The organism is Pandoraea sp. ISTKB (assembly GCF_001721285.1).
Taxonomy (GTDB): domain Bacteria; phylum Pseudomonadota; class Gammaproteobacteria; order Burkholderiales; family Burkholderiaceae; genus Pandoraea; species Pandoraea capi.
On the sequence record NZ_MAOS01000061.1, the window covers coordinates 172,897 to 226,088 of the forward strand.

The 53,192-nt window shown below is 64.2% G+C and carries 43 protein-coding genes (1 of these 43 running past the window's edge); 29 read left to right on the top strand and 14 right to left on the bottom strand.

The window, feature by feature from the left end:
- The 6 genes from A9762_RS22500 to A9762_RS22525 form a co-directional block, all read left to right on the top strand.
- On the top strand, positions 1 to 919 hold the 3' portion of the coding sequence (locus A9762_RS22500; protein ID WP_069344202.1) for a biotin-dependent carboxyltransferase family protein. Its footprint begins 71 nt before the window's first position; 919 of the gene's 990 nt are visible here — the last part of the coding sequence; its start codon lies beyond the left edge, outside the window; the stop codon is at positions 917 to 919.
- An 80-nt stretch (positions 920 to 999) separates the two neighbouring features.
- Positions 1,000 to 1,503 (top strand): acetyl-CoA carboxylase biotin carboxyl carrier protein, encoded by a 504-nt coding sequence (accB, locus tag A9762_RS22505; protein WP_069344203.1) that lies wholly within the window; start codon positions 1,000 to 1,002, stop codon positions 1,501 to 1,503.
- On the top strand, positions 1,496 to 2,860 hold the full coding sequence (accC, locus tag A9762_RS22510) for an acetyl-CoA carboxylase biotin carboxylase subunit (protein WP_069344204.1): 1,365 nt from the start codon (positions 1,496 to 1,498) through the stop codon (positions 2,858 to 2,860). The genes accB and accC overlap by 8 nt, the downstream gene beginning before the upstream one ends.
- The gene (locus tag A9762_RS22515; protein WP_069344205.1) at positions 2,857 to 3,270 is read left to right on the top strand and encodes a hypothetical protein; all 414 of its coding nucleotides are present in this window, start codon (positions 2,857 to 2,859) and stop codon (positions 3,268 to 3,270) included. The genes accC and A9762_RS22515 overlap by 4 nt, the downstream gene beginning before the upstream one ends.
- 141 nt (positions 3,271 to 3,411) lie before the next feature.
- Complete coding sequence (locus A9762_RS22520; protein WP_170836304.1) at positions 3,412 to 4,752, top strand: MFS transporter; 1,341 nt, start codon at positions 3,412 to 3,414, stop codon at positions 4,750 to 4,752.
- Between the two features lie 8 nt (positions 4,753 to 4,760).
- A complete protein-coding gene (locus A9762_RS22525) occupies positions 4,761 to 5,528 on the top strand; it encodes a LamB/YcsF family protein (protein WP_069344206.1) in 768 nt (255 codons plus the stop codon).
- A gap of 59 nt (positions 5,529 to 5,587) precedes the next feature.
- Here the strand turns inward: A9762_RS22525 and A9762_RS22530 are convergent, their stop codons facing one another.
- Positions 5,588 to 6,706, bottom strand: coding sequence for an agmatine/peptidylarginine deiminase (locus A9762_RS22530; RefSeq protein ID WP_069344207.1), 1,119 nt, complete (start codon positions 6,704 to 6,706; stop codon positions 5,588 to 5,590).
- A gap of 198 nt (positions 6,707 to 6,904) precedes the next feature.
- Between A9762_RS22530 and A9762_RS22535 the strand changes: the two genes are divergently transcribed.
- Positions 6,905 to 7,759, top strand: a complete 855-nt coding sequence (locus A9762_RS22535) for a LysR family transcriptional regulator (RefSeq protein ID WP_240493675.1) — start codon at positions 6,905 to 6,907, stop codon at positions 7,757 to 7,759.
- Positions 7,760 to 7,836: 77 nt separating this feature from the next.
- Here the strand turns inward: A9762_RS22535 and A9762_RS22540 are convergent, their stop codons facing one another.
- Positions 7,837 to 9,192, bottom strand: coding sequence for an MFS transporter (locus A9762_RS22540; protein ID WP_069344209.1), 1,356 nt, complete (start codon positions 9,190 to 9,192; stop codon positions 7,837 to 7,839).
- A gap of 176 nt (positions 9,193 to 9,368) precedes the next feature.
- On the opposite strand from A9762_RS22540, the gene A9762_RS22545 reads away from it, so the two are divergent.
- The 5 genes from A9762_RS22545 (at position 9,369) to A9762_RS22565 (ending at position 15,733) form a co-directional block, all read left to right on the top strand.
- Complete coding sequence (locus tag A9762_RS22545) at positions 9,369 to 10,388, top strand: asparaginase (protein WP_069344256.1); 1,020 nt, start codon at positions 9,369 to 9,371, stop codon at positions 10,386 to 10,388.
- Positions 10,389 to 10,407: 19 nt separating this feature from the next.
- The gene (locus A9762_RS22550) at positions 10,408 to 11,124 is read left to right on the top strand and encodes a GntR family transcriptional regulator (RefSeq protein ID WP_139133348.1); all 717 of its coding nucleotides are present in this window, start codon (positions 10,408 to 10,410) and stop codon (positions 11,122 to 11,124) included.
- 286 nt (positions 11,125 to 11,410) lie between these two features.
- The gene (locus A9762_RS22555; protein WP_083254198.1) at positions 11,411 to 13,294 is read left to right on the top strand and encodes a methyl-accepting chemotaxis protein; all 1,884 of its coding nucleotides are present in this window, start codon (positions 11,411 to 11,413) and stop codon (positions 13,292 to 13,294) included.
- Positions 13,295 to 13,557: 263 nt separating this feature from the next.
- Positions 13,558 to 13,914, top strand: coding sequence for a GFA family protein (locus A9762_RS22560; RefSeq protein ID WP_069344210.1), 357 nt, complete (start codon positions 13,558 to 13,560; stop codon positions 13,912 to 13,914).
- A gap of 232 nt (positions 13,915 to 14,146) precedes the next feature.
- Positions 14,147 to 15,733 carry a methyl-accepting chemotaxis protein gene (locus tag A9762_RS22565; RefSeq protein WP_069344211.1) on the top strand — a complete coding sequence of 529 codons (1,587 nt, stop codon included), beginning with the start codon at positions 14,147 to 14,149 and terminating at the stop codon, positions 15,731 to 15,733.
- A 326-nt stretch (positions 15,734 to 16,059) separates the two neighbouring features.
- Here the strand turns inward: A9762_RS22565 and A9762_RS22570 are convergent, their stop codons facing one another.
- Positions 16,060 to 17,556, bottom strand: coding sequence for an acetyl-CoA hydrolase/transferase family protein (locus A9762_RS22570; protein ID WP_069344212.1), 1,497 nt, complete (start codon positions 17,554 to 17,556; stop codon positions 16,060 to 16,062).
- A 208-nt stretch (positions 17,557 to 17,764) separates the two neighbouring features.
- On the opposite strand from A9762_RS22570, the gene A9762_RS22575 reads away from it, so the two are divergent.
- Positions 17,765 to 18,691 carry a LysR family transcriptional regulator gene (locus A9762_RS22575; RefSeq protein WP_069344213.1) on the top strand — a complete coding sequence of 309 codons (927 nt, stop codon included), beginning with the start codon at positions 17,765 to 17,767 and terminating at the stop codon, positions 18,689 to 18,691.
- Here the strand turns inward: A9762_RS22575 and A9762_RS22580 are convergent.
- Positions 18,685 to 19,002 (bottom strand): hypothetical protein, encoded by a 318-nt coding sequence (locus tag A9762_RS22580; protein WP_069344214.1) that lies wholly within the window; start codon positions 19,000 to 19,002, stop codon positions 18,685 to 18,687. The two genes, A9762_RS22575 and A9762_RS22580, sit on opposite strands and share 7 nt — an antisense overlap.
- Before the next feature lie 196 nt (positions 19,003 to 19,198).
- Between A9762_RS22580 and A9762_RS22585 the strand changes: the two genes are divergently transcribed.
- Positions 19,199 to 20,761, top strand: coding sequence for an EAL domain-containing protein (locus A9762_RS22585; RefSeq protein WP_083254199.1), 1,563 nt, complete (start codon positions 19,199 to 19,201; stop codon positions 20,759 to 20,761).
- Between the two features lie 227 nt (positions 20,762 to 20,988).
- Complete coding sequence (locus A9762_RS22590) at positions 20,989 to 21,255, top strand: hypothetical protein (RefSeq protein WP_069344216.1); 267 nt, start codon at positions 20,989 to 20,991, stop codon at positions 21,253 to 21,255.
- A gap of 39 nt (positions 21,256 to 21,294) precedes the next feature.
- Here the strand turns inward: A9762_RS22590 and A9762_RS22595 are convergent, their stop codons facing one another.
- Positions 21,295 to 21,972, bottom strand: a complete 678-nt coding sequence (locus tag A9762_RS22595) for a hypothetical protein (protein WP_139133349.1) — start codon at positions 21,970 to 21,972, stop codon at positions 21,295 to 21,297.
- Positions 21,973 to 22,637: 665 nt separating this feature from the next.
- Between A9762_RS22595 and A9762_RS22600 the strand changes: the two genes are divergently transcribed.
- Positions 22,638 to 23,993 (top strand): MFS transporter, encoded by a 1,356-nt coding sequence (locus tag A9762_RS22600; protein ID WP_069344218.1) that lies wholly within the window; start codon positions 22,638 to 22,640, stop codon positions 23,991 to 23,993.
- Between the two features lie 218 nt (positions 23,994 to 24,211).
- The gene (locus tag A9762_RS22605) at positions 24,212 to 25,426 is read left to right on the top strand and encodes a multidrug effflux MFS transporter (protein WP_083254200.1); all 1,215 of its coding nucleotides are present in this window, start codon (positions 24,212 to 24,214) and stop codon (positions 25,424 to 25,426) included.
- A gap of 14 nt (positions 25,427 to 25,440) precedes the next feature.
- On the opposite strand, the gene A9762_RS22610 is transcribed toward A9762_RS22605, so the two are convergent.
- Positions 25,441 to 25,902, bottom strand: a complete 462-nt coding sequence (locus tag A9762_RS22610) for a thiol-disulfide oxidoreductase DCC family protein (protein WP_069344219.1) — start codon at positions 25,900 to 25,902, stop codon at positions 25,441 to 25,443.
- Positions 25,903 to 26,028: 126 nt separating this feature from the next.
- Between A9762_RS22610 and A9762_RS22615 the strand changes: the two genes are divergently transcribed.
- The gene (locus tag A9762_RS22615; RefSeq protein ID WP_069344220.1) at positions 26,029 to 26,559 is read left to right on the top strand and encodes a GbsR/MarR family transcriptional regulator; all 531 of its coding nucleotides are present in this window, start codon (positions 26,029 to 26,031) and stop codon (positions 26,557 to 26,559) included.
- 119 nt (positions 26,560 to 26,678) lie between these two features.
- Here the strand turns inward: A9762_RS22615 and A9762_RS22620 are convergent, their stop codons facing one another.
- The gene (locus A9762_RS22620; protein WP_069344221.1) at positions 26,679 to 29,057 is read right to left on the bottom strand and encodes a cytochrome P450/oxidoreductase; all 2,379 of its coding nucleotides are present in this window, start codon (positions 29,055 to 29,057) and stop codon (positions 26,679 to 26,681) included.
- A 376-nt stretch (positions 29,058 to 29,433) separates the two neighbouring features.
- Here A9762_RS22620 and A9762_RS22625 point away from each other — a divergent pair, with 376 nt between their 5' ends.
- The 3 genes from A9762_RS22625 (at position 29,434) to A9762_RS22635 (ending at position 33,357) form a co-directional block, all read left to right on the top strand.
- A complete protein-coding gene (locus A9762_RS22625; RefSeq protein ID WP_083254201.1) occupies positions 29,434 to 30,348 on the top strand; it encodes an IclR family transcriptional regulator in 915 nt (304 codons plus the stop codon).
- A 370-nt stretch (positions 30,349 to 30,718) separates the two neighbouring features.
- Entirely contained in the window at positions 30,719 to 31,564 is an 846-nt protein-coding gene (locus tag A9762_RS22630; protein WP_139133350.1) for a hypothetical protein, read from the top strand.
- 170 nt (positions 31,565 to 31,734) lie between these two features.
- The gene (locus A9762_RS22635; protein WP_069344223.1) at positions 31,735 to 33,357 is read left to right on the top strand and encodes an ABC transporter substrate-binding protein; all 1,623 of its coding nucleotides are present in this window, start codon (positions 31,735 to 31,737) and stop codon (positions 33,355 to 33,357) included.
- Positions 33,358 to 33,485: 128 nt separating this feature from the next.
- Here the strand turns inward: A9762_RS22635 and A9762_RS22640 are convergent, their stop codons facing one another.
- The 4 genes from A9762_RS22640 to A9762_RS22655 are packed head-to-tail and all read right to left on the bottom strand — an operon-like array spanning position 33,486 to position 38,268.
- On the bottom strand, positions 33,486 to 34,376 hold the full coding sequence (locus A9762_RS22640) for an NAD(P)-dependent oxidoreductase (RefSeq protein ID WP_069344224.1): 891 nt from the start codon (positions 34,374 to 34,376) through the stop codon (positions 33,486 to 33,488).
- The gene (gene ilvD / locus A9762_RS22645) at positions 34,376 to 36,118 is read right to left on the bottom strand and encodes a dihydroxy-acid dehydratase (RefSeq protein WP_069344225.1); all 1,743 of its coding nucleotides are present in this window, start codon (positions 36,116 to 36,118) and stop codon (positions 34,376 to 34,378) included. The genes A9762_RS22640 and ilvD overlap by 1 nt, the downstream gene beginning before the upstream one ends.
- Positions 36,119 to 36,157: 39 nt before the next feature.
- The gene (locus A9762_RS22650) at positions 36,158 to 36,946 is read right to left on the bottom strand and encodes an SDR family NAD(P)-dependent oxidoreductase (RefSeq protein WP_069344226.1); all 789 of its coding nucleotides are present in this window, start codon (positions 36,944 to 36,946) and stop codon (positions 36,158 to 36,160) included.
- Positions 36,943 to 38,268, bottom strand: a complete 1,326-nt coding sequence (locus A9762_RS22655) for an MFS transporter (RefSeq protein WP_069344227.1) — start codon at positions 38,266 to 38,268, stop codon at positions 36,943 to 36,945. The genes A9762_RS22650 and A9762_RS22655 overlap by 4 nt, the downstream gene beginning before the upstream one ends.
- A gap of 393 nt (positions 38,269 to 38,661) precedes the next feature.
- Between A9762_RS22655 and A9762_RS22660 the strand changes: the two genes are divergently transcribed.
- A complete protein-coding gene (locus A9762_RS22660; RefSeq protein WP_069344228.1) occupies positions 38,662 to 39,618 on the top strand; it encodes a LysR family transcriptional regulator in 957 nt (318 codons plus the stop codon).
- Between the two features lie 170 nt (positions 39,619 to 39,788).
- The gene (locus A9762_RS22665; RefSeq protein WP_069344229.1) at positions 39,789 to 40,379 is read left to right on the top strand and encodes a hypothetical protein; all 591 of its coding nucleotides are present in this window, start codon (positions 39,789 to 39,791) and stop codon (positions 40,377 to 40,379) included.
- An 88-nt stretch (positions 40,380 to 40,467) separates the two neighbouring features.
- On the opposite strand, the gene A9762_RS22670 is transcribed toward A9762_RS22665, so the two are convergent.
- Both A9762_RS22670 and A9762_RS22675 read right to left on the bottom strand, forming a co-directional pair.
- A complete protein-coding gene (locus A9762_RS22670; RefSeq protein WP_069344230.1) occupies positions 40,468 to 41,880 on the bottom strand; it encodes a DEAD/DEAH box helicase in 1,413 nt (470 codons plus the stop codon).
- Between the two features lie 94 nt (positions 41,881 to 41,974).
- Positions 41,975 to 42,967: an AraC family transcriptional regulator gene (locus tag A9762_RS22675; RefSeq protein WP_083254202.1), complete on the bottom strand. Its 993-nt coding sequence runs from the start codon at positions 42,965 to 42,967 to the stop codon at positions 41,975 to 41,977.
- A 309-nt stretch (positions 42,968 to 43,276) separates the two neighbouring features.
- On the opposite strand from A9762_RS22675, the gene A9762_RS22680 reads away from it, so the two are divergent.
- From A9762_RS22680 to A9762_RS22695, 4 genes are read left to right on the top strand one after another with little or no spacing between them, the layout of a single operon-like run.
- Positions 43,277 to 45,391, top strand: a complete 2,115-nt coding sequence (locus A9762_RS22680; protein ID WP_170836305.1) for a TonB-dependent receptor — start codon at positions 43,277 to 43,279, stop codon at positions 45,389 to 45,391.
- A gap of 14 nt (positions 45,392 to 45,405) precedes the next feature.
- A complete protein-coding gene (locus tag A9762_RS22685) occupies positions 45,406 to 46,704 on the top strand; it encodes an MFS transporter (RefSeq protein WP_069344231.1) in 1,299 nt (432 codons plus the stop codon).
- Positions 46,701 to 48,494, top strand: a complete 1,794-nt coding sequence (locus A9762_RS22690) for an ABC transporter ATP-binding protein (RefSeq protein ID WP_240493676.1) — start codon at positions 46,701 to 46,703, stop codon at positions 48,492 to 48,494. The genes A9762_RS22685 and A9762_RS22690 overlap by 4 nt, the downstream gene beginning before the upstream one ends.
- Positions 48,491 to 50,284 carry an ABC transporter ATP-binding protein gene (locus A9762_RS22695; RefSeq protein ID WP_069344232.1) on the top strand — a complete coding sequence of 598 codons (1,794 nt, stop codon included), beginning with the start codon at positions 48,491 to 48,493 and terminating at the stop codon, positions 50,282 to 50,284. The genes A9762_RS22690 and A9762_RS22695 overlap by 4 nt, the downstream gene beginning before the upstream one ends.
- Positions 50,285 to 50,392: 108 nt before the next feature.
- On the opposite strand, the gene A9762_RS22700 is transcribed toward A9762_RS22695, so the two are convergent.
- Complete coding sequence (locus A9762_RS22700; protein ID WP_069344233.1) at positions 50,393 to 51,217, bottom strand: SDR family oxidoreductase; 825 nt, start codon at positions 51,215 to 51,217, stop codon at positions 50,393 to 50,395.
- 296 nt (positions 51,218 to 51,513) lie between these two features.
- Here A9762_RS22700 and A9762_RS22705 point away from each other — a divergent pair, with 296 nt between their 5' ends.
- Positions 51,514 to 52,461 carry a GlxA family transcriptional regulator gene (locus A9762_RS22705; RefSeq protein WP_069344263.1) on the top strand — a complete coding sequence of 316 codons (948 nt, stop codon included), beginning with the start codon at positions 51,514 to 51,516 and terminating at the stop codon, positions 52,459 to 52,461.
- A gap of 420 nt (positions 52,462 to 52,881) precedes the next feature.
- The coding region (locus tag A9762_RS22710) for a hypothetical protein (RefSeq protein WP_206093614.1) at positions 52,882 to 53,192 on the top strand (311 nt) is incomplete at its 3' end.

Below are 53,192 nucleotides of genomic sequence, written 5' to 3' on the forward strand. Positions count from 1 at the left end.
GGGCGTGAGCGTCGGTGGGGCCATGGATACCCTCGCGCTGAGTATTGCGAATCTGATGGTCGGCAATGCCGAGGATTGCGCAGGCATTGAAGTCACCATGTATCCCTTCCGGCTCCGATTCGAGGAGGACCGACTGGTCGCCGTTACCGGCGCCTTCGCCAACGTTCTGGTCGGGGACAAACGACTTCCGCCGTACTGGAGCCACTGGGTTCGGGCGGGCGAAGTGCTGACGATCGAACCGCCACAGTCCGGCGCCAGAAGTTACGTGGCGATTGCCGGTGGTGTCGATACGCCTCAGGTGCTGGGTTCGCGTTCCACCGATATTCGGGCGGGCTTCGGCGGTGTCGATGGACGCGGCCTGAAGCGTGGCGACAGGCTGGCGATCGGCAATGATCAGGTGAGCCCGCGACGCAAGCCGCAACGCCGGGGTGGCTTCGGTGTCGCGCCTGACGTTATCACCGATTACTTCGCCAGTTTGTCGAGCAATGTCATCGAGTTGCGTTGCGTGCCGGCTTCCGAGGTGCTGCTGTTTCAGGACGCTGCGCTGGAGACGTTCACGAGCACCGAATATGCGATTCAACCTGAATCGAACCGCATGGGTTATCGACTGGGGGGCCAAAGCCTGCCATTGCGGGCGCCCGTCGAACTGCTTTCCTACGGCGTAGTCCCCGGAACCGTTCAGGTGCCGCCGTCAGGGCAGCCGATCATTCAATTGGCTGACGGCAATACCTGCGGCGGATATCCCAAGATCGCAACCGTCATCGAGTCGGATTTGTGGCGCCTGGCACAGGCCCGCGCGGGTGTTGGCCTGCGCTTCAGATTCCTGACGTTAGACGACGCCATGGCGGCGCTATCGGAGCACAGCCGGGTGGTGCGCCAACTGAAGCACAGCATTGAACTGATGGCGGTGCGCGTTTGACGCGTCGTTTCACGATTGAGCGGCCCTGAGCGGGGCGCGTGCATAGACGGAATCAAGGAAATAACGTGTCTGAAACAAGCATGTCACAGCGATTGGAAGACATTCGGAAGCTCGCTGAAGTCTTCAGCAAAACGAATCTGGCCGAAATGGAAATGGAGGCGCAGGGATTCTCGCTGAAGCTCAAGCGCGGCGCGCCGGACGCCGGGACGACAGGCCAGCCGGGCGTCATGACAAGCGCATTGCCTGCCGCGGCTGGCTCGCCGGAAGCGGTCGTAGCGTCTGTCGCTCCCGTGGCATCCGCTGCCTCCGCTGCTTCCACGCGGCGTGATGCGTCGGTAAAAATCGTCAGGAGCGGGATGAATGGCAATTTCTTCCGCGCATCGGCGCCGGGCGAGGCGCCGTTTGTCCAGACGGGCGACAGGATCGACGTCGGTCAGAAGCTCTGCGTGATCGAAGCGATGAAGATGCTCAACGAGGTCGACAGCGACTGGTCCGGCACCGTCAAGGAAATTCTGGGAGAGGACGGCAGTGTCGTGATTGTCGGCACGCCGCTATTCGTCATCGAGGTGAACAGCGATGTTTGACACGATTCTCATCGCGAATCGTGGCGAGATTGCCTTACGCATTCAGCGCGCCGCCAGCCATCTCGGCCTCAAGACCGTTGCCGTTTTTTCTGAAGCCGACGCCACACTGCCGCACGTCAAGCTGGCAGACGAAGCGATTTGCATCGGACCGGCGTCTGCGCAAGCGAGCTATCTGAATCCGCACGAGATTCTGATGGCCGCGAGGCTCACCGGGGCACAGGCCATTCATCCCGGGTACGGATTCCTGGCGGAGAACGCCGATTTTGCCGAAATGATCGAAAGGCACGGACTCACGTTCATTGGGCCGACGTCCAGCGCCATTCGCTGCATGGGCGACAAGGTTCGCGCCAAGCAGGCCATGCGCATGGCCTGCGTTCCCTGTGTACCGGGCTCGGAGGGCGAACTGCCCGAGGCCGCAGACGAGATTCTCCGCATTGGCGCTCAGGTGGGATACCCGCTCATCGTGAAGGCAGCAGGGGGTGGTGGCGGGAAAGGCATGCGCGTGGTGACGACCGAGGCGGATCTGGTCGAGTCGGTGGCGCTGACCCGACAAGAGGCGCAACGCTCGTTCAATAACGCGGCGGTCTACATGGAGCGCTTCTTGCAGCACCCGCGCCACGTGGAAATTCAGGTGCTGGCCGACAACTACGGCAAGGCCATCTGGCTAGGTGCGCGGGACTGCTCGTTGCAACGCCGTCATCAGAAAGTCCTTGAAGAATCGCCTGCCCCGAAGATCGATGCGCGCGCGATTGCGGCGATCGGTGAGCGCTGTGTCGAGGCTTGTCGGCAGATCGGGTATCGCGGTGCGGGGACCTTCGAATTTCTCTACGAAGACGGGGAATTCTTCTTCATCGAGATGAACACCCGTGTGCAGGTCGAGCACCCGGTCACCGAGATGGTCACAGGCGTGGACATCGTGGCCGAGCAGATCCGGATAGCGATGGGCATTCCTTTGTCCATCGACCAGGAAGACGTGACGTTTACCGGTCATGCCATCGAATGCCGGATCAACGCCGAGAACGCGTGGAACTTCATGCCTTCACCCGGAACCGTGACGACCTGGCTACCGCCCGGCGGCCCTGGAATTCGCGTCGATTCGCATCTGTTTGCCGGCTACGCCGTTCCGCCGAACTACGACTCTCTCGTCGCGAAGGTGATCGCTTATGGCAAGGACCGGGAGCAAGCCATGTCGCGTATGCGTCAGGCGCTGAGTGAGATGGTGATCGAGGGCATCGATACGAACATCGGTCTTCACCGGGAAGTGCTGAAGCTGGACGGCGTGGTCGACGGCGGTTTCAACATCCATTTCCTTGAACAGTGGCTGGCGGGTCGCAGTCAGCGAGGAGCGCAGCAATGAACGTCGACTTCGCAATCGAATTGATGCGTTGGTTCTCGACTGCCGAGCCGACAGCACTCGACTACCAGGACCCGGGCATTCGCCTGGTACTGAAGAAGGACGCAGTGCCAGTCGCGCGAGTCGAGACAGGACAGCCGCAAGCGACATCGGTCGCACCTGATGTGCCGGCCTTCAAGGCCCCGGCCACCGGGCGCTTTCTGCACAAGCATCCCATGGATGGCATCCCGTTAGCGGTGACGGGGCGCAAGGTCGCGCTCGGGGAAGTCATTGGCTACCTGCAGATCGGCGACGCCTTGAGTGCCGTCGAAGCCCCGTTTGCCGCAGAGGTGGCGGACGTCAGGATGCGCGACGGCACGGTAGCCGAATTCGGCGAGGTGCTGATGTCTGTCGCCGCGAGCCGATCGCTGTAGTGGCTCGTGACTTGCGGCGACACATCTGCGCGTGGATCGACGTCGGGCAATGACTTTGCTGGCCGATGCCGATCGACTACGGGGGAGGGGACTCGCATGGCGAATGCGACCGTAGTGAAAAATCGATATGAAGGGGAGTGTATGGAAACGTCTGCAGTAGGTACTCAAGAATCGCCGTCGGCGCATGCCGGCACCGGCGCAGCGGCCGGCGGCGAGAAGCTGTCGCCCTGGCGGGTGTCCATCATCGCGTCCATGGGGTCCGCCGTCGAATACTTCGACTTCGCGCTCTATGGCGTGTTGGCGGTGATGATGAGCGGTCACTTTTTCCCGACGACGGACGGGCTGGATGCCTTGCTGGGAACGCTCGGTATTTTCGCCAGCGCATTTTTCGTTCGTCCGCTGGGCGGCGTCTTTTTTGGCTGGCTGGGGGATCGGTTCGGCCGCAAGAAAACGCTGCTGACCACGGTGTTGGGGATGGGGGCCGCCAGCGCCTGTGTCGGCCTGCTTCCCACGTACAGCACCGCAGGTATCTGGGCGCCAATCCTGCTGCTGGTGTGTCGCGTGACCCAGGGTTTCTTCGCGGGGGGCGAAGTCAGTGGGGCCGTGACCTACATTGCGGAAGTGGCGCCGGCAAACCGCCGGGGCATGTTCGGTTCGTTCAACCCGGCCGGCGTGGGTATCGGTACCGGTAGTGCGGCGTTGGTGGCCGGGATTGTCGGCCTCATCCTCGGTGCCGACGACATGCGCGAATGGGGCTGGCGCATTCCTTTTCTGCTGTGCTTCCCGCTGATTCTGCTGACGGTGTGGGCGCGTCAGCATCTGGAGGAATCGCCGAAGTTCAAGGGCGCCCAGAAAGGCCATGAACCCGTCAAGGCACCGCTTAGCGACGTGCTCTCGAACCATGGGAAATCGTTGTTCTGTGTCGTCGTCATCGCCACTGCGCAGAACGCCTGTGCCTACCTGGGGCTCGTCTATTTCAACATCCATCTGACCAAGGTGATGCACTACCCCAGTCAGGTGGTGTATTGGCTGATGGCGGCGGGGCCCATTCTGTCTGCGCTGCTGATGCCGTTCTTCGGCCGCCTGTCCGATTCGGTGGGGCGCCGCCCCGTGCTGATTGCCGGCTACATCGCCTACGTCATCTTCACGCCGCTCGCACTCTGGATGACGTCGCAAGGCGACTTCAACATGGCCATTGCCGCGGTGTTGCTCGTGTTCTTTGCCTTCGCTATGGTGCAGGCCGTGGGCTACCCGTTGTATGGGGAAATGTTCCCGACGCACGTGCGCTACACAGGCGTATCCGTGGGCTTTAATATCGGTGCCATTCTCGGGGGCGCGTCGACCCCCTACGTGTCTACCTGGCTGGTTCAGCAGACGGGCGACAAAACTTCGCCGGCTTATTTCGTCATGGCAACCGCAGTGTGCGCACTGATTGTGTTCTTCACCATGCGCGAGACGGCACGAGAAAACCTCGAAGACTAAGGTCCACTATGAAGACGATCGATATCAATTCCGATATGGGGGAGGGCTTCGGCTCGTACACCATCGGTTCCGACATGGAGATGTTGTCCATTGCGTCCACTGCCAATATGGCGTGCGGCTTGCACGCCGGGGATCCGCTGATCATGGCGTCGCTGTGCGCCGCGGCAAAGGCGCGTAACGTTGCCGTTGGCGCGCACCCCGGCTATCCCGATCTCGTCGGCTTCGGCCGTCGTCATATGGACATGAGCCCGACTGAGCTGGAGGCGTATCTCGTCTATCAGATCGGGGCGGCCGATGCGATGGCCAAGGCCGCCGGACATCGCCTGACCCACGTCAAGGCGCATGGCGCGATGGGACATCTCGTGGCCGACGATGAAGCCTCGGCGGAGATTTTCATCAAGGCCATTCGCAAGCTGAACCCGGAACTCATTCTTTCCGCCATGGCCGCGACACCGTTGTGGCACGTGGGCATGCAAAGCGGCCTGCGTGTGATCTCCGAAATCTATGCCGACCGTGCCTATACCGATGACTTCAAACTGAAGTCGCGGAAATTGCCGGGTGCCGTCATCCACGACGCTGAACAGTCGGCAAAGCATGTGCTTGCGATGGTGACCGAAGGTTGCATCATCGCGGAGAGCGGCAAGCGACTAAAGGTCGATATCGACACGGTTTGCGTTCACGGCGATAGCCCCAACGCCATCGGTATGGCCGGTGCGGTTCGCGCGGCGCTGGAAGGCATCGGTTACAAAATCGCGCCGTACGCGGATATCAGCTAAGCCGTAGGGGGCACAAGCGTAGCGCGCATTGCCGCTGACGATGGGGGGCGCTGTGCCCCTCAAGCCGGCTGTTGCTGTGTGGTGCAGTGAATTCCGCCGCCCCCGCCTGCAATGCCGTCGATATTGAGCTGGACGATTTCCCGTTTGGGAAACAGGTCCCGCAAGGTGTCCCGAGTGCTGTTATCCGTCTCGCGATCGCCGAATTGCGGGGCGATGACGGCACCGTTGCACACATAAAAGTTGACATACCCGGCGGCGAATTCGTCCGACTCATACGTGTTGCGCACGCTGTCGGGGCCGGGCAGAACGACCACTTGCAGTGGGCGTCCGGCGGCATCGGTCGCGTGACGCAGGATGTCGAGATGACGCTTCGTGACGGCATGATCGTAAGACGACGTGTCGTTATCCAGATGCGCGATCACCACGCCCGGACGGACGAATCTCGCATAGAAGTCGGTATGGCCATCGGTGATGTCCTTCCCGGCGATCCCCGGCAACCAGATGATCTTGCGCAGCCCGAGCAAGCGCATTAACTCGGCTTCGCAAGCTGTCTTGCTGAGTCCCGGATTGCGATTGCGGTTCAGCACGCAACTCTCCGTGATGATCGCGGTGCCGTCTCCATCGACCTCGATGCCGCCGCCTTCGAGCACCAGACGCGTTGTCAGTCGGCGCACACCGGCCTTTCCCGTAACGAACCTGGCGACTTCGGCATCGTCCTCGCACGTCTGCTTGCCGCCCCAGCCGTTGAAGTTGAAGTCGATCCCGGCCAGTTCGCCCCGACGAGTGCGTACGAAGACGGGGCCGGTGTCGCGCATCCAGAGATCGTCGATGGGCTGGACGATCAGGTTCACCTTGTTGCCGCACATGCGGTGCGCGACGTCGTAGTCGTCTTCCCGAACCAGCATGTTGACGGGTTCGAAACTGCCGATGGCTTGCGCGATGCGGGCCAGTCCTTCCTGCGCCGCGCGCTGAAGGCGGCGCCCCCATACGTCTTCGCTCGGACCGAATGCCATCCATGTTGCGGCATGACGCTCGCCTTCGTCCGGCATGGTCCATTCGGACGACGATGTCCCGGCGGCGAACGCAGCACCCGTCAGTCCGCTACCCAAAGCGCTCGCGAGCATCGTCGCCCCGGATACCGTCAGTCCTGTTTTCATAAACCCTCGCCGTGTCGGCATGACCTGATTCTCTTGATGATGTTGCGCACGATGACGCCATGAAGTGACCGCGTGTGCGTCGGCGGGTCAGGCAGTTCACGCAGTTTGAGGCACATCATCGATAAATTAAAACGAGATGTTTTGCTATTATCGATCAACTTTTCTCATATCTCGGGGCGTGCGATGCATCGTCAGCGAATTCCCTCCCTGAAATTGCTCATGGGTTTCGAAGCGGCGGCGCGCCACGGCAATTTCTCGCGTGCGGCGGACGAATTGCACGTCAGCCAGTCGGCGATCAGTCATCAGGTGCAGCAACTGGAGGAGGAGATCGGGCAGCCGTTGTTCCGGCGCGTGGGGCGTGGTGTCGAGTTGACGGTGGCGGGGGAGGTGTTGCAGCGTAGCGTGCAGCGCTCGGTGGATACGTTGCGCAGCGGGCTGGGGCGCATTGCCACGTATCTGGACCCCGGACTGGTAGTCATCGTGGGACCGGCGCAGGTGTTGCACGGCTGGCTGAGCCCGCGTCTCGACGATCTGCTGGCCCGTATTCCATCGCTATGCCCGATGCTGTCGACGGACGAATCGGCGCGTTTCATCGACGAGATGGACATTGATATCGCCATCAGCGACCGTCCGCTTCAGCAAACCGGGTTGACGCAGACGCCATGGCTGCAAGACGAGTGGGTGATCGTGGCCGAGGCGACGTTGGCGGATCGCCTGACGCGCGTGCCGCTGTCAGCGCATGCGCAGGCGACATCGTTGCTCTGTCTCGAAGAGAGCTTCACGCGCGACGACACGGCATCGCTGTTTCGGGAGCGGCTGGCGTCGTTTCGCAAGCATACGATCTACGACGACGAGCGCTTGCTGCTCGACGCGGCGCTACGGGGCCGGGGCATCGCATGCATTTCACGATTGCTGGCCGATGAGGCGCTGCGACAAGGGCGTCTGTGTCGGCTCGACGGTTATCCGAGCCTCGAAGGCCGCACATGGTGGATCTCCCGCGTCGCCGGAGAACTGCGCTCGCCGGCGGTCAAGGAAGTCTTCGATTGGTTGACGCTCGAAGCGCGAGGCGTCTAGCGTATTCATGGGTGAAATGCCGGCGGCATTCGATCCTGCCACCGGCATTGTCCGGGACTCGCGCCCCACGATAGCTGTCAGACCGCCACTGTCTTACCGTCAGGGCGTCCGAGCTTCGGTCCGACGCCGGGTTTCACCTGCAACATCGCGAAGACGCCGATTGCCGTCGCGACCGCCGTGGCGATGAACATTGACGAGTAGCCGTACTTCGCCGACAGAATGCCCGCCAGGGTCGGTGCGAGCACGGATGCAATGTTCGCGATGAAGTGCATCAGGCCGCTGAACGTACCCACCCGCGACGGCGCCGTGTCGATCACGACGGCCCAGTACACCGAGTTCGGCAGCGCATTGAGCGCATTGCCCAGCGTCATCAGGGCGATCACGGCCCACACGCTCTGCGCTTGCGACACCAGCAGGAAACACAGCGTCGTGCACGTCAGCGACGCGGCGGCGAACCAGCTGCGCGCGATCACCAGTTTGCCGGTCTTGCGGTACAGCCAGTCGGAGATGCGCCCGCCGAGCAGCACCGTCACGCACGCCCCCGTCCACGGAATCATGCCGATGTACCACAGCGACGACAGCGTGAAATGGAACTCGTCCGCGAGGTACTTCGGTGTCCAGGTCAGCAACATGAAGTTGACGTAGATGAACGCGAAATACCCGATCGAGTTGAACACCAGCGTCTTGCTCTTGAAGAAGCTCCACCACGGCATTTCGCTGGCCGCAGCAGCGGACGACGACGGCTGCGCCGGGCGTCCCGCCTGAATCAGCGCGACCTCGGCCGCATTCACGCGGGGATTGTCTTCCGGACGATTCGTGTAGACGCGGGCAAACAGTGCGATCAGCACGAAGCCGGCCACGCCGAGCACCACATACATCGTGCGCCAGCTATCGGTGAGCAGCAGCAGACCAACCGCCACCGGGGCCGTGAGCAGCGCGCCCAGCGGCGTGCTCAGCAGCCCGATCGACACCGCGAAACCGCGCTCGGACGGCGACGCCCACGCCGACATCGTCTTGTTGATGATGGAGTACGCCGGTCCTTCGGCGAAGCCGAACAGCACGCGAATCGTGGCGAAGCCCGTGAGCGCCGAGCCGCCGAAGACCGCCACGCCGATGTCGCCCGCCCAGATCATCGCGATGGCAAAGGCCGACCACGCGATACCGGCGATCACCCATACCTTCTTTGCGCCGAGCCGGTCGGCCAGCGCACCGCCGAACAGTGCGCCGAACATATAGCCGTAGCCGAAATAGCCGAGCACGGCCCCCCATCCCGCCCGATCGAAGCCGTATTCCGCCGTGATCTGGGCGGCCGAGTACGAAATCGCGCCCCGGTCGATGTAGTTCACGAGGGCGATCACGACAATGAGTGCGAATACCGCGAACCGGTATCGGGTCGCCCCGGCGGCCGGATGGCCCACAGTGGTTGGTTGCATGACATCTCCTGATATGGGTTTTCTCTGGGGGAGCGCCGCGAAGCGCACAATGCCCTTCGCAAACGATTGTCGATTATATATAATGCACAATGCATAGCAACCGAAATTAAAATCACCTCCACTCACCTGATCCCTCTGCCATGATCGACTCGTCTTCCACGCCCGCCACGCCTGCCATGCCCACAATCCCTGCTTCGCTTCCGACGGTCGCCGTCGCCTCGCTCGGCGGCACGATCAGCATGACGCCCTCCGATGCGGCCGGTGGTGTCGTCCCGACGCTCGATGCCACGCAACTCGCCCGCTCGGTACCGGGCCTGGCCGAGGTGGCGGTCATCCGCACGACATCGTTGCGTCAGTTGCCGAGTGCCTCGCTGGGCTACGACGATCTGATGGCGGCGCTGGCGTGGGCCGAGCAGGAGATCGAGGCGGGGGCGAGCGGTGTCGTGCTCACGCAGGGCACCGATACGCTGGAGGAGACGGCCTTTCTGCTGGATCTGTTCTGGAAGTCACCGGCACCGCTGATCGTGACCGGGGCGATGCGCGCGCCGCAGGCGGCCGGTGCCGACGGTCCTGCCAACTTGCTGGCGGCGGTGCGTACGGCCTGTCATCCGGACAGTGCCGGTCGCGGCGTACTCGTGGTGATGAACGACACGGTGCATTACGCACGCTGGGTCAGCAAGAGCGATGCGCTTGCCGTGCAGGCGTTCGCGTCGCTCGACGGGGGTGTCGCGGCGCGCCTCGTCGAAGGGCGTCCCACGTATTTTCATGGCGCCGCCATGCGCGCGCAGCCGTTGCCCCGACCCGTGCGGGCGTGGCCGAAAGTCGCGCTGGTGACGGCCGTCCTCGGCGATGACGGCGAACTGGCGGAGATGGCGGTCGAGGGCGGTTACGAGGCGCTCGTGGTTGCCGCACAGGGGGCGGGGCACGTCTCGTTCGGCTTCGCGCAGCGCATCGGCACGCTGACGTCGCGGGTGCCGGTGGTGATCGCCAGTCGTGCGGCAAGCGGCTCGACGGCGTCGCAAACGTACGGCTACGTCGGTTCGGAAATCGATCTCGCGCGACGTGGCGCCCATCTGTCGGGCTGGTTGTCGCCGCTGAAGACGCGACTGCTCGTGACGGCGCTTCTGGCCTCGGGCACGGCGGCTGGTGACCTTGGAGAGGCGCTGGCAAATTGGAGTAAACTCACGCGTCGATAAATCCTCACACGGCCTTCCTTTGAAAAGCACGTCCTCCGCATCCGGCGCCGTCGGCTCGTCTGCCACTTCGGGCCGCCGCCGACTCACCGCGTATCAATATGCCATCGAGACCTTGCGCACCGAGATTCTGCAAGGTCGTCTGAAGGCGGGGGACCGGTTGCGTCAGGACGATCTCGCGCGCCGTCTCGACATGTCGACGACGCCCGTGCGCGAAGCCTTGCGCACGCTGGTCTCCGAAGGGCTGGTGTTTTTCGATGTGCATCGCGGTGCCGTGGTGCGCGGTCTCACGATCGACGACGTCAACGAGATCTACCGCTTGCGCATGACGCTGGAGCCGATGATGGCCGAGCAGGCGATGGCGACGATGCGCGAGGAAGATATCGCGCACGCGCAAGCGCTGCATGCCGAGATGCTGGCGACGACGGACGTCGTCAAGTGGACCGAACTGAATCAGGCGTTTCACGCGGCGCTGTGGGCGTCGCAGGACAACTCCCGTCTCGCGCATCTGATCAAGACATTGCGCGATGCGTCCGGGCCTTACATCGCCTTGTCGCTCTACATGCGGCCCGTGCACGTGGACGTGAGCAATCGTGAGCACGAGACCATGCTCGACGAGTACCGCACGCGCGACGTTGCAGCAGCCCGCAAGCACACGCAGGCGCATCTCGACGCGACGCTGCGCATCATCGTTCAGGCCATCGAGCAGACCGAAGCCGAAGCGGCGGCGAACGACTGACGGACATGTCTGCTGGCATGGCATGGCATGGCATTGCGCTGTGCCGGTGGACTTCTCATCTACCGCATTCCCTTGCCTTCCCGGCATATCCCTTTGCACACCATATGTTTTGCTATCCGTAGCGATTTCGGATGGCACGTTCGGACGCTATTTCGGGTTAACACCTAAAGTTTTCCCTCCGCCGGCCGTAACGTCTTAGGTGGATTCTCCCACCTCGTGGAGCCGGTAGCCTGGGTGCCGGTCTTCTGTCTTTCGATCCCCCTAGCCGCAGGCCTGCCTCGACAGCATGACAGTATCTTCGCTTAGAACACGCATCATTCTGATCGCGTGTGCCACCGTCATTGGTGCACTGATCCTCTCCGGCATTACCACTTACGTCATCGTGCGCAACAGCATGATGTCCACCATCTCCGACACGCTCGACGCCGTCGCCAGTGGCAACACGCTGGCCGTGGAACGCTGGGCCGCCGCCAAGGGCCAGTCGGTCGTGGGCAGCGCCGCCGCCGTCGAAAAGGGCGAGCAGGGCGTGGCCCTCACGAAGCTGCTTGGCGCGACCAACGGCTTCCCGATTTCCAGCATTGGCTGGAGCGACAAGTCGTATTTCTCCAGCGGCCCCACGCCGCCCGATTACGACCCGACCGCACGCCCCTGGTACAAGGGCGCCACGTCTGCCGGCAAGCTCACGGTCGTCAAGCCTTACGCCGACATTGCCTCGGGCAAGCTCTACGTGTCGTTCGCCGCACCGATTCTGCGTGACGGTCAGACGCTCGGTGCGGTGAGCGGCGCAGTCCCGCTCGACGCGGTGCAGGACGTCGTCAAGGCCGTGCACCCCACGCCGTCGAGCCTCGCCTTCGTGGTCTCGCGCGACGGTCTCGTGATCGCGCATCCGGACGAAAAGCTCATGCTCAAGCAGTCGAGCGATCTCGCAGCCGCACTCACGCCCGACGCGCTGGGCAAGATGGAGCACGCCGCCAACCCCACGGAAGTCGAACTCGGCGGTGCGGCAAAGCTGGTCAAGGCGCAGCCGGTGCCGGGCACCGACTGGCTGTTCGTCGTCGCCCTCGACAAGGCGGAAGCCACCACCGGGCTGTCGCGCGTGCTGAGCGGCACGCTCATCTCGCTGATCGTGCTCACGTTGTGCGCCATCGGCATCGCAAGCTTCTTCACGTCGCAGGCCTTCCGTCGTCTGTCGCAAGTGCGCGACGCCATGGACACCATCGGTTCGGGCGGCGGCGATCTGACGCGTCGCCTCGATGTCATCGGGCACGACGAAGTCGCGCAGATATCGAAGTCGTTCAACGCGTTCGTCGACAAGATCAGCACGGTCATGGTCGACGTGCGCTCGGGCGTTCACGGCATGACCTCGGCGACGAGCGAGATCGAGATGGGCAACCGCGATCTGTCGCAGCGCACCGAGGCATCGGCCGGCACGCTGCAGGAGACGTCGGCGGCGCTCACCGAACTGACGGCGAGCGTCAAGCAGACGGCCGAGGCGGCCGAGCATGCCACGCGTCTGGCCAACGATGCGAGCGACGCCGCAGCGCGTGGCGGCGACGTCGTCACGGGGGCCGTCACGACGATGAGCCAGATTGCGAAGTCGTCGGAGCGCATTACCGAAATCATCGGCGTGATCGACGGCATTGCGTTCCAGACGAACATCCTCGCGCTCAACGCGGCCGTGGAAGCCGCTCGCGCGGGCGAGCAGGGGCGTGGTTTCGCAGTCGTGGCCGGGGAGGTGCGTACGCTGGCGCAACGTAGTGCCGCCGCCGCGCAGGAAATCAAGACGCTTATCGAAGCCTCGGTGCAGAACGTCAAGAGCGGCACGCAACGCGTGCAGGCGGCGGGCGACACGATGGGTGAAATCGTCGACGGCATCGCACGCGTGCGGCGTCTGATCAGCGAGATTCATACGGCCATGATGGAGCAGAGCACCGGCATCAGCCAGATCGACCGCAGCGTGGCCGAGATGGATCAGTCGACGCAGCAGAACGCCGCGCTGGTGGAAGAATCGGCCGCCGCCTCCGCCATGCTCAGCGAGCAGGCGCGCAATCTGGCCGAGACGGTGGCGCTATTCCAGTTGCGCGAGCACAGCCGTCATGGTGTGACGGTCATGCACACGCAGCACGGCGGCCGCCCGCCGCGTCGCGACGAGCCGGCACTCGCGGCCTGAGCGCCCTGGCGCGCTGAGTCACTGAGCGTCTTGATGCGCTGAGTCAACTTCGCAGACTCACCTCCCTCGTTCGACACGACCGGCGCTGGTGCCGGTCGCTGCCCGCCCGCCGGATTCTGTCGCACAATAGACCGCACGCCGGCGGCGCTTTTCCCCATCTCGCATGAACGCGGCAATTCCGATGCGCAGTCCACGTCGGGATCGTCCGCATTGCGACGTCATTTTCCGCTGGCGATCATTCCATCATCTGGAGGAGAGACGTCATGGCGAATCAGCAATATTCGGGCGGATGTCATTGCGGTGATTTGCGCTTCACTGCAAATATTGATTTGTCCAAAACAATTACGTGCAATTGTTCCATCTGCAAAAAGCGCGGATTGATTCTCGCATTTACGCCTGTCGCGGAATTCTCTCAAACGGCAGGCGATGGGAAGGCGCGGGAATACCTTTTCAACAAGCATGTGATTCGTCACCAGTTCTGTCCGAATTGCGGTGTCGAAGCGTTTGCGTTCGGTCAGATGCCCGACGGCACGAAGATGGCAGCGGTGAACGTGCGTTGCATCGACGACATCGATCTCGATACGGTGCATCCGACGCCGATCGATGGTGCGAGTCGGTAATCTGGTATTTCAATCGATAGATTATTAAATATATGTTAATGGATATTTATTGATCGTTAGTTTGTCAGGAGAAACGGGCATCGTAAAACTATCGATATGCAATTGATTTTCGGTCTTTTGAAATGTTTCGAAAGTCATTGCGTGAGAATCAAGGGGTTATTGGCTCAAGATTGTCGAATGCTCACCCGTTATGGCATGCGATTGTTATCGTTTTGTCGCATATGGAGTGGGCATGAAGTTCTTGGGTAGTCTCAAAATCGGCACACGGTTGAGCGTCGGGTTCGCCATCACGTTGATTCTGTTGTGCATCGTGGGCGGCATGGCTGTCTTCCAGGCGTCGCGCATCTACGGCGGTACGCGCGACCTCGCCGATAACTGGCTGCCCAGCGTGCAAACGCTCGGCACGGCGCAGGCGGCAGCCAACGCCACACGTCGCGCTACGCTCGCGCTGCTGCTGTCCACCGACGAGACGACGCACTCGGACGAGACGGCCAAACGTCAGGCGGCCATCGACAGCATGAACAAGACGCTGGACGCCTACAAGGGCATGATCGCGTCGGACGAGGATCGTGTGGCCTATGAGGCCGTGCGTGACGCCTGGACCACCTATCTGGCCGTGGACAACCGCGTCGCCGAGCTGGAAAAGGGCGACAGCGACTCGAAGGTGCTGGCACGTTCCGTCGCCATGGCCGAGGCGACCAAGCCGTTCGCGGTGCTCGCCGAGAAGCTGAGAGCCCATGTGGAAGTCAATCGTGCAGGCGCCGCGCGGGCGACTGAAGCGGCCGCCAGCAGCTATCACGCAGCGTTCATCGCCACGATCGTCCTGATTCTGCTGGCGCTGGCCGTGGCAACGCTCATCGCCTGGCTGATTACGCGCTCGATCACGGTGCCTATCGGTCGCTGCGTGGAAATTGCGCAGACGGTCGCGCGCGGCGATCTCAGCTCGCGTATCGTCGTACAGGGACAGGACGAACTCGCCCAATTGCTCGGCTCGCTGCGCGACATGAACACCAAGCTCGCGCAGGTCGTGGGGCAGGTGCGCAATACCAGTGAAAGCATCGCCACCGGCTCGGCACAGATCGCGGCGGGCAACACCGATCTGTCGTCGCGCACCGAGCAGCAGGCCGCTTCGCTGGAGGAAACGGCCGCGAGCATGGAAGAGCTTACGACCACCGTCAAGCAGAACGCGGACAACGCCGAGCAGGGCAATGTACTGGCCTCGAATGCGTCGCAAATCGCCCAGCGTGGCGGCGAAGTGGTGCGTCAGGTCGTCGAGACGATGCGCGGGATCTCGGACGGCTCCGCACGCGTGGCCGACATCACGAGCGTGATCGAAGGCATCGCCTTCCAGACCAACATCCTGGCGCTCAACGCGGCGGTCGAGGCGGCGCGCGCAGGGGAGCAGGGACGTGGTTTCGCTGTCGTTGCAGGCGAAGTGCGGACGCTCGCGCAGCGCAGTGCGAATGCCGCGAAGGAGATCAAGGAGTTGATCGACGCCTCGACGCGGCAAGTCAGCGACGGCACGAAGCTGGTGGCCGAAGCCGGCGGCACGATGGACGAAGTGGTCCACGCCGTGAAACGCGTCACCGATCTGATGGCGGAAATCGCGGCGGCGTCGACTGAGCAGCGCACAGGCATCGAGCAGGTCAATCAGGCCGTGATGCAGATGGATACCGTCACGCAGCAGAATGCGGCGTTGGTGGAAGAAGCCTCGGCGGCGGCCCAGTCGATGGCGGCCCAATCGAGCGGGCTTCGCGAACTGGTGTCGATCTTCCGGATCGACGGCACGACCGCTCAGGCGTCGCGAATGATCGCGTGATGGCACAGGGTCCGTACGGTGGCGGCTGTCGTTGAGACGTGCTGCCGGACCGTAAAAAACGGCTCGCCCGCGGGTGCCGGCGAGCCGTGAATGCCGGAACGCTCTCACCAGCGTCCGGCCCATGAGACCGCATGCGTCTCACGTTCTTCTCGGCACCGGCGAGTCTTGTGGACTGCGCCGATGCCGGCCAACCGGTGTCCGGCCGCCCGCCCCCCGGCGATGGCGTCCGGCACCGATGTCGGTGATGTCACCCGGCTGTGTCAGCCGTTGGCTTCATCCGATCGTCTCGATCGCTTCCGTCGTTCCCGACGTCCCCGTTGCTCCGATTACTTGCCTGCCAGCATCGAGCCACGCTCGCGCAGGTTGACGTGCAGATCGAAGGCGTGCTCCAGCGCGTGAGGCGTCTGGCCGCCGTAGCGCTGCGCGTCGCGGTAATACTCGCGCAGCACGTCGCGGTAGCTCGGATGCGCGCAGTTGTCGATGACAAGATTCACACGCTCGCGCGGCGCCAGCGTGCGCAGATCGGCCAGCCCTTGTTCGGTCACGATGATGTCGACGTCGTGCTCGTTATGGTCGACGTGCGGCACCATCGGCACGATGCTCGAAATCTTGCCCTCCTTGGCGATGGACTTCGTCGCGAAGATGGCCATGCGGGCATTGCGGGCGAAGTCACCGGAGCCGCCGATGCCGTTCATCATGTGCGTGCCGCCGACATGCGTCGAATTCACGTTGCCGTAGATATCCACTTCGAGCGCGGTGTTCAGGGCGATCAGACCCAGACGACGGATGACCTCCGGGTGGTTGCTGACCTCCTGCGGGCGCAGCACCAGCTTGTCGCGGTAACGCTCCAGATGCTTGAACACGCGGTCCTGAACCGCCTGCGACACCGTGATCGACGAGCCCGAGGCGAACACCATCTTGCCGGCGTCCATCAGATCGAACGTCGAGTCCTGAAGCACTTCCGAGTACATCGTCAGGTCTTCGAACGGCGAATCGATGAAGCCGGTGAGCACGGCGTTGGCGATCGTGCCGATGCCCGACTGGATCGCGGGCAGCGTGCGGGGCAGACGTCCGCGCGAGACCTCGTGCTGGAAGAATTCGATGAGATGGCCGGCGATGCGCTGCGTGTCGGCGTCGGGCGGCAGCGCATTGGAGGCGCTGTCCGGCGTATCGGTGATGACGATGGCCGCGATCTTCTCTGGCGCAATCTTCACCACGTTCGTGCCAACGCGGTCACGCACGTCGACGATGGGCAGCGGCGCACGGTGCGGGCGCTGACCCGGAATCCAGATGTCGTGCATGCCCTCGAACGCGAGCGGCTGCGCGAGGTTGATCTCCACGATCACCTTCTCCGCGAGGATCGCGAAGCTCGCCGAGTTGCCGACCGACGAACTCGGCACGAGTCCGCCGTCTTCCGTAATGGCGACAGCCTCGATCACTGCGACATCCAGCTTGCCGAACTGGCCGGTGCGCAGGAATTCGACGGTCTCGGAAAGGTGCTGATCGACGAACATCACTTCGCCGCGATTGATCGCGCTGCGCAACGTGGTGTCGACCTGGAACGGCAGACGTTTGGCCAGTACGCCAGCTTCCGTGAGGGTCTTGTCCGAGTCGTGCCCCAGCGATGCCCCGGTGATCAGGGTGATTTTCATCGGGTTGGCTTTCGCCCGTCGGGCCAGAGCGATCGGCATGTCCTTGGCGTCGCCGGCGCGGGTAAATCCGCTCATGCCGACCACCATGCCGTCGCCAACGAGCTTGGCAGCGTCGTCTGCGCTCATCACCCGGTCGCGTAGCGACGCCAGGCGGATGCGATCTTCAAACATCGTGAGGCTCCTCGTGTCTCTTCTCTAAGTCTCTTTTTCGAATCTCTTGAATTCTCGGCGCGACCGCTTTGGGGGAGCCGGTTTGCGCTTGACTCGAAGTGTATTGACCCATCGGTCACATTTCCAATATATTGAACAAGCAATTTGCATACTTTTTATGTATTGATTGGGAAAAGCCCGACGGCATCGGGCTGACCGGGGAGTGGTTATGGAATTGCGGCATCTGCAATATTTCATTGCTGTCGCGCAGGAGCGTCATTTCACGCGGGCGGCGGCGCGAGTCGGGATTCAGCAGCCTCCGCTGAGCTTGCAGATCCGGCAGTTGGAAGCGGAACTGGGCGGCCCGTTGTTCGTGCGCTTGCCGCGCGATGTCGTGCTTACGGAGCTCGGTGAGGCATTTCTGCCCGAGGCACAGCAAATTCTCGAGCGCGTGGCGCGGACCAAACGGCGCATGCAGCAGATTTCACGCGGCGAAGCGGGCCAGATCCGTATCGGCTTTGCCGGTGCGACGTATTTCGAGCCGCGGATTCCGGCGTGGATTCGCGACTTCCGGGCGCGTTATCCCGAGGTGCAACTGCATCCGCAGCAGAGCAACACCGCGAGTTTGCTGAGCGCGCTGCTGGACGACGCCGTCGATGCCGCTTTTATCCGCACGCCGTTCGAGGTGCCCGACGGAATTGTGAGTGTGCGTGTGGTCGACGAGCCGATGGTGCTGGTGTTGCCGCTGGGGCATCCGATGAGCGGGCGTGAGCGAGTGCCGCTCGCCGCACTCGCGCAGGACGAGTTCATCCTGCTGCCGCGCGACATCAGTCCGGCGTTGTACGACCGTACGATTGCGGCATGTGAGGCAGCGGGGTTTCGCCCGAAATTGGGGCAGGAGGCGCCACAGATCACGTCCATCGTCCCGATGGTCGCGGCGGGCTTCGGGGTGTCGCTGGTCCCGGCGTCGGTGAGTCAGATCCGCACGCCCGGCATGGGGTTCTGGCCGATCGAAGCCCCGGCGGGAGAGGTGCCGTTAGCGCCCATCAGTCTGGCGTATCGCGCCGATCACGGTTCGGCGGCGCTCGATCGCTTCATTGCGATGATGCCCGCAGACGCCGCCGGGAATGCGGGCGTCCACGATGCGAGTCAGTGATAGCCGCGCTGACGCGGACCCGGCAGGGCATCGCCGTCTGTCGGCTCCCAGCCGTTCGCACGCAACCGGCCGATGAGCAGCGGATGGATCATGACCGCGTAAAGCAGGCACGTCGCGGGCAGCGAAAGCGCCAGTAGCGACTCTTTCCAGAGCAGCGCCGGGCCGATGGCGAGCAGCGTCCACAGCAGCGCGTGCCACGTGAAGCCATACGCCAGCAGGTAGAGCGGGCCGAGGAAGAAGGCCGCGATGCAGGACAGATACGATATCTCGATGACGTCAGCGTTCGCCGGATTGCGAAATTTGAGTGTCATGGCGAGGTCCGATGTCGTATCGAGAATGCGGGAGTCGGCAAGGTAACCGAGTGCCGACCCCCTATCGTCCCACTCAACAATCCCCGTGGCGCGCGGCGCAGCACACGATTGTCTGGCAATCCGATGTATCGCCCGGGCAGTGCGCTACACTGCGGACAAGCCCCGGCAAGGGGCACTATCGTGGACGCCACTCTCCATGCAAACGCTCAGAAGGCTGACCCGCTGGTTGCCGGTGCTTGTCGGGGCCCTGGCGGGCATGCTGGTCATGCTGTTGATGGGTCAGGTCGCGCAGACCCGTGTCGACGATTTTCGCCTGCGAAACTATGCGCAGGACATCATGGGCTTCATGGGCGACGCGTCGATTTCCAGTCGCAACGCGTTGCAGGACGCCATGTACAGTGGCGCGCTGCCCTGTACCGACGCCGACATCCTCTCTCTGCGCCGTGTTGCCATGCGCAGCCCTTATTTCCATGACATCGGTCGCGTTCATAACTCGCGCCTGTTGTGTTCCGCCGTGGCCGGCAGGTTGGACCCCGCTCCCGAATTGCCGCCGCCGAGTCATGAGACGCGCACGGGCGTGAAGCTCTGGCACACGCTGACCGGCATTGTCACGCCGGGCGTACAGGTCAATGCCATCGGTATGGGCGACGTCGTGGTGTTCAGCCCGCCGTTATTGCCGGCACGGCTCGGCACCCCGGCGCCGGGGTTCGCGTCGGTGGCGTCGACAGGCGATATGCGCTTCCAGTTCTGGCGCGCGGGCAAGTTCGAGGACCAGCAGCGCATCACCCTCGGGCAGACCTCACGCTGGCTCGACATCGGTTCGCTGCGTCAGTATTCGATGTGTTCCAGCAGCGTGGACGTCTGTGTGTCGGCTGTCTACGCGTCGTCGCGACTGGTAGCGAACCCCTGGGGGCTGTTGTTCGCGCTGCTGACGGGTGCGGTCGCCGGTGGCGCGGTGGGGATGTCGTGGCGTTCGCGCCGGCGGTACCGCATGTCCATCGACTGGGTGACGCAGCAGGCCGCCGAGTCGGGCGGCATCCACCTTGTCTACCAGCCACTGGTGCGTTTGCGTGACGGCAAGATGGTCGGTGTGGAAGCACTGGCGCGCCTTAACGACAGTGCGGGCAACCCGATTTCGCCGGACATCTTCATCCCGATTGCCGAGCGGCAGGGGTTGATCGGGCTGATCACGCGGCAGGTGGCGCGCAAGGCGTTGATCGAGATGCACGGGCGCGTGCTGGCGGATCCGGAGTTCCACCTGAGCATCAATCTCGCGGCGACGGATGTCGTCGACCGGACCTTCCACACGTATCTGAACCACATGGCGGCATCGCTGCGCGTGCCGCGCGCGCAGATCGCGCTTGAAGTGACGGAGCGCTCGACCGACAGCATGGCGAAACTGCGCGAAGCGCTGGACCGGCTGCGCATCGATGGCTATCAGATTCACATCGACGACTTCGGCACCGGCTTTTCCAACCTCGCCTATCTGTCGACGCTGAACGTCGATGCACTGAAGATCGACCGCATGTTCACGCAGGCGATCGGCAAGGACACCGTGGGCAGCGCCATCGTCGATCAGATCTGCAAGATGGCCACGCTGCTCGGCGTGGACGTCATCGTGGAAGGGTTGGAAACGCAAGCGCAGGCCGACTACATGCTTGCGATTCATCCGGACGCGATCGGTCAGGGATGGCTGTTCGGCAAGGCGGTCGCTGCCGACGATCTGTCGCCGGAGCCGGGGATGGCAGTGCAGGCCTGACGCAACAGATTAGGCAAATTACCGAGAATAACGACAACGATTCGGGACTACAGTGAAATCACCGTGGTCCTGATGTGCCCCCGACCTCCACGGACTGTCCGGCTCGCCTCTCTGGCGAGCCGCTTTTTTTTTCGACCGTCAGTCGACATTCATGAACATGTTACGATTTCTCCAAAAAGCAGCGTTGGCGAACCGGTCCACAGCTGCCGTTTGAAAGAAGGGGACATATGACAGATTCGTTCAAATTCAACTGGCACTACGTCAGTCATACGCCGCCGGGGCGCCCATTCGACCTGGCAGGCGCCATTACGCCGCGTGCCGACAAGCGCTTCGATGGCGCGGTCGATGCGTATTGCGACGGCGATTACATCGGTCGATGCGAATTTTCGAGCATCGACGCCGATTGCGCGTCCGATGCCGCAGCGCAGATTCGAAAACGTATCGAGTGCCGCATCGAGGATCGCGTCGCGAAGGAACGTCAGACGTCGCACTGAGATTGCGCTGGCCACGCTGCCTGAACTGTCGACGACGGTTCAGCGCCAGCGGTGGCAGCAACGACCTCCCCATCCGCCCCAACCGCGCCCCCACGACACGGAAAACGACACGTTGCTGAGCCAGGGCGACGGGGCGAACGCCGGGTAGACCGGTGCGTATGCCGGATAAGCCGGGTAGGCCACGGGGTAAGTCGCGTACGCCGGATAGGCGGGATAAACGGGATAAGACGAATACGCGGGATAGGTCGCGTAAGCGGGGTCTGCTACATAAGCGGCCGAACTTGCGGCGCCGCCCGGCACGGCTCTCGACGACGGTGGCGGGACGTAATCCGGCGGCACCGGCGATCCGTTCGGATAGTTCGGGTAGCGCGGATTGGCGGCTGGCTGCGCTTGCGGCCGATAGTCCGGGGGTACCGGTGAGCCGTTGCCCGGCTCGAAGTCGGGCGGGACGGGCGAGCCGTTCGGATACTGCGGTGGCGGCGTTGCACGCACTGGAGCGGCGACAACGTTAGGCGTCGGGATCGGCGCCGTTGTCACGTCGGTGCTACCGATCGACCCCGGCGCGGCACGCATGGCTTGCGGCGCAGTGGGTGTGGGCGAAAGCGTCAATGCGCCGCCCGGATACTGCACGACATAGCAGCCGGCGAGCGGCAAAACACAAAGCAGGGTGGCGAGTGGCGCGATTTTCATGGCGTCGAGTGTAGCGCAGGAATTCATGCGCGCTGCATCGCTGCCCGCGCGATCGCATTACGTTCCGTTAGCCCATCCGCCTCGTTCCCCACGAATCTGCCCTCACGATATCGACAGGCAAAAAAACGGCCAGCGCGTTGCTGGCCGTGAAATCCACCAGGAGGAGGTGGAGGAGACAGGTGCAACTATATCAGGGAAATCCCTAGACGGGTAAACCTTTGGCAAAAAAATCTGTAGAAAAACCACATCTGCGACAATTCGCCGCTTTTTTCCGCGCCGATCGCCCATTTCCCCGCCCCGTATAGCCTTTGCATACATCAGGCGGGCGTTCTCCTATCGTTCGTATGGAGAAAAACCACAAAAACGCGTGCCGTTTGCCAAGGCGATGCATCCGGCATCGTCCCGTGACGCTTTCCTCCGCCCCGACCTTGGCATCCGACGAGAATTCGGCCCGCCTCTAAGTGTTAACACCAAGCATTGATTTACGTTGGGAGAGATAAACTTCCGCAAAGCGTAATTTATGTGCGCGAGTGGACGGCATCGTTTGTCCTTCGATCCTCGGCACGAAATGCCACGCTGCCCGAACGGGGCGGCGCGGTGCCCGCGAGGCAACGTCAGTCATCAGCAGTCAGAAAGCCGGCGCCTCGACCGGGACGCAATACCACGAAGTTGCGAGAACGTTTGGAGACAGCATGAAAGCAGCAGAAGTGAATGTGGGCGCATTGATCGACGACAGTCGACTGGGCGCTTATCAGTGGTGGGTGATCGCGTTGTGCGCGATGTGTCTGGTGGTCGATGGTTTCGACGTGCAGGCCATGGGTTACGTGGCCCCGGTGGTGATTCGCGAGTGGGGCATTGCCAAGGAAACGCTTTCGCCGGTGTTCGGCGCGGGGCTGTTCGGCATGCTCGTCGGTTCGCTTACGTTTTCGGCGCTGGCCGACAAATTGGGGCGTCGTCCGGTGCTGATCGGCGCGACGCTGTTCTTCTCGGTGTGCATGATCGTCACGGGATTCGCCAACACGATCACCGAACTGGTCGTCTGGCGCTTTGTCGCCGGTCTGGGGCTGGGTTGCATCATGCCCAACGCGATGGCGCTGGCCGGTGAGTACAGCCCGCGCCGCATCCGCGTCTCGCTGATGATGATCGTGTCGTGCGGCTTTACGCTGGGCGGTGTGGTCGGCGGCCTGATTACTGCGGCGATCATTCCGAGCCTCGGCTGGCGCGCCGTGTTCTACATCGGCGGCGCAATTCCGCTGGTGCTGGGCGTGCTGATGTGGATCTCGCTGCCCGAATCGATCCAGTTCCTGATGTTCAGGAAGAGCGACCGTGCGCGTATCCGCAAGCAACTGTTGCGCGTTGCACCGACGGCGAATGTGCCGGCCGACGCCCACTTCGTGCTCAACGAACAAAAAGCCAAGGGCGTGCCCTTCATCGAACTGTTCAAGGACGGTCGCGCCCGTGTGACAGTCCTGCTGTGGGTCATCAACTTCGCCAACCTGCTCGACATGTACTTCCTGTCGAACTGGCTGCCGACGGTGATTCGCGACGCCGGCTATTCGACGCAGGTCGCCGTGATGGCGGGGACTGCCCTGTGGGCGGGCGGCGTGATCGGCACGCTGCTGCTGGGCCGTGTGATCGACCGCGTGGGCTTCACGAGCGTGCTGGCCGTCACGTTCCTGATCGCGATTGCCGCGACGGCCGCGATCGGCAATCCGGTGGTGATGGTGTCGATGGTGGCGGTCTTCATCGCGATCTTCTTCGCGGGCTTCTCGATCATCGGCGGTCAGCCGGCGCTCAACGCGCTGGCAGCCACTTACTACCCGACGTCCCTGCGCTCGACGGGCATTGGCTGGAGCCTCGGCATCGGCCGTATCGGATCGGTGCTGGGCCCGGTGCTCGGCGGTGCGCTGATGCATCTGCAATGGTCGTCGTCGTCGCTGTTCCTCGCGGCGGCCGTGCCGGCGTGTGTCTCGCTGATCGGTGTGCTCGCCATCGCTCGTACGCAACGCAGCGACGGCGGCAATCTGCGCGCGGCCACGGCAAGCTGAGCCTTCGATGGTGGACGATTGATGTGGTGAGGCGGTGAGGCGGTGACACGGTCACGCGAGCGACCGATCCCATGTCACGCCATAAGCATCGGTTAGGTTTGCGATAACCATCGAGTATGAAAGGGCGACGCCCGCCGGCGTTATCATGGCGGGCGTCGTCGTTTTCGCGAAATCTCTCGCGGCGCCGACGGGATTCGCACAAAAAATCAGAACGATAAATGATCTCGACGTCCGAACTCTCTCCCGCCTTGCCTTCCGAGCGTGTGCTGTTGGGCATTCTCGGTTTGTTCATGATGATTGCGCCTGCGTCCACGGATATGTATCTGCCGGGGCTGCCGACGATGCGGCATGAGCTGGGCGCGAGTGCGGCGGCCACGCAGCTCACGCTGTCGTATTTCTTCCTGGGTTTTGCCTTCGGCCAGTTGGTCTGGGGGCCGCTTGCCGATCGCTTCGGACGCCGCAAGCCCATGGCCGCCGGCATTGCGTTGTACATCTTCGGCAGCATCGGCTGTGCGTTCGCCGACAGCATCGATCACATGATGATGTGGCGCTTCGTGCAGGCGCTGGGCGGGTGCGCCATGCCGGTGATCGCGCAGGCCATCGTGCGTGACGTCTACGGGCCGCGCAACAGCGCGCGCGCCTTTTCGATCATGCTGCTTGTGATGAGCGTCGCACCGATCGTCGCGCCGCTGGTCGGCGGGCAGATGCTGCGCTTCACGACATGGCGCGTGATCTTCGGCATTCTCGCGGTCTTCGGTGTCGGCGCGTTGCTGGCGCTGTGGCGTCTGCCGGAAACGGGCAACGTGAACGGTCGCCAGTCGGGCGGCCCGCGCGCCATTCTGATGTCCTACTGGCATTTGCTACGCGACGCCCATTTCGTCGGTTATATGGTGGCGGGCGGTGCGGTGTTCGGCGCGTCGTTCACCTACATCACGGGCACACCGCTGGTGTACATGGAGTATTTCCACGTGTCGCCGCAGTTCTTCGGCGTGCTGTTCGGCATCAATATCGTGGGTATGGCGGCGATGACGATGTTCAATTCGCGTCGCGTCGGGCAGCTCGGCGCGTACCGGTTGATGCGTGTGGGGATCATCGGCTGTGCGATCGTCACGTCGGCGCTGTGCGCAGCCGTCTGGCTGGGGCTCGTGCTGTTGCCGTTGATGGTCGTGATGCTGTTCCTGTTCATGTCGCTGCGCGGCATCATCACGGCGAACTCGGTGGCGGGCGCGCTCGCGAATCACCCGACGCGGGCAGGGGCGGCGGCGGCGCTCGTCGGCAGCGTGCAGTACGGGTTCGGCTTTGCGGCGGGCGGCTTGCTCGGTCTGCTCAACGACGGCTCGCCGCGGCCCCTCGTGAGCGTCATGTGCGGCTTCGCCCTGCTGGCGCTGATTGCGCTGTCGACGATGCTGCGCAAGCCGCAGAACGCGCACTGAACGTGCGGGCGCGCTCAGGATTCCTGGCCGCGCTCTCCGAACATCTTGGCCCCACACACGCCGTCTTCGCATGACGGCGGCAGCCCCGACAATCCCGAAGGACGCACGCGCAGCCAGCGCGACACCCGCATGCGGTGCCGGGCGAAGGTCCGATACAGCACGCGAGCCGCAGGGCGCAGTGCGCGCACGCGCAGCGGCGCGACCAACCAGCCCCGACCGGTGAGCGTGTAAGCGGCGAGGAGGGCATCGATGCCGATGACGCACTCGCCCTCGGCGGTCCACCCGTGCATCAGCGTATTGAGCGCATCCAGACTCACCCCCAACGGTGCCGGATCGAATTCCGCACGGGCAATGTCCACGAAGGCCAACGCTCCCTCACGGTCGCGTGTCTGCAATTGCCGCACTTCCGCCATGCAGATGGGGCAGTTGCCGTCGACGTACAGCGTTAGCCGGGGGATGGGGGCGAGGGTTGCCATCACAGCGCTCCTGAATAGGGTTGTTTCAGTTGTTTCTGTTAAGACAGAAATTAAGCGTGAGTGTTACGCGCGTCAAGTGAAATTTCGGTGTTGACAGAAATTTCCGTAATGAATAGATTCCGAACCATGGAACTTACACCGATCACCGAACGCTTCGTGCTCCACTGGGGCGAGATGGGCTCGCGCTGGGGCGTCAATCGCACCGTCGCGCAGATTCATGCGCTGCTGTACCTCGCGGGGCGTCCTGTGCCGGCAGACGAAATCACCGATACGCTTCAGGTGGCGCGCTCCAACGTGAGCACGAGCATCAAGGAATTGCAGTCGTGGCGACTGGTGCGTACGGTCCACGTGATGGGCGACCGGCGCGAGCATTTCGAGACGTCGACTGACATCTGGGAGTTGTTCAAGCTGATCGTGGAAGGGCGCCGGCAGCGCGAGATCGACCCCACACTCACGATGTTGCGAGACACGCTGATGAGTCCGGAAATGTCGTCGGAGAGCAAGGAGACGGAGCGGCGCATGCGCGACACGCTCGATTTTCTCGAGACGCTCACGACGTGGTCCGACGAAATGCTGCGGCTCAAGCCCGATACGCTGATGAAGACGTTGGGCATGGGCGCGAAGATCAGCCGCACGATGCGCGGCAAGAAGACGTAATTGAGTGGCCGCGAGTGATCGCGCGTGACCGGCACCGGGCCGGTCGGAAAAGCATAAGCGAAGGGGGCGCCGTGGCGCCCCCTTCGTATTTCCGTGCAGCGCTGCTTCAGGTGTGGCCCTTACAGCGCCAGCACCAGCTTCTTGCCGCAGGCACGTGAACAGCAGGACATCATCTTCGTGTTGGCATCGCGCTCGGCGCGTGTGAGCACCACGTCGCGGTGATCCACGTCGCCCTCCAGCACCTGCACTTCGCACGAGCCGCACAGCCCTTCTTCGCAATCGCTCTGCACGTCGATGTTCGCGGCGCGCAAGGCGGTGAGCAAGGTCTGATCGGCCGGCACCATGACGGTAATGCCCGAGTCCTTAAGCGTGACTTCGAACGCCTGTTCCTTTTCGGGATCGAGCGTGCCGAGCTGCGACTGGAAGTGTTCGACCCGCAGCGTGTCATCCGGCCAGTGCGCGCTGCACTGTGCGAGTGCGTCGAGCATGCGCACCGGACCGCAGGCATAGACTTGCGTGCCGTTCTGCGGCGTGGCGAGCAGGCTCGCGTAGTCGGCGCGTTGTCCTTCGTCCTTGACCCACAGATGCAGGCGCTCGCCGTGCAGCGCCTGAAGCTCGTCGATCAACGCCATCGTGCGACGGCTGCGACCGCTGTAGTGAATCTCGTAATCGATGCCCAGCGCTCTGGCGCGACGGGCCATCGCGGCAATCGGCGTCACGCCGATGCCACCGGCCACGAAAATCGCGCGCGGCGTCGTCTCGTCCAGACGGAAGTGATTGCGTGGGCCACGAATGCGCAACCGGTCGCCCACGCTCACCTGCGTGTGCACCCAGTTCGAACCGCCGCGGCCTTCCGGCTCATGCAGCACGGCAATCTCCAGCGCACCGGCGTCTGCCGGATCGCCGCAAAGCGAGTACTGGCGCGACAGACCTGTCTCACCGCATTCGATATCGATGTGCGAGCCCGGCGCCCAGCGCGGCATGGCGCGGCCGTCCGGCGCGACGAGGCGCAGCTTGACGATGCCCTCGGCGACCGGCGTCACGGCTTCGACCACGACCGGACGCGTGACGCTGTGTCCCGACGGCTCGCCGATACGCACCGGCGACTGACGCGTCAGCACCGCAGGATCGTCACGCTCCGGATTGTGCGCCGGATCCCACTCGACGAAGACGTGCTCGGGGCCACGGAACGACGTGTTCGGCACATACGTGAACGTCTGCTCCGCGAGCTTCATGTGCGGCAGACGGCGCGTGAATTCTTCGAGGAAGATCTGCATCTCCATGCGGGCGAGGTTCTTGCCCATGCACTGATGCGAGCCGTAACCGAAGGTCAGTTGATCGCTGGCGTTCTCCCGGCGGATATCGAACAGGTCGGCGTCGGCGAAATGCCCTTCGTCATGGTTGGCGGACGACGTCACGATCAGCAGCTTCGATCCGGCGGCGATGTCGATGCCGCCGATGTTGACGTCCTTCGTCGCCAGGCGCCGCCACGCCGCGACCGAGCCGTTATGGCGCAGACATTCTTCCACCGCGTTAGGAATCAGCGAGGGGTCTTCACAGATTTCACGCCACACGTCAGGGTGCGAGAGCAGCAGCTTCATCGCGTTGGCGGTCGCGTTGGCCGTCGTTTCGTGGGCGGCCACGATCCCCGCCATCATCATCGAATGGAGGTACGAATCGGTCACGACTTCCGGGTGTTCCTTCTGCTTGCGAATCCCGTATTGCATCCAGCCCGGGCCGTCCGGGTTCTGACGCATCTTGTCGAGAATCTTGCCCGCCAGTTGCCAGAAGTTGCCCACAGCGTGCGCCACGGCGACCTGCTCCTCGGGCTTCGGACGTCCCCACGTGTTCACGGTGTGCGCAATCGAGTACTCGCGCAGCTTGTCCATGTCTTCTTCGGGCACGCCGAGAAAGTGCAGCGCCACCGTGAGAGGCACTTCCCACAGCATCTGGTCGACGAGATCGGCGCGGCCGTCGTTGACGAAGCGGTCGACGTATTCACGCGCGAGCTGACGCACCAGCGGTTCGTGATGCTTGAGATGCTCCGGCGTGAACGGCTCCATCAGCACGCGGCGGCGCGGCATGTGCGCGGGCTCGTCTTCGTTGACCAGCGTGCGGTTCAGCGCGAAGCCGTATGAGGCGAGCACGGCGTTGGCTTCCGGCCCGGTCGGTGTGATCTTCTCGAGCGCGATCGACGGGCTGAAGGTCAGGTTGTCACGGAAGATCGCCTTGATGTCGTCGTAGCGCGTAACGACCCAGTAGCCCAGCTTCGGGCTGTAGAACACCGGCTCCTGCTCACGTGCCCAGCGCACGTATTCCGGCGGATCTTGCTGATAGCCGTCCTCGAACGGATCGAAGTCAGCCGCGCGGGCGCTCACCGGGCAGCCATTCGGGGCTGTCTGCGCCGTCGATGCCGACGTCTGGTGGAAGGGGCAACCGCTCGCGCCGGCAGGCGCGCCGGTCGTGGCATTCGGGGTGGGGGAAATCGTCTGGCTCATCCGCTCGCTCTCTGAGGCTCTCTGTTGCCTGTCGCCCGGGCTTTGTCGGGGCTTTATCAAGGCTTTATCAGGCTATCGTGCGTCGGCGAGTCTTGCAGGACACCACCGGACACACACAATAGATCCAGTGTAGAGGAGCGTTGCCATCCGGGCAGTGTGCATCGGGCGATGGCCGGCACAGCTACCCAAAATCGGCAGGGTCGTCTCCTCGGTTCGATGTGATACTCCGCATGCGGAGGGAAGCCCGGCACGCTGACACATTCTCTGAATCTGTTAAGCGTAAATATAATACGCATAGCGTAAATTAGTGGACTGGGGTTAACCTCTAGACTGGTCGATACGAGGCAACGATGATTTGCATCTTAAAATCTCGCCGATGACGACAAGCAAACGACCCACAGCAGGCCGCCCGCGAAGCGCGGCCGCGCTTTCCCGCACGACACACGGAACGGATGGCGCCGACGCCGCCGCGCAGGATGCCATCGACGCGCCGCGTGAGCGCGGGCGCCGACAGCGCGTGCAGTCGGCCGAGACCGGCATGGTCGTGCTCAAGGGGCTGGCTCGCCTGGGCGGCCGCGCGAGCCTCACCGCGCTTGCCCTGCATGTGCAGCAGAGTCCCGCTAAGGTCCACCGCTATCTGATGAGTCTCGTGGAAGAAGGGCTCGTCGCGCAGGACGCCGACTCGCAGCAATACTTCCTCGGACTCGAAGCCATGCTCATCGGCGTGGCAGCCATGCGGCAGGCCGATCCGGTGCGGGCTGCCGAACCGGCGCTCGTGCGTCTGCGCGAGGCGTTCGACGTCACCTGTTTCATCGCCGTCATGGGCAATAAGGGGCCGACCATCGTCCGCTTCGAAGAGCCGGGCCTGCCGGTCACGATCAACGTGCGAATCGGTTCGGTGATGTCGGTGCTCTGGTCCGCCGCCGGTCGCGTCTTTCTGGGGCTGCTCGACGATCCGCAGGTGCTGGCGATGGCGGAGAGCGAGTGGGCACATGCCACCCCGGAACATCGCGCACAACTCGATGCCAACGATCCTATCGGCACGTTGCGGGCGTCGGTGCGTGCGGTGCAGGGGGCGAGCGTGCGCGACACGAATCTCACGGGCATCAGCGCGATTGCCGCGCCGGTCTTCAATTACGACGGGCGGCTCGTGGGCGTGATCACGGCACTCGGCGCGACGGGTGGCTTCGATCCCCGCATCGACAGTCCCATCGGTCAGGCCGTGCGTCGCGAGGCGCTGGCGGCCAGTCACGCACTGGGCTACCGGCCGCCACTGCCTGCCAGCGCCTGATCTCCGGCTTTCCCGTTCCCCGCATATCGCTTTCACGCCTCTCATCCGCGTATCTGTTCCGAAGGGCGGATGAAATCGACGAGCCGAGGCGCTCAAGAAGATGGCGGTCGCGCAAGCGGCCGCATCTCCTGCTGTGGCGCGGCGTCTGATCTGCCAAATCGGGTGCATTCCCAAGCATTTGTCACTCCTTTAGCGTAGACGCTTGTGCTATCATTTGATAATGATTCTCATTACCAAATGAGTGATTTCCGATAGCCCTGCGCAAAGCGGGGTGAGTCATCGGGAATCACGTCTGTGGAGGTCGTAATTGTTGATGTTGAAACGAACGGTCGAATCGACACCGCGCGTCGCATCGATTCCGACACCTTCCATGACTTACGTGCCGCTCGGGCAGTTCGGACAGGGCGACCGGAAGCTCACGGGTGGCGCGCAAAAGCGTGCGCTGGCGAGCAGCGATGTCGAGGCGCTCGGGCGTGCAGGGGACACCGGCGCGCAGGCGCGCACAGCGGCTGCTTCGTCGCCGCAATGCGGCAGCGACGAGCTGTGGTTATGGCGTTTTCTGCTCGCGGGGCGTCCCTTCGGGGCGACGGGAGCGGCAGCGGGCGGGCCGGACGATGGCGCGACGTGGCTATCGGCGGCCGAGCACTCGCTCGCGCGTCGTCTGCCGCGCACGCAGATGCGCCACCGCTTCTTGTCTGAGCGCATTGCCCTTCGCTGGATCTTCGGCCGCTGGTTCCGGTGTACGCCGGCGCAGGCGCCGGTGCCGGTCGCGACGCCCGGGGTGTCGTCGCTGGAATGCGACGGTCCGCACGGCAAGGTCTGGATCGATATGGCGCACGCCGGGCTGTGGCTCTTTGTGGCGATGGGACAGGGGCCGGTGGCGCTGGCCGCGCACGCGCCGACGCCCGTGGGAGGCGAGGATGGTGCATCTGCCGTCTCCGTGATCGCGCAGGCGGGGGCGTCGGCCGCCGCGCTCGATCCCTTTGCGGTGGCACGCGACGCCGCGCATCGTGCCTGTCTGGCGCGCCTGGCGGGGGAGGGCGAGGCGCTGGCGTCCGGTGCCGACATTCCGCTGCTGGCGCATCCTTGCGTGAGCGTGCCGTATGCCGGCAGCACGCGCTATCTCTACGACATGTCGGTCAGTTCGCGACTGACGGTAGTGGCCGCGCGCGACAACATCGTGCATCGGATGCGGGCATTCGGTTGGCAGAACTGACGTTCGCTTTCCGTATCTGTGGCCGCGCATATATCGATATGCTGCGGCGCAAAGGCAGGGGTCCTGAATTTGCGATATTCTGGCCGGCTGTTTGACCGGTCGTTTCGCCGTTCGCCTGACGATCGTCTCGCTATCCGCTATCCGTCATCGACTTCCTGGAGAAGAAGCTCATGCACCGTCGCTCGCTCGCCTCGCGTCCCACGCTCGCTGCCGTCGCCACCGTTCTCACTGCGCTTGCCCTGCCGCTGGTGCCGCTCGCAGCGCAAGCCAAGCCACTCACCGTCTGTACGGAAGCCAGCCCCGAAGGCTTCGACGTCGTGCGCTACAACTCGCTCACCACGACCAATGCGTCTGCCGATCCGGTGTTCAACCGTCTGGTCGAATTCGATGCTGCGCAGGCGAAGGTCGTGCCGAGTCTGGCGACGAAGTGGGAAGTCAGCCCCGATGGTCTGACCTACACGTTCACGCTGCGCCCGAACGTGAGCTTCCACAGCAACGACCTCTTCAAGCCCACGCGCGCGTTCAACGCCGACGACGTGGTCTTCACGTTCGATCGCATGCTCGACGACAACGCGCCGTGGCACAAGCTCACGCCGTCGGGCTTCCCGCATGCGCAGTCGCTCTCGCTGGGCAAGCTGATCAAGTCGGTGCAGAAGGTCGACGACAACACGGTGCGCTTCACGCTCTCCGAGCCGGACGCCGTATTCCTCTCGATGCTGTCGATGGGCTTCGCGTCGATCTATTCGGCCGAGTACGCCGACAAGCTCGTCGCCGCGAACAAGACGGACGAACTCAACGCGCGTCCGATCGGCACCGGGCCGTTCGTCTTCCGCAGCTATCAGAAGGACAGCGTGGTCCGCTTCGACGCGAACAAGGCGTACTTCGGTGGCGCACCGGCGTCCGAGCGGCTCATCTACACGATCGTGCCGGACGCCGCCGTGCGTGCCCAGAAGGTCAAGGTCGGCGAATGCCAGATCGCGCTTTCGCCCAAGCCGCTCGACGTGCAGGCCGCGCGTAGCGACAAGGCGCTCAAGGTGGTCGAGACGCCCGCGTTCATGACGGCGTTCGTTGCCATCAACACGCAGCACAAGCCTTTGAGCGACGTGCGTGTGCGTCAGGCGCTGAACCTCGCGTTCGACAAGCCGAGCTACGTCAAGCAAGTGTTCGAGGGCACGGCCACGCCGGCCGTCAACGTGTACCCGCCGAACACGTGGAGCTATGCGAAGAACGTCGCCGACTATCCGCACGACATCGCGAAGGCGAAGAAGCTGCTCGCCGACGCGGGGTTCCCGCAAGGCTTCGAGACGACGATCTGGACGCGTCCGGCCGGCAGTCTGCTCAACCCGAATCCGCGTGTGGGCGCCGAAATGCTGCAAAGCGATCTGGCCAAGATCGGCGTGAAGGCGCAGATCAAGACGGTGGAGTGGGGCGAGCTGATCCGTCGCGGCAAGGCGGGTGAGCATGACCTGCTGTTCATGGGCTGGTCGGGCGACAACGGCGATCCGGACAACTTCCTCACGCCGCAATTCAGCTGCGCGGCGGTGACATCGGGCACGAACTTCGCGCGCTTTTGCGACGCCAATCTCGACAAGCTGATCAGTGACGGCAAGCGTACGCACGACATCGCTGCGCGCACCGCGAAGTATCAGGCCGCCCAGAAGACCATCAAGGACGATGCGTTGTGGATTCCGCTCGCACACCCGGTCGCTTCGGTGATCACGCGTGCGGATGTCTCCGGCTATCGGGTGAGCCCGTTCGGCCGTCAGGACTTCTCGGCCGTGAAGGTCAAGTAAGGCACAGGTCAGGGGCGAGCCGGCGCTTACGCCGGCGGCGAAGCCTCGGCCTCTCGTGCCCTGAACGAAAAAAAGCCATGCCCTTTGCGGGGCATGGCTTTTTTGCTGGCGACCGGATGTGTGGAACGTCAGGCGTCCGGCGCGCTCTCGGCTTCGCCGATACGGAAGACTTGCGACAGATCCCAGTCCGCCATGCCGCGATCGGCGGCGTCCTTGAGCAGACGGCGCACTTCGGGCAGCACACGTTGCACCGTGGCGCTCGTATGCGCCAGCTCGGCAATCGCATCGAGATCCTTGAGAATCACGCGCACGGTGCCCGTGGCGAAGTCGGGCGGCGTAACCATGCGCGGCCACAGCGTCTGCATCAGCACGGAGTCGGCCCAGCCGCCTTGCAGCGCCGAGGGTACGGCCGCCGTGTCGATGCCGCTGCGCTTGGCCAGCACGAAGGCCTCGGCCAGTCCGGCGAGCGTCGTCGCGACGATGGCCTGATTGGCGAGCTTCGTCGTCTGGCCTGCGCCGATGTCGCCCATGCGCGTGACTCGCGACGAGAACGCGCGCAGCACCGGTGTGACGGCTTCGATGGCGTCGGCGGGGCCGCCCGCCATGATCGCCAGCGTGCCCGCTTCGGCGCCGCCCGTGCCGCCCGATACCGGGGCGTCGATCCAGACGCTGCCGGTGCTCTCGTGCCAGCGCTTGGCCAGATGGCGCGTGAGGGCGGGGGAGAGCGTCGAATGATCGACGATGAAGCGCGGCGGGGTGGCGGCGTGCACGAGTCCGTGCTCACCGAACACGACATCCTCGACGGCCTTGCCGTCGCCCAGACACAGCAACGCGATATCGACGCATTCGCCAAGCGCCTGCGGGGTCACGCAGGCGATGGCGCCGGCGTCGAGCAGCGCGGCGAGTTTCGCGGTGGAACGGTTCCAGACGGCGACATCGTGGCCGGCGGCCAGCAGGCGCCGCGTCATCGGTTCGCCCATGCGGCCGATGCCGCAAAAGCCTACGCGTGGGGTAGTCATCAATTCGGGTCCTCGTGGGTTGGCGTCTCCCCGATGGAGGCTTCGTAGGGCCATGGCACGGCCCCCGAATGCGTGACCGCGCCCAGCTTAGCCGGCCGCACGAGCGCTTCGTACTTTTCCAGTACGCCGCCCAGACGACCGCGCACGAACGGTTTGGCCTCGGCGGCCCGCGCGGCGAGTTCCTCGTCGGAGAGTTCGACGTCGAGCTTACCCTTGATTGCGTCGATGTGGATGGTATCGCCGTCTCGAATCAAGCGAATCGGTCCGCCCGCCGCGGCTTCGGGGCCGACGTAACCGATGCACATGCCGCGCGTCGCGCCTGAGAAACGACCGTCCGTGAGTAGCGCGACCTTCTCGCCCATGCCCTGCCCGTAAATGGCAGCGGTCACGCTCAGCATTTCGCGCATGCCCGGGCCGCCTTTGGGGCCTTCGTTACGGATCACGAGCACGTCGCCTTCACGGTAGGTCTGTGCCGACACCACGGCCATGCAGTCCTCTTCGGTCTCGAACACGCGGGCCTTGCCCGTGAACTTGAGTTGCTTGAGACCGGCGGTCTTGAGCGCTGCGCCGTCCGGCGCGAGGTTGCCGCGCAGCACAACCAGCCCTGCGTTGGGCGAGAGCGGTTCGGTGTGCGGCTTGACGACGCGGCCGTCCGGACCCGGGAAGGCGCGCAGCGCTGCTTCGAGCGTCTCGCCCGTCTGCGTGAGCGTGTCGCCGTGGATGTGGCCGCCCGCCAGCAGCGCGTTGAGGACGGCCGGTACACCGCCGACATGGTGCAGATCGACGGCCAGATAGCGACCGCCCGGTTGCATGTCGCCGATGAGCGGCGTGCGGGCGAGCACTTCGGAGACGTCGTCGAGCGTGAACTCGATACCGGCCTCGTGGGCAATCGCCGGGATGTGCAGCATGGCGTTGGTCGAGCCACCGGTAGCGGCCACGGCGGCGCAGGCGTTCTCCAGACTCTTGCGCGTGACGAGATCACGCGGCAGCGGACCGCCGTTGCGCAGGGCGCGCATCACATTCTCGCCCGCCCGACGCGCAATCGCGATCCGTTCGCTGTACACCGCCGGCACCATGGCCGAGCCCAGCGGCGCAAGGCCGAGCACTTCCGCGACCATCGCCATCGTGTTCGCCGTGAACTGGCCGGGACACGAGCCCGCCGTGGGCGTGCAGCGTTTTTCGATGCCGCGCAGCGTCTCGGCGGACATGTCGCCGCGTTGCGCCGTGCCGACCGCTTCGATGGCGGTGAGAATCGTGGCCTGTGAGCCGTCAGGGGCCACGCCCGGCAGCATCGCACCGCCGAACAGGAAGACGCCGGGGACGTTCACGCGCACCATGCCCATCAGAATGCCGGGCAGCGTCTTGTCGCACCCGGCGACACCGACGAGGGCGTCATAGCAATGGGCGCGCACGAACAGCTCGACGCTGTCGGCGATCGTCTCGCGCGAGACCAGCGAGAAGCGCATGCCCGAGTGGTTCATCGACGTGCCGTCCGAGACCGAGATCGCCGAGCCGCGAATCGGCACACCGCCGCCCGCCGCGACACCCAGCCGGACGTTGTCCGAGATCTGATTGAGCGACATGGAGCAGGGGGTGTTCTCGCCGAACGTGTCGACGATGGCGACGAACGGTTTGTCGATGGCGGCGTCGTCGAGGCCGGTGGCGCGCAGGAAGGCGCGGTGCGGCGTGCGGGTGACGCCTTCGGTGACCGTGCGGGAGCGGTGTTTGTGCAGATCTGCCATGGGGGACTTCCTTTGATGTTCTTGTACGGGCTCGCGGACTCAGGTGTTGAGCAACAGTCCATTCTCGATGGCAAGCACCTGACCGGTCATCGCCGGGGCGCGTGTGGCGAGGAACCACGCGAGTTCGGCGATCTCGGCGGGTTGCGAGACGCGTCCGAGCGGCGAGTTCTCGCGCATGCCTTCGACGACGCGCCCGTAGGCTTCGTCGCCGAGCACACGCCGCAGCAGGCCGTCGTCGACCATGCCGGGCGCGATGGCGTTCACACGCACCTGCGGCGCAAGATTGCGTGCGAGCGACAGCGTCAGCGCATTGACGGCGCCCTTGGACGCCGCATAAGCAATCGACGACCCGGTGCCGTTGAGCGACGCGAGCGACGAGATGTTGACGACCGACGCATACGACGCTGCCGATCGTTCCGCAGGGCGCTCGCCCAGCAACGGGGCGGCTGCGCGCGTCATCTGGAACATGCCGATCAGGTTCACACGATAGATGCGCTCGAATTCGGCGGCATCGATGGCGTCCAGATCGCTGTGCGGGATGACGCGCGTGGTGCCCGCGCTGTTGACGAGCGCATCGAGCCGCCCCCAGCGTGCGCCCACGGCATCCGCCATGCGGCGACACGCGGCGTCGTCACCGACATCGGCATCGATGATGAGCGTTTGTGCGCCGGCGTCGCGACACTGCGCGGCAACCGCCTCGGCAGCGGCACGCGTACTGTCGTCGAAATTGTTGATGGCCACGGCCCAGCCGTCCTGCGCAAAGCGCAGGGCGGTGGCCGCACCGATGCCCGTAGCGGCACCGGTTACGAGACAGACGGGAAAACTCATGCATGACTCCGTTGGGGCTTGAGCGACATCACGAGGCACGCACCGCCGACCAGCGCACACGCCAGCACGATCATGCCCGGCAGCAACTGGCCCGTGCTGTCCTTGAGAAAGCCGATGACGTAAGGGCTGACGAAGCCCGCGAGGTTGCCGGTCGAATTGATCAGCGCGATGGCGGCGGCCGCGCCGGCGCCGCCCATCATCGCCGTGGGAATGCCCCAGAAGACCGGTGCGATCGAGTTGATGCCGATGGCCGCGACGATCAGGGCCGCCATGGACCACCACAGATGCTGCGCGAGCAGCACGGAAGCGAGCATGCCAGCCGCGCCGAGCAGGCAGCACACGGCCACGTGCATGCGGCGTTCGTTGTGGCGGTCGGCGTGGCGCGCGATCAGAATCATCGCTACGGCGCTCACGAGCGACGGCACGGCCGAGAGCAGGCCGATGTTGCCGAGGTTCGCGACACCGGCGGCGCGAATCATCGTCGGCAGCCAGAACACGAGGCCGTAATTGCCCATCGCGATGCAGAAGTACAGCAGGCCGAGCAGCCACACCTTGGGGCTGCCGAACACCTCACGCACGCTGTGCTGAGCCCGCGTGCTGCCGTCGGCGGCGAGGTCCTGGGCGAGCAGACGCTTTTCTTCGGCGCTCAGCCACTTCACCGTCTCGATCTTGTCCTGCAACACGAAGAACGCCGCGATGCCCACGAGCAGCGAGGCGATGCCTTCGAGCAGGAACAGCCATTGCCATCCCGAATAGCCATGCATGCCGCCGAAGTGCAGCATGATCCAGCCCGAGAGCGGACCGCCGATGGCGCCCGATACCGGAATGGCGACCATGAACAGGGCGATGATCTGCGAGCGCTTGTTCGACGGGAACCACGACGACAGATACAGCACGATGCCGGGGAAGAAACCCGCTTCGGCGACGCCGAGCAGGAAGCGCAGCACGTAGAAGGACGTCGGTCCCTGCGTGAACATCGTGAGGCAGGAAATGATCGACCACGTGACCATGATGCGCGCGATCCACATGCGGGCGCCCACGCGATGCAGGATCAGGTTGCTCGGCACTTCGAAGAGGAAGTACCCGAGGAAGAACACGCCCGCACCCGCGCCGTAGACCGTCTCGGACAGCGAGAGGTCGGAGAGCATCTCCAGCTTGGCGAAGCTCACGTTCACGCGGTCGATGTACGCGACGATGAACGCCAGGAAAAGGAACGGGATGATGTGCCAGGTCAGCTTGCGGTACAGCGCGTCGCGCTGCACGGGATCGAGAGTGACCGGGGCGGCATGCGGCTGCGCGCCGCCCGAAAGGGACGTGCTCATGGGTGTTGTCTCCGAGGTGCGTGCCGTGCGGCACGTCGAGTTATCTGGCAGCGCTTAGCGTCGGATGGGGTTCGCGCGACTGGGACCGCATTCGGCGTTCGGTTATACGTCGACCGCCTTGCGGTGCCGGATCGGGATCCCGGAAATCCGGACCAATGGGCTCGGACGGGATGGGAAATCGGCACGAAAATCCCGCCACACGCTAGCGCTGCTCGATCGAAGGGTAAAGCGAGGGCGGTTGCCTCGGCAAATCACACTTTGCGCACCTGGCATTACCGTTTGGTTATGATGTCGACGATCCGCTGCCGGGTGACCGGCATTTCCGATGGTTCGGACGTTCGACGGTTCGATCGTCCCCGCCATTGTCCTTACGTCCTTACCGTTCTGAGCGCCATGATCACGACCGACAACTCGATCGAGCGTTTCTTCCGCAGTGGCCTGAAGCTGGGCCACCTGCGCATTCTGGTGACGCTGGGCGAGCTGCGTCAGGTCACGCGCGTGGCGGCGGCGTTTCACGTCACGCAGCCGGCCATCTCCAAGCAGATTGCGGAAATCGAGGAGGCGCTGGGCGCGCCGGTCGTTCGGCGGGTGGGTAATGCGGTCGAGCTGACGGGGATCGGGCGCGTGCTCGTCGAGCGCGGGCGCGAGATCCTGCGGCAGATCGAACTTGCCCGCCGGGATGTGAGTGCCTTGACCGCCGGGACAGCGGGGCACGTGCGCTTCGGTGCGGTGGTGACGATTCCTCAGCCGCTGATCGCGCACGCGGTGGAGCTATTCACCCGACGCGCGCCGAACGCCTCGTTCTCCTTCGTCGAAGCCACGCTGGACCGGCTGCTGAAGATGATGGACGAAGGCAATCTCGATCTGGCGCTCGGACGCAATCGTGTGGCTGGCCATATGCCGGAGATGCGCCACGAATCGCTGCATCACGAGCCGTTCGTCTTCGTCGTCGGGACACGGCATCCGCTGGGTGGTCCGGACGCTGCTGTCTCGTGGGACGACTTGCAGACGGTGCGCTGGATCACGCCGATGCGCGGCTCGCCGGCGTTCACGACGATGGCCGAGATTCTGGCCGAGCATGGGGTGACGTTGCAGCGTCCGGTCATCGAGTCGAGTTCACTGGCGCTGAACCTGTCGTTGCTGCGTGGCGGCGAGTTCGTCTCGATCCTGCCGCTCTCGCTGGCGCGGCGTTATGTACAGCGCGGCACGATGCGAGTGTTGCCGTTGCCGCCGCTGGCGCCGCTGGGCGAAGCGATTCTGTACTGGCGCGAGGACACGACGACGCCCGCCGCACAACTGTTCGCCGCTTGCCTGCGGGAATCGTCGGCGGAGTTGATCGACACGAACTGATGCGTCGTGACGAGGCCATTGCACGACGAAAGCGACGAATGTATGAAGGGGGGGCTGCGGCAGACGTCGCAGAAGTGGTGTATTTGAGCGATTTGGGAAAGCGGGAAATTGCCCATCCGTGCATGCCTAGACTGGCGCATCCATGAACGGATTTGTCCCGGAGGCAATCTATGAAATTCCGCACCCCACCTGCCTCGCTGCGTGTCTTGAGCGCTTGTGCACTGGCGGCGACCGTGGTCGTCGCAACCGGATGCACGGCCCCCATGGTCAAGCCGACGCCGGTCACGCAACCGGTTACGTCGCCAGCGAATCCCACGATCCTGCCCGTGCCGGGGCCGACCCCGCAGCCGTCGATTCAGCCGGTGCCGCCGACATCGAAGCCGACGATTCTGCCGGTACCGGGGCCCGCGCCGCAGCCGGCCATTCAGCCGGTGCACCCGGTGCCGCAGCCGTCGATTCAGCCTGTCCCGTCTGACATCCCCAAACCCACGACCTTGCCTTCGGGGCCGCAGCCCGTCGTTCGCGATGCAGTGCCTTCGGCGCTGAATAACCCCTCGCGTCGTCCGTGCACCGCGGAGTGGTTTTCCTATCTGGAAAAGCACTACACCGCGGTGGGCGATGCACAAGGGCACGGCCCGGATCTGGGCAGCGACGAGTGGTTAAACGCCTTCGAGCGCCGTCGTAACCTGCCGTCGACCAGCGCGCTGCCGCGAGAGCAGCGCTGCGCCACGCTGGCGCGTGAATTGGACTATCGCAACTGATCGGGCATCCGTGCGCGCCTGTCATAAGCGGCAGGCGGGCACGGAATCGTCGTCGGGCCGCCCGGGCGGCGGCCCTCATCCCCTCGAATCAGGGCTTGCGCTTGCTGCGAACGTTCACGCCGGCAGGTTTGCCGGTGGACTTGCGTGCGCCCGACGCGGGTTTGCCTCCTGACGGGGTGCGCGTCTTTTTTGCGCCGAACGGATTTCCGCTCGACGAGCCGCCCGTAGCCTTAACCTTTTCCTTGTCCTTGCCTGCGACCTTGCCAGCGTTGCCGCCGGTCGTCGGGCCTGGTGGGAATTTCGGTTTCTTCGGCTTTTTGGGCTTCTTCAGGATCTGACCGCTCGCGTCGGTCTGCGGCACGCGATGCTCGGCTTCAAAGCCGGGCACCTCCTCGCGACGCAGCGTTTGCCGGATCAGTGCCTCGATGGCGGCGAGTTGCGGCGCTTCGTCGGCGCACACGAAGGACACCGCCACGCCGCTGGCACCGGCGCGTCCGGTGCGGCCGATACGGTGCACATAGTCCTGCGCCACGATCGGAAGATCGACGTTGATGACGAGCGGCAAATCGTCGATGTCCAGCCCGCGCGCGGCCACGTCGGTCGCGACCAGCATGTGAACCTCACCCGTCTTGAAACGCTCCAGCGCCCGCAGGCGTGCCGGTTGCGGTTTGTCGCCGTGAATGGTGTCGACCGAATAGCCTGCGTCCTGCAACATGGCGGCGAGATAGTCGACGCCGTTGCGGGTTTTGACAAACACCAGCGCGTGCGTCCACTGGTTTTCCGCGATCAGGTGCATGAACAGATCGGGCTTGTTGCGCTTGTCCACGGTCACGACCCACTGCTTGATGCGGCTGGCGGTGGCATTTGGCGTGCTGACGCTGACATTGACCGGCTGGCGCAGCACGCGCTGCGTCATGGCGCGGATGTCATCGGTGAACGTGGCGGAGAACAGCAGCGTCTGACGTCTGGCGGGCAGGGCGTCGACCACCGCATTGAGTTCGCGTGCGAAGCCCAGGTCCAGCATGCGATCGGCTTCGTCGAGCACGAGGGTCTGCACCTGATCGAACTGCACGGCGTTCTGCCGGTTGAGGTCCAGCAGGCGGCCCGGTGTGGCGACGAGCACATCCACGCCCTTGCGCAGCTTCATCATCTGCGGATTGATGCTCACCCCGCCGTACGCGGCGAGAAAACGCAGATCAAGCCCTTTGCCGTACGCGAGGAAACTTTGCAGGACCTGTTCGGCCAGCTCGCGCGTGGGCACGAGGACCAGCACGCGCGCGCGGTTGCTGGATACGGCAGGGCCTTCCTTCACCAGACGCTGCAACAGTGGCAGCGCGAAACCTGCGGTCTTGCCGGTGCCGGTCTGGGCTTCGGCCATGACGTCCTTGCCGCTGAGCACCGCCGGAATGGCAGCGGCCTGCACCGGGGTCGGTGTCCGGTAATTGAGATCCTGCAAATTCCGCAATAACGGATCGATCAGACCGAGCGAGGCGAAGGACATGAGCAGAGGGCGATGGATGCAAAAACCGTAATTCTAGCGGTTACTGCGCCCATCGCCGTGCAGATCCGCCTGCGGGGTGCGTGTGGCGGCGTTGTCACTTTGCTCGCTTCAGATCCCGGGGGGCGATCCCGAACTGCTGACGGAATGCCGCCGTGAAATGGCTCGCGTTCGTATAGCCGAGATCGGCCGCCAGCGTGGCGATCGACACCCGTTCACTGAGTAGCCGCGCGCGTGCGGCATGCATCCGTTCCTTCTGAAACAGGCCGTAGGGGCTTTCGCCGAACTGGCGGCGAAACTGCCGGGTAAGCGTCGGCTCGCTGATGCCCGCGACGGTCGCCAGCTCTGCGAGCAGCGGGGCTTGGCTCAGGTCCGCCAGCAGGAAGTCGCGGGCACGTTGGATTCGGGCATCGTCCTCCGGCGCGTTGACGGCACCCGGGTGCGCCTCCAGAAACAATCCCACAAGCGTCATCGCCTGACCCTGGAGCCAGAGACGGTGACGTGCCGCGGGCGTCGCATTCGCCCCGTGAGCGTGCAAGGTTCGGCTCACCCATGAGGCCGCAGCCACCAGTTCCGGGCTGCGATGCCCGGTCGCGTAGCCACCGGCGGCAAGCAGCCGCTTCAACGCCCGCCCGTCCCAGTCCCGCAGGCGATCGGGATGCACGGCGACGGTCAGGTTGTGCAGCGTGCCCAACTGCCGGTAGCGGCCCTTGCGCCCTGGCCCGTAGCTGATGTTGCCCGAGCAGGCCTGTACGTCGAAAGCGCGCCCGACCCCGTCGTCGAACTCGCACGTGGCCCGGCCATGCAGATGACAGTTGAAGCTGAAGTTCACGCGCTCGCTGTCGTCGCACAGGGCGAGATCGAGCGGTTGCTCGAAGTGCCCGCGCCAACTCAGCAGTTCCACGCCTTGCTGCACTTCGTAGCGCAGCACCTGATAGGCGTTGCCGCGCGCAACGTGCGACGCATAGGTGCCCGCCACCAGCCTCGACACAGGAAGGTGGGGAATGCGTGATTCCGCGTCCGGCGATGACGTCGCGGGGTCGTCTGAAGACGGCGGTGTGCCCGGTTGCGGGCGCTGCTTGGATGCCATGAAAACCTGCCGGTCGATCGGTTCCGGGTGAATCGCTGCGATGTGATCGGATTCGGGTGGAAATGTTAATGGGAATCATTAACATTTGACGCGCTGGCACCGACATTGTCAATCGGCTTCGATGACGTCTGTCCTTCGGTTGCACGGGGTGCATGCCGTGGCGGACGTATGCGTCGGGTGCTGGCGAGTCCGTTGCTCTCTTCGTATCGGTGCCCGCCGTCCGGCGGGGCGCGACGCCCGAGGCAGCGCCGATCGTTTTCCTTGGGAGAGGCTGCAATGGCAGCGCATGCCAGCCACACGACCCGCAGTATGAAAAAAACACCCGGAGCATTTCGCTGGAATCCGCGTCCGTGGACCCTTTGTTCACTGTTCCTGATCGCTCAGGCATCTCACGCCGCACAGAACGAACCGTCGGACGTTGCCCTGTCGGCGGTGAACGTGACAGGCGACAGTGTTGTCGACGATCCGGCGCGACAACCGTTTGGCGTCACGAGCATTGGCGCGAAGGCGATGGCGGAGCGACGGCTCGAGACCGTACAGCAAGTGCTTCAGTCCACGCCGGGTATCAGTGTGAACACGTCTGCCGGCGCGCTCGATAACAACGTCTATATCCGTGGCGTCGGCTCGCTTTACCAGAGCAGCAGTGACGACCTGATCTACGGCTTGAGCATCGACGGCGTGCAGGTGCCGTCGCGCTATCTCACGCTCGGCACGCTCGACGTCGCGAACATCAGCGTGCTCAAGGGGCCGCAGGGGATGGCGACGTCGGCCAGCGGTGCGGCCGGGCTGATCGATATCGAACGTCGCCGACCAAACGCGCCTTACACCGGCTATCTGCGCACGGAGGTGGGGCAGGACGGCAACAATCTGGAAGAGGCGGCTTTTGGCGGCCGATTGGTGGACGGCATCAATGCGCGCATCGCGTTTCGTCACAGTGGCGAACATAGCTGGGTGAACAACAGCCGCACCGGCGATCCGATCAGCAAGCCCGATGACCTGTCCTATCGCGCGAGCCTCGGCGGCACGCTGGGCAGCCGTAATTTCTTCGAGCTGAACGCGTCGCAGCAGTGGATCGAACAGACACCGAACCTGCTGGTGCTGCGCCCCTACGGCCAGACCCCGCAACTCGATTTGCCTTCGGACGTGTACAAGAACGACAAGCAGAAGCTCGGCTTGTACTCGTTGCGCGTCGGTCATGATTTCGACGGCAGTCGCGTCAGCGCGACGAGCGGCTACACGACGATGGACTTCAGCCGTGTCGTGGCGTACGACCAGAATCTGTATCAGGCGCTCTACGGCATGCCGTCGTCGTATTGGCAGACCTATCGTGGCACGGAGCACGTCTTCAGTCAGGATCTGCGCTGGGAATCGCTGCCCGGAGCGACGATCGCGTGGAACCTCGGCGGGTACTTCTCGCGTGGCACGCGCTCGAACAATACCGCCAACAATCCGCCCGCTACCGGTGATCGCGCCACGCGCGACTATGAGACGCGTCGCTACGCGGTATATGGCGAAGTCAGTTATCCCATCCTCGATGCGCTGACGCTCACGACCGGTTTGCGTCACGAATGGACGCGCCGTGAATACGACGGCCGCTATGGCGGTTTCGACGGATCGGTGACTCCCGACCATCGTAGCCTCGACGATAGCTTCACCACCGGTCGCATCGGGCTCGATTACGCACTTACCTCGGCAACGCACCTCTACGGGTCCTACGCGCGTGGCTACAACCCCGCAGCGTTCCAGGATTACGCGGGGCAGGTGGCCGATAGCGCGCCGTATCAGGCCGCGCAAATCAACGCCTACGAACTCGGGTTCAAATCGGCCAGCAGCGACCGGCGCTTCGAACTGAACGGCGCGTTGTTCTTCACGACGGTCAAGAACAACCAGCTGCTCGTCTATAACACCAACACGTTCGTGAGCAGTGTCGTCAACGTCGATTCGCGCAGCAAGGGGGCCGAACTGGGCGGGACGTGGCGACCGCTGACCGGGCTGACGTTGTCCGCGTCTGTGGCCTACACCAATGCGCAGATCACGCAGACGCTGGAGACGTCGTCCGGCACCATCGCCACCGGCAACCGGGTGCCCGACGTGGCGCGCTGGTCGGCATCGCTTCAAGCGCAATATCAGCACGCACTGCCTGCCTTTGCCGCGCTCACGTCACCGGTCCTTCGTGCGAGCGTGAGCTACTTCGTGGCGTCCAGCCGTGCGGCCGACCCGCAGAACCACTTCGATCTCGGTGGTTACGGCAAGCTCGACATGCGCATCGGTCTGCGTCAGGGGCGAGGCGAAGCCTATGTCTGGGCCGACAACCTGCTCGACCGTCAATACGACCTCTATGGCTATTACGGCGCGCCTGGTGTGACCTACGGTGCGCCGTCGCGCCGCCGCATCATCGGCATCGGCTTTCAATATGAACTCTGAGGGAGCGTGAAGCGATGACGACTTCCCCGATAGATCCGTTGCGTAAGGCGGGCCTGCAACCCTCGGTGTGGTGCCTGCTGGGCAGCCTCTACACGACGCAGTCCGTGGCGCTGATGTTTTTCATGGGCGCGTTCGTTGCCATCATTCGCGAGAAAGGGGCGACGTTCGAGCAAATCAGTCTGGTGTATCTGGTCGGCATGGTCTGGCCGCTCAAATGCCTGTGGGCGCCGCTCGTCGACCGCTTCCGCATCGGGAGGCTCGGTCACTACCGAGGCTGGCTGATGCTGATGCAGGCGGGCATGGTGGCCGCGCTCGCCGTGGCCGCCTCGCTCGACGAGGCGCGCGACTTCACTCGCATCTACGCGCTGTGTGTGCTGATCGCCTTTCTCTCTGCGACGCAGGATATCGCCGTCGACGGGCTGGCGTGCCGGATACTCTCCAGCGCCCAGCGAGGGCTCGCCAACGGCGTGCAGATCGCTGGGGGGCTGCTCGGCAATCTGCTGGGCGCGGGCGCGGCGCTCGTCGTGTATCACTACGCCGGTTGGCGCGTGAGTCTGTACTGGCTGGCGGCCATCACAGGCATCTCGCTCGTGCAGTTGCTCTTCTATCGCGAGCCGGTAACGCAAGCGCAGATCCGTCGGGCGCTGGCGCTCGGACGCTTCGTCACGTTCTGGCGCCAGCCTGGCGGACTGCGTTGGCTGTTGTTGCTGATGTTCTATACGGTGAGCAGTTCGCTGGCCTACGCCCTCATCATGCCGATGCTGGTCGATGCCGGATGGTCGCTCTCGCGCATCGGGCTCGTCGTCAATGTGTTCGGTTCGCTGGCGGGGGTGATTGCCGCCGTCGGTTGCGGCGTGTTGCTGCGCGGGCGGAGGCGTCGTCATGCGCTGATCCTGGCGGCTATCGTTCAGGTCGTCGGCGTTGCCGCGGTGGCCGTGCCGTTGCTGGCGCAGCCGACAGGATTCGTCCTTACGGCGATGGTCGGGGTGTACTTCTTCTGTTACAACCCGGCGGCCGTCGTGCTCGCGACCGTCATGATGGACCGCACTTCGTCAGGCAGCCCCGCCACGGACTACACGCTCCAGTTCAGCGTCAATCAATGCTTCGCGCTCGGTATGGTGTCGATCGGCGCCGCGCTCGCCGCGCCGCTCGGTTACCCCGGTGTGACGGCGTTGGCGATGGCGGCGGCGTGGCTCGCCGTGGCGCTCGCCGTCGCGTATCGGGAGTCGTCCGGCGGCAATGCTGGCGAAGTCGAGGGTGCCAAAAGGACGGAAAGCACGGAAAGCACCGGAATGGCGGAGGGCGTGGCATGAGCGCGCAGCGTCTGACATTTCTCGGATTGATGATCCGCGGGGCGAGTCCACTGGCCTGGGCGTGCGTCACGGCCATTCTGTCGGCTGCGTTGAGCATCGTACCGTTCTGGTTCCTCTACCGGATCGCTGCGCAATGGCTCGGGCCACATGCCGATCCCGACGAAATCTGGCGGCTTGGCGGCTACGCGCTGCTGGCGCTGGTGCTGCGCTGGGTGCTGATGGCCGTGAGTCATGTGCTCGCCCATCGTGGGGCGTTTGCTGTGCAGCATCGGCTGCGCCTCGATATGGCGCGTCGGCTCGGCGAAGTCCCGATGTCGTTTTTCTCGGGACGCGGCTCGGGCAGCCTGCGTCGTACGCTGACCGACGACGTCAACAATCTGGAGGGTTTTCTCGCGCACATGCTGCCGGACACGGTCGCCAGCGCCACGGTGCCGTTCGCCGCGCTGGCGCTGCTGTTCGCCGTGGACTGGCGGCTCACGCTCGCAGCCCTGCTGCCACTGCCGCTCGCGATCGCGGTGCAGACGGTGCTGATGCGCCGCGCTGCCGGACGCATGCGGGAGTGGAGCGCGTTGCAGCGCAGGATTGCCGATCAGGTCGGGGAGTACGTGCGAGGCATTGCCGTGGTCAAGGCGTTCGGGCGCGACGCCCGCTCTTTCGGCGCGCTGGCGGCAAGTTTGCAGGGGGCGGTCGCGTGGGTGCAAGCGTACGCGCGCGACAGCGCGGGCGGGTGGGTGATCTTCACGGCATTGCTGTCGGCGAACGTCGTCACGGTCGCGCCGCTCGGCGCATGGCTGGTCTGGCGCGGCGCGCTGACACTGCCGGTGTACGTTCTGTTCCTGCTTGTCGCACCGACCGTGCTGCTGCCGCTCCTGCGCCTGACGTTCTCGCTCGGTGAACAGTTGCAACGCGCGGAGTCGCTGGCGCGCATCAATGACGTTCTGACGTCCCCGGTGTTGCGTGACACCTCGCAGGCCGGCATCTCGCAGGCAAGTGATGGCGACCTGTCGGTGTCGTTCGTCGACGTGCGTCACCGCTACGGCGAGCGTCGTGCGCTCGACGGCGTGAGTTTCCGGGCAGATGCCGGAACCCTGACCGCGCTCGTTGGTGCGAGTGGCTCGGGCAAGAGCACGCTGGTTCGACTGCTGCCGCGCCTGTACGAGTACGAATCGGGCAGCGTCAGCATCGGCGGGCGCGACGTGCGCGACTGGCCGCTCGACGAGTTGCTGGCACGCATCGGCATCGTCTTTCAGGACGTGTTTCTCTTTCACGGCACCGTGGCCGAGAACTTGCGGCTCGCGCGCGTCGACGCCACGCAAGCGCAGTTGGAGGCCGCTGCGCGGGCGGCGCAGGCGCATGACTTCATCGTGGCATTGCCGCAGGGCTACGACACGCCGCTCGGCGAGCGCGGCGCACGCCTCTCGGGCGGGGAACGCCAGCGTCTGTCGATTGCGCGGGCCATGCTCAAAGACGCGCCGATTCTCCTGCTCGACGAAGCCACGGCCAGTATCGACGCCGAAAACGAAGCGGCGATTCAGGCGGCGTTGCAGACACTATGCCGGGACCGAACCGTGTTGATGATCGCGCACCGGCTACGCACGGTCATGCATGCCGATCGCATCGTTGTGCTGGACGCCGGGCGGGTGGCCGGCATTGGCAAGCACGACGCACTGCTGCGCGATTGTGCTGTGTATCGCCGTCTGTGGCACGACCATGAAGCCGCACGCGACTGGGCGCTGGAGGTGCATGCGCCCATCCGTCATGACGCACCAACGAAGGAGACGCAAGCATGATCCGGGACCTGATGCTGGCGGGCCAGCGCCTTTCCGGGCAACGAGACCCGAGGTTTGTCCGGGGTGCGGCATGGGCCATCGCCGAAGGTTTCTGGACGGCGATGATGTACCCGTGCCTCTACGGCCTGTTGCTCGATGTCATGACGGGCAGGGCCGCGCCCGCCAGCATTGCGCGCTACACGGCGGGCATGGTGCTGTGCCTGGTCTTGCGAATCCTGTGCGGACGTATCGGCTTGCCGGGATTGTTCGCGGGGGCCTACGCGATGATGGGCTCGGCACGGCTGCGCATCGCAGATCATCTGCGGCGTCTCCCGATGGGGTGGTTCTCACGTCAGCGTGGCGGCGATCTCGGGGCGAGGCTGACGTCCGATCTGGAGCTGATCGAACATCTCTGGTCGCATTTTCTCGGCGTGTTCCTGTCGGGACTCGCGGCCCCGGTCTTCTTGCTGTCATTCCTGTTTCTGGTCGACTGGCGGCTGGCCTGCGTTGTGACGATGGGGTTGCCGATCGCCTGGCTGGCGATGCTCGGCACGCAGCGCGCGATCGTTCGGCCCGGTGCGAGGTTGATGCGCACGAGCGCGATGGCGCACGCGACATTGCTGGAGTATGTGCAGGGTATTGCCGTCGTGCGCAGCTTCGGTCGTTTTGGCGATGCGTGGCATCGACTCGTGGCGGTGCTCGACGCGCAATATGGCGCGCTGCTCGAGGTGGAGACCAAACCCGCCCCCTGGCTGGTGCTGTACGGCTTTCTGCTCGAACTCGGGTATCTCTCGTTGCTGCTCGCCGGGGCGGGCTGGTTGTCGGGCCACACGATGTCGCCCGTCACGCTGGTGGTCTTTCTCGTTGTGGTGCTGCCGGTGTACCGCCAGTTGTTCGAGGTGGGCCTGGCTACGATGATGCTGCGTTTCTCGCGGCGCGCGCTCGTGCGAATCGAGGCGCTGCTGGCCGAACCGGCGCTGCGTGAACCGGTGCAGGCGCGCGTGCCGGACGGACATGACATCGTGTTCGAGCACGTTGGCTTTGCTTACGAAGCCGTCGACGTCGACGTCGACAGCGCTGCCCCGGATTCCCGAGCGGCGCTCACCGACATCCATTGCACGCTGCCTGCCGGCGGACTGACCGCCATCGTCGGGCCGAGTGGCGCGGGCAAGAGCACGATGGTGCATCTGATTGCGAGGTTGTGGGATGTGCGTCAGGGTGCCGTTCGGCTAGGCGGTGTCGATGTCCGCGAGATCGGTACGCAGGGGCTGCAATCGCGAATCGCCTGTGTGTTTCAGGACGTCACGTTGTTCTCGGGCTCGGTGCTGGACAACCTGCGTATCGGACGCGAGGACGCCTCACGAGAGGAAATCGTCGAAGCCGCGCGCCGTGCGCAGGCGCATGCGTTTATCGAAGCGTTGCCGCAGGGCTACGACACCGTGCTCGATGAGGGGGGGAGTTCGCTATCGGGCGGGGAGCGTCAGCGGTTGTCGATCGCCCGCGCTTTGCTCAAGAACGCGCCCATTCTGTTGCTGGACGAAGCGACGGCCAGCGTCGATCCGTCGGCGGAGGCGGAGATACAGCGTGCGATTGCCGAACTGGCACGAGGGCGTACGGTCGTGACCATTGCACACCGGCTGAATAGTATCCGGCATGCCGACCGCATTCTGGTGCTTGAGGCGGGGCGTCTCGTCGCGCAAGGCACGCACGACACGCTGCTCAGGCAAGGCGGGCTGTATGCGCGCTTGTGGGAGCGCCAGCAGCAAGCGCGTGACTGGCAGTTGCTTGCCCGCGAGGCGCCCGGTCGGTAATTGCGGGCTTTGCCGCTTGCGCGCCCATCGTTGTCCGCGTCTATCGTGTCGATCGACCGTCCATGCGCCTGCGCCGACCTTCGGCGGTGCGCATGGACGGCGTCACCGTCAGGCTGCGTGGGCGGCAACGTTCACGCCGTAGCGTTGGCCCGGGGTGCGGTTGCTCAGGCCGCCCGACATCTGGCGACGTGCCGTGTCGAACGATGTCCACTCGGCGCCGTCCTGCAACGGCGGGATCGTGACGCTCTCACCCTGATCGAGGCCGGACAGCGCTGCGTCGACCAGATCGGCCGACGTCATCAGCCATTCCTGCGGCAACTCGCTGTGCGACTTGCCCGCGACATCCCAGAACTCCGTCACCGTGGCGCCCGGCAGCACGGCTTGCACGCGCACGCCCGTGTCGGCAAGCTGATGCTGCAACGATTGCGAGAACGCCAGCACGAACGCTTTCGAGCCGCCGTACACGTCGTTGAGCAACTCCGGCGCGATCGCGACGATGGAGGCGATGTTGATGACGGTGCCGTGTTTGCGTGCCACGAAGCCGGGCACGGCGGCGTACGTCAGCCGTGTGAGCGCGGTGATGTTCACTTCGATCATGTCGGTCATTTGCTCGACATCCGCTTGCAGCAGCGGCGCGACCGCGCCGAAGCCCGCATTGTTGACGAGCGTGTCGATGGTGGCATCCTCGCGCAATCGCGCGGCGACAATGTCCTGACCTTCGCGAGTGGACAGGTCGGCGCTCAGAATGTCGACCTGACGACCGGTTTGCGCGTGGATGCGCTCGGCGACGTCGCGCAGACGCGCCGTGTTGCGAGCGACGAGAATCAGATCGTGCCCGCGTCGGGCGAGGCGGTCGGCATAGATGGCGCCGATACCCGACGAAGCGCCGGTGATCAGGGCGGTGCCCGGGGAGGTTTGGGACGTTTGGCTCATGATGGTTCCAGTTCCTGTGCGTTGGGTCTTCGGACGTCGATAGCGTCGCCGGACGGTAAGCGCGGTTGTCGGCCTGTCTGGCGTGTCACTGCGTCGATGGCTTCTAGTGTGGTACGCACGGCGCTTGTCTTAAATGACTAGAAAACCTCCTTTTCAGACAAACTTGTCCGACGTGGGCGCCACCGGCCCACTACAATCGACGCATCGGCAGCCGCGCGGTCGTGGCTGCCTGTGCCCGGGTGGGTGTCCCGTCCTCTGGCGATTTCTTTGCCATGGCCTTCGCGCCTTTTTCAGTCATGACGAAACGTATTGCGCTGGTGGTGTACCCCGGTTTCCAGATGATTTCGCTGGCGGCCATGTCGGTCTTCGAGATCGCGAATTTCGGGCGCGACGTGCCGCTCTACGAGGTGTCGACCGTCTCGGTCGAGGGCGGGCTGATCCGGGATTCGGCGGGCATTTCGGTGGCAACGGAGGTCATCGGGCGCAGCCACTACGACACCGTGCTGGTGGCCGGCGCGACCTACGTCGTGCCGACGGAGCCGGAACTGGTCGAGGCGCTCAAGCGGCTCGCGCCGAAGGTGCGGCGCATCGGGAGCATTTGCTCGGGGGCCTTCGTGCTTGCGGATGCCGGTCTGCTCGAAGGCCGCCGTGCGACGACGCACTGGGGCCAGGCGAGCGCGCTGCAACAGCAACATCCGGACGTGCTCGTCGAGGACGACCGCATCTACGTCAACGATGGGGCGGTCTGGACGTCGGCCGGGATGACCGCCGGTATCGATCTGGCGCTCGCACTGGTCGAGGCGGATTACGGCAGCGAGATCGCGCGTGAAACGTCGCGGCTACTCGTAGTGCACTACCGCCGCACCGGCGGACAGTCGCAGTTCTCCACGCTTTCGGCGCTGGAACCCACATCCGATCGGGTACGTGCCGCGCTCGCTTATGCGCGCGAGCACTTGCGCGAACCGCTGTCGGTCGAGCAGCTTGCGGCGCAAGTGCATTGGAGCGCACGGCATTTCAGCCGTGAATTCACGTTGCAGACCGGACTCACGCCGGCAAAGGCTATCGAGAAGCTGCGTCTCGAGGCGGCGCAGGCACTGCTCGAAGCCGGGGAGGCGTCGATTGCGCGTGTCGCGAACGTGACCGGATTCGGTGACGAAGAACGGATGCGACGCGCGTTCGTGCGCACGCTGGGCAAGCCGCCGCAAGCGTTGTTGCGTGAGGCGCGCGAACGCATGCGCGCCTGAAACGTCCGACACGCCCGCACGCGACTCATACCCGTCTCATCCCCCGTTCCGCCCGCGATCATGACGAATTCGTCCATGCGGTCGAGGGGCTTTTTGCGCCCTGTGGCTTTGTAAGCGTTTCATGAACGATACGTTTTCGGCAGGGTGTCCCTCGATGTCTCGCAAATTGAGTTATTAATTCTTTTTTAATCAATGGGTTAGGTCGTCTGGCACGGAATTCGCGTATGTGAATCGTGTATGGCGAAGCGCCAACCCGGATCTTCCGCAGGCTCTTGGCAAGGGACTCCTGTGCATCGTTGCACGGGCGGGATCTCTATTGCCCGCGTTTTCCGCTGATGCGCTCTCGTCGTAACGCTGCACCTTTTGGCGGGGTGCGGCGTGTTCCGAAGTGAGTGTGTGCGCGTGCGCGGGGAGGGGACCATGAACGGGTTCAAGGCGACTTTGGTAGGGGCGGCCGCAGTGGCGATGCTGTGCGGCATTTCGATCAATGCGTCGTACGCTGCCGGTGGTGGCGGGGGCGGACGCGGCGGTGGCGGCGGCATCGGCTTCGGCGGTGCTGGCGGCCTGGGCGGGTTAGGCGCCTTCGGCGGCCCGAGCGGCCCGGGCGGCGGTGTGGGCATCGGTATCGGTGGCGCAGGCGGCTGCGGCTGCGGCGGGCACGGCGGCGGTCCCGGCGGTGGCGGCGGCGGTGGCGGTGGTGGCGGTGGCGGTGGTGGCGGTGGTGGTGGTGG

Excerpts from the sequence above, each read along its gene's own strand:
- accB (WP_069344203.1), top strand. The coding sequence starts at position 1,000 with ATGTCACAGCGATTGGAAGACATTCGGAAGCTCGCTGAAGTCTTCAGC.
- accC (WP_069344204.1), top strand. The coding sequence starts at position 1,496 with ATGTTTGACACGATTCTCATCGCGAATCGTGGCGAGATTGCCTTACGC.
- A9762_RS22515 (WP_069344205.1), top strand. The coding sequence starts at position 2,857 with ATGAACGTCGACTTCGCAATCGAATTGATGCGTTGGTTCTCGACTGCC.
- A9762_RS22520 (WP_170836304.1), top strand. The coding sequence starts at position 3,412 with ATGGAAACGTCTGCAGTAGGTACTCAAGAATCGCCGTCGGCGCATGCC.
- A9762_RS22525 (WP_069344206.1), top strand. The coding sequence starts at position 4,761 with ATGAAGACGATCGATATCAATTCCGATATGGGGGAGGGCTTCGGCTCG.
- A9762_RS22530 (WP_069344207.1), bottom strand. The coding sequence starts at position 6,706 with ATGCCGACACGGCGAGGGTTTATGAAAACAGGACTGACGGTATCCGGG.
- A9762_RS22535 (WP_240493675.1), top strand. The coding sequence starts at position 6,905 with ATGGGTTTCGAAGCGGCGGCGCGCCACGGCAATTTCTCGCGTGCGGCG.
- A9762_RS22540 (WP_069344209.1), bottom strand. The coding sequence starts at position 9,192 with ATGCAACCAACCACTGTGGGCCATCCGGCCGCCGGGGCGACCCGATAC.
- A9762_RS22545 (WP_069344256.1), top strand. The coding sequence starts at position 9,369 with ATGCCCACAATCCCTGCTTCGCTTCCGACGGTCGCCGTCGCCTCGCTC.
- A9762_RS22555 (WP_083254198.1), top strand. The coding sequence starts at position 11,411 with ATGACAGTATCTTCGCTTAGAACACGCATCATTCTGATCGCGTGTGCC.
- A9762_RS22560 (WP_069344210.1), top strand. The coding sequence starts at position 13,558 with ATGGCGAATCAGCAATATTCGGGCGGATGTCATTGCGGTGATTTGCGC.
- A9762_RS22565 (WP_069344211.1), top strand. The coding sequence starts at position 14,147 with ATGAAGTTCTTGGGTAGTCTCAAAATCGGCACACGGTTGAGCGTCGGG.
- A9762_RS22570 (WP_069344212.1), bottom strand. The coding sequence starts at position 17,556 with ATGTTTGAAGATCGCATCCGCCTGGCGTCGCTACGCGACCGGGTGATG.
- A9762_RS22575 (WP_069344213.1), top strand. The coding sequence starts at position 17,765 with ATGGAATTGCGGCATCTGCAATATTTCATTGCTGTCGCGCAGGAGCGT.
- A9762_RS22580 (WP_069344214.1), bottom strand. The coding sequence starts at position 19,002 with ATGACACTCAAATTTCGCAATCCGGCGAACGCTGACGTCATCGAGATA.
- A9762_RS22585 (WP_083254199.1), top strand. The coding sequence starts at position 19,199 with ATGCAAACGCTCAGAAGGCTGACCCGCTGGTTGCCGGTGCTTGTCGGG.
- A9762_RS22590 (WP_069344216.1), top strand. The coding sequence starts at position 20,989 with ATGACAGATTCGTTCAAATTCAACTGGCACTACGTCAGTCATACGCCG.
- A9762_RS22595 (WP_139133349.1), bottom strand. The coding sequence starts at position 21,972 with ATGAATTCCTGCGCTACACTCGACGCCATGAAAATCGCGCCACTCGCC.
- A9762_RS22600 (WP_069344218.1), top strand. The coding sequence starts at position 22,638 with ATGAAAGCAGCAGAAGTGAATGTGGGCGCATTGATCGACGACAGTCGA.
- A9762_RS22605 (WP_083254200.1), top strand. The coding sequence starts at position 24,212 with ATGATCTCGACGTCCGAACTCTCTCCCGCCTTGCCTTCCGAGCGTGTG.
- A9762_RS22610 (WP_069344219.1), bottom strand. The coding sequence starts at position 25,902 with ATGGCAACCCTCGCCCCCATCCCCCGGCTAACGCTGTACGTCGACGGC.
- A9762_RS22615 (WP_069344220.1), top strand. The coding sequence starts at position 26,029 with ATGGAACTTACACCGATCACCGAACGCTTCGTGCTCCACTGGGGCGAG.
- A9762_RS22620 (WP_069344221.1), bottom strand. The coding sequence starts at position 29,057 with ATGAGCCAGACGATTTCCCCCACCCCGAATGCCACGACCGGCGCGCCT.
- A9762_RS22625 (WP_083254201.1), top strand. The coding sequence starts at position 29,434 with ATGACGACAAGCAAACGACCCACAGCAGGCCGCCCGCGAAGCGCGGCC.
- A9762_RS22630 (WP_139133350.1), top strand. The coding sequence starts at position 30,719 with ATGACTTACGTGCCGCTCGGGCAGTTCGGACAGGGCGACCGGAAGCTC.
- A9762_RS22635 (WP_069344223.1), top strand. The coding sequence starts at position 31,735 with ATGCACCGTCGCTCGCTCGCCTCGCGTCCCACGCTCGCTGCCGTCGCC.
- A9762_RS22640 (WP_069344224.1), bottom strand. The coding sequence starts at position 34,376 with ATGACTACCCCACGCGTAGGCTTTTGCGGCATCGGCCGCATGGGCGAA.
- ilvD (WP_069344225.1), bottom strand. The coding sequence starts at position 36,118 with ATGGCAGATCTGCACAAACACCGCTCCCGCACGGTCACCGAAGGCGTC.
- A9762_RS22650 (WP_069344226.1), bottom strand. The coding sequence starts at position 36,946 with ATGAGTTTTCCCGTCTGTCTCGTAACCGGTGCCGCTACGGGCATCGGT.
- A9762_RS22655 (WP_069344227.1), bottom strand. The coding sequence starts at position 38,268 with ATGAGCACGTCCCTTTCGGGCGGCGCGCAGCCGCATGCCGCCCCGGTC.
- A9762_RS22660 (WP_069344228.1), top strand. The coding sequence starts at position 38,662 with ATGATCACGACCGACAACTCGATCGAGCGTTTCTTCCGCAGTGGCCTG.
- A9762_RS22665 (WP_069344229.1), top strand. The coding sequence starts at position 39,789 with ATGAAATTCCGCACCCCACCTGCCTCGCTGCGTGTCTTGAGCGCTTGT.
- A9762_RS22670 (WP_069344230.1), bottom strand. The coding sequence starts at position 41,880 with ATGTCCTTCGCCTCGCTCGGTCTGATCGATCCGTTATTGCGGAATTTG.
- A9762_RS22675 (WP_083254202.1), bottom strand. The coding sequence starts at position 42,967 with ATGGCATCCAAGCAGCGCCCGCAACCGGGCACACCGCCGTCTTCAGAC.
- A9762_RS22680 (WP_170836305.1), top strand. The coding sequence starts at position 43,277 with ATGAAAAAAACACCCGGAGCATTTCGCTGGAATCCGCGTCCGTGGACC.
- A9762_RS22685 (WP_069344231.1), top strand. The coding sequence starts at position 45,406 with ATGACGACTTCCCCGATAGATCCGTTGCGTAAGGCGGGCCTGCAACCC.
- A9762_RS22690 (WP_240493676.1), top strand. The coding sequence starts at position 46,701 with ATGAGCGCGCAGCGTCTGACATTTCTCGGATTGATGATCCGCGGGGCG.
- A9762_RS22695 (WP_069344232.1), top strand. The coding sequence starts at position 48,491 with ATGATCCGGGACCTGATGCTGGCGGGCCAGCGCCTTTCCGGGCAACGA.
- A9762_RS22700 (WP_069344233.1), bottom strand. The coding sequence starts at position 51,217 with ATGAGCCAAACGTCCCAAACCTCCCCGGGCACCGCCCTGATCACCGGC.
- A9762_RS22705 (WP_069344263.1), top strand. The coding sequence starts at position 51,514 with ATGACGAAACGTATTGCGCTGGTGGTGTACCCCGGTTTCCAGATGATT.